The organism is Streptomyces sp. NPDC048255, assembly GCF_040652415.1.
In the GTDB taxonomy this organism is placed as follows: Bacteria; Actinomycetota; Actinomycetes; order Streptomycetales; family Streptomycetaceae; genus Streptomyces.
In genome coordinates this window covers 229,110-284,616 of the sequence record NZ_JBEZMA010000003.1, presented here as the reverse complement: position 1 = coordinate 284,616, position 55,507 = coordinate 229,110, and the positions used below count along the sequence as shown (strand labels likewise).

Sequence of the window (55,507 nt, the reverse complement as noted above, 5' to 3'; positions counted from 1 at the left end):
AGTGCAGCCCGGGCCGAGTCGGCCTCGGCGTCGAACCGAGCCACCGCCCCCGCCCCGACGCTTTCCCCGGCCTCCGCTACCCAGGGTCGGGACGGTTCCCCGGTGCCTGCGCCGAGCCCGGCTCGGGCGTCCGGGCTGACTTCGGCTTCCGCCGAGGCTGCTCCGGCCCCGGCGCCGGGTGCGGCACGGCCCGACTTGGGCAAGGCGTCTTCCCCGGCCCAGGCAGCTCCGGCCTCGGAGCACGCGGTGACGCATGCTGCCCCCGGCATGGCGCCGAGCCTGGGCCGGGCGTCCGCATCGGCCCCGGCGTCGAGCGCCGCTCGGGCTGCCTCGGACCCGGCCTCCGAACGGAGCCCGGCCCGGGCGTCCGCGCCGGGTTGGGCTGCCGCCGATGCTGCGCCGGCCCCTGCGCCGGGTGCGGCACGGGCCGCCTCGGGACCGGAGTCTTCCCCGGCCCGGACCGCCCCGGCCTCGGGCTCCTCCGCGACGCATGCCGGGCCGGCCGCCGTTCGGCTGGCGGAGCCGGAGCCGGAGTCGAGGCCGGACGCGGGGTCGGAGCCCGCGGCCGTTGCCGTCGCCGCGCCCGGCGAAGGGCCGGAACCGTCGCCGCGCGGGTACGAGGTACCGGCCGCCCGTACGCAGGCCGACCCGCACCCCAGCCCAGCAGCAGCAGCCGAGGCCCCGCAGGCCCAGGCCCAGGCCCCGCGCCCGCGCGGCACCGGTGGCGACGCCGCCGTCCCGCACCCGTACCCCGACCCGGCGGCAGCCGAGGCCCCGCACTCGCAGGATCAGGCGGCGGCCCCGCGCCCGCGCGGCACCGGTGGCGACGCCGCCGTCCCGCACCTGTACCCCGACCCGGCGGCGGCCGAGGTCCTGCACCCGCAGGGTCAGGCGGCCCCGCGCCCACGTGGCACCGGTGGCGACGCCGCCGTCCCGCACCTGTACCCCGACCCGGCGGCGGCCGAGGCCCCGCACCCGCAGGGTCAGGCGGCCCCGCGCCCACGTGGCACCGGCGGCGACGCCGTCATTCCGCATCCCTACCCCGACCCGGCGGCCGCCGAGGCCCCGCACCCGCAGGATCAGGCGGCCCCGCGCCCGCGCGGCACCGGCGGCGACGCCGCCACCCCGCACCCGCACCCGCACCCCGACCCGGCAGCCGCCGAGGCCCCGCACCCGCAGGACCAGGCGGCGGCCCCCCGCCCCCGCGCCACCGGCGGTGACGCAGTCATCCCGCACCCGCAGGCCCCCGCGGCGGAGCCGTCCGGGGTGCCCGGACCCGGCGTCGTCGAGATCGTCGCCCAGGCCGTGGCGCGGGGCCTGGAGCCGGACGGGGCCGATACGCAGGACCTGCCCCGCACCGCGCCCCACCGCGGGGCCGCGGTCACCGAGGTCCCGGTCCACCTGCCGTTCCGCGCCGAGCCCCGGCAGCCGGCCACCCCCGCCGCGGGCGAGCCCCGCCCGGCCGCCAACCCCCGCTCCGCCGCGGGCAACACCCCCGCGGCCAACGCCCCCGCCCGCCGCACCCCCCGCGGCGACGACCGGCTGCGCGAGCGCTACGGCCCGGTGCTGCCCGGCTGGATCGGCGTAGCCGTCGGCGGGCTCGCCCTCACCGGCTGCGCGGCCGTGCTCTGGCGGGCCGGCGCCGTCCCCGCCACCCTCGTGGCCGCCTTCGGCGCGACCCCCCGCGCCTACCACGGCCTGCGCGCCACCCACTGGCCGCCGCTGGCCTTCCTCGGCATCGTCGCCCTGCTCGCCCTCGGCGGGCTCGGCCGCTCCCGGACCGGCCACGCCTGGGTGCTCACCCTGTTCGGCCGCTACCGGGGCACGGTCCGCCGTACCGGCCTGACCTGGATCAGCCCCCTGCTCCTGCGCACCCGGGTCGACGTACGGCTGCGGCACTGGCGCAGCGACCCGATGCCCGCCGTGGACTCCGGCGGGCTCGCCCTCCAGGTCGTCGTGCAGGTCGTCTGGCAGGTCAAGGACACCGCCCGGGCCACCCTCGCGGTCGCGGACCACACCGAGTACCTCGCCGAGCAGGTCGAATCGGCCATGGCCCGCGTCCTGTCCCAGCTCCCCGCGGACGCCTTCCACGAGGACGCGCCGACCCTGCGCGACGCCGAGGCCGTCGGCGACGCGCTGACCCGGATGCTGGCGGCGGAGACCGAGGCGGTGGGGGTGGAGGTGTACTCGGCCCAGCCGACCCGGATCGAGTACGCCCCCGAGGTGGCCGCGGCCATGCGCCGCCGCCGGGTCGCGGCGATCGACGCGAAGCACCGGGACAGCGTGCTGACCTCGGTGGTGGACGCCGTCGACGACACCGTCCACCGGCTGACCTCGCGCGGGCTCGTCGAGCTCGACGACTACGAGCGCAAGGCCCTGGTGAAGGACCTCACGGTTGCCTTCTACACGGGGCGCTCCGAATAGGGGTCGACAGCAGCACCGCAGGGGCGACAGCAGCACCGCAGCGTCGACAGCAGCACCGCGGCAGTACGCGGACGAACGGGTGGCCGGAACCTACCGGACCACCCGTTCCCGCATTGGTATGGACATGGCCAACTCTCGTCAATAATCTGGGACTTGGTCTAGACCTGAAGAACTCGACTGAGGCACTTCATCCCCACGCGTGCGCACGCTCTTGCCGAACTCCCCCCACGTTCAAGGAGCATCATGCGTCACTTCCGCATGCCCGGACGGGCCGGCGCCGCCGCGCTCGGCCTCGGCCTCGTCGCCGGAATCACCCTGCTCAGCGCCCCCAGCGCGAGCAGCCACGGCTACACGGACACCCCCATCAGCCGCCAGAAGCTCTGCGCCAACAAGACCGTCTCCGACTGCGGCGCCATCCAGTGGGAGCCGCAGAGCGTCGAGGGCTTCAAGGGGTTCCCGGCCGCCGGCCCCGCCGACGGCAAGATATGTTCCGGCGGACTTCCGCAGTTCGCGGAGCTCGACAATCCGCGCGGCGGCGCCTGGCCCACCACCAAGGTGACCAGCGGCCAGAGCTACGGCTTCCGGTGGCAGTTCACGGCCAACCACTCCACCACCGACTTCAAGTACTACGTCACCAAGAACGGCTGGAACCCCGGCCAGCCCCTCACCCGCGCCGCCCTCGACCCCCAGCCCTTCCTCACCGTCGCCTACAACGGCGCCCGGCCCGCCATGACCACCGTCCACCAGGGCGCGATGCCGAGCGGCAAGACCGGCCGGCACATGATCCTCGCCGTCTGGACGGTGAACGACACCCCGATGGCCTTCTACGCCTGCTCGGACGTTCAATTCTGACGGCACGTCAGCTAACCTCCGGCGGCATGCGGACGACGACTGCACCCGAAACCGTCGCGGAGCTCATCACGCGCCAGTGGGGCGACCACCGGCCCGGCCTGATGTACGAGTACGCAGAAGGCGCAGAACGCCGCGCAAGCGGCGAGCGCACCGTCCTCAGCCGTCACCGGGCCGCCCGGGAAGCCGCCGCGCGCGCCGCGCTCCTCGTCGACCTCATGCCGCCAGGGGCCGAGCCGCACCTCGGGGTGCTGCTCGACAACGTCCCCGAGTTCCCCCACTGGCTCGGCGCGGCGGCCCTCGCCGGGGCCGCCGTCGCCGGGATCAACCCCACCCGGCGCGGCCCCGAGCTGGCCCGCGACATCCTGCACACCGAATGCCGGATCCTGGTCACCGAGCCCGCCCACCTGCCGCTGCTGCGCGGCCTCGACCTGCCCGGCGTGCGGCTCCTGGTGACCGGCACCGAGGAGTACGCCGCCCTGCTCGCCCCCTACGCCGCCGCCAAGCCCGGCGAAGCCGTCCTGCGCCCGCCCGGGCCCGCCGACCGGCTGCTCCTCTACTTCACCTCCGGCTCCACCGGCGCCCCCAAGGCCGCCATCTGCAGCCAGGGCCGCCTCGCCGCGGCCGGCCACGCCCTGGCCCGGCAGTTCTCCGTCACCCCCGAGGACGTCCACTACGTCTGCATGCCGCTCTTCCACGGCAACGCCGTCATCGCCGACTGGCTCCCGGCGCTCGCGGGCGGCGCCGCGGTGGCCCTGCGCCGCCGCTTCTCGGCCTCCGCGTTCCTGGACGACGTACGGGCCTACGGGGCGACGTACTTCACCTACGTCGGAAGGGCGATCCAGTACCTCCTGGCCACCGAGCCCCGCCCCGAGGACCGCGACCACCGGCTGCGGCTCGGTTTCGGTACCGAGGCCGGGGCGGTGGACGCGGCCCGCTTCGCGGAGCGCTTCGGCGTCCGGCTGGTGGAGGGTTACGGGGCCACCGAGGGCGGCGCCGCCGTCCAGCGCACCCCGGACACCCCGCCGGGCGCCCTGGGCCGGGCGGGGGCGGGGGACGACCTGGCGGTGATCGACCCCGGGACGGGCCGGGAGTGCCCGGCCGCGCGGCTGGACGGGGCGGGCCGCCTGCTGAACGGGGACGAGGCCATCGGCGAGCTGGTCAACCGGGGCCGCAGCCTCTTCGAGGGCTACTGGCGCAACCCGGACGCGGAGGCCGCACGCACCCGGGACGGCTGGTACTGGACGGGCGACCTCTTCTTCCGGGACGCCGCGGGCTTCCTCTACTTCGCGGGCCGCACCGACGACCGGCTGCGGGTCGACAGCGAGAACCTCGCAGCGGCGGTGATCGAGAACGTCCTGGCCCGCTGGCAGGACGCGGCGGCCGTCGCCGTGTACGCCGTCCCGGACGAGGTCGCGGGCGACCAGGTCATGGCGGCGGTCGCCCTCCGGGAAGGCGCGGACTTCTCCCCGGCGGCCTTCGAGGCCTTTCTCGCCGCGCAGCCGGACCTGGGCACGAAGATGGCCCCGCGCTACGTCCGCGTCGTTGCGGCCATGCCGGTCACGGCGACGAACAAGGTCCACCGGGTGGCCCTGCGCCGTGCGGGCTTCCGCTGCCCGGACCCGGTGTGGTGGCGTCCCGCCTCCGGCGAGGGTTACCGCCGCCTGGACGAGGCGGCCCTGTCCGTCCTCCTCGCCTCCTACGAGGCCCAGGGGCGCGCGGCGCTGCTGGAGCGCGGGGCCCTGCCGGAGCGCTAGCCGGGTGCGGCGCCGCTGCCGGGGGCTCTGCCCCCGGACCCCCGCGCCTCAAACGCCGGCGGGGCTGAGCCCCGGGTATTGGTTTTGAGCACCCCTGAGGAGCAGGTAGTATTTTCTCTGTCAGCAGGCGCCGCTAGCTCAGTTGGTTAGAGCAGCTGACTCTTAATCAGCGGGTCCGGGGTTCGAGTCCCTGGCGGCGCACCTGTCCTTCGGGCGGTTTCCGGTTCACCGGGAACCGCCCGAAGTGTTTTCCGGGCCGTCCGCCCACGCGGGGCGGCGCCCGCCTCAGAGCGTGAGCGACAGCAGCAGCGGCGCGGCCTTGCGGTTCAGCGCGTCCGCCGCGGCCCGCAGCCGGTGCGCGTGCTCGACCGGCATCGACAGGGCCAGGCAGCCCACCGCCGCGCCCGCCGTGATCGGGACGGCCGCGCAGACCGTGCCCACGGCGTACTCCTGCAGGTCCAGCACGGGCACCGTGGCCGGCTGGGCGTCCAGCTTGGAGAACAGGATCCGCTCGTTCACGATCGTCTTCGACGTGAGCCGGGCGATCTTGTGGCGGGAGAGGTGGTCGCGCCGCCCGTTCAGGTCCAGCTGGGTCAGCAGGCACTTGCCGACCGCGCTGGCGTGCGCCGCCGAGCGGAAGTCGACCCACTCGTGCACCTTCGGGGTGCGGGGACTGTCCGCGAACTGTGTGATCCTGACCTCACCGTCCACGTACCTGCTGATGTAGACGGCCGCGCCGACCGAGTCGCGGAGCCGGTCCAGGGTCTCCTGGAGCTTGTCGGTCAGGGCCTGCTGCCGGTCGATGCCGGAGCCGAGCAGCACGAGGGAATCCCCTATGGCATAGGCGCCGTCGGAGACCTGCAGTACGTACCCCTCCCGGCGCAGCATGAGCAGCATCGGGGCGAGATGGACTGCGGGCAGGCCGGTCTCACGCGCGATCTGCGCATCGGTCACACCACCGGTGTGCCGCGCGATCGTTTCGAGTACGCGTAGTGCGTACTGCACCGAGTGGAACGGCGCGGTCGGCTCGGGCTTCAGCGCCACGGTTTCCCCCTACCAGGTTGTTACCGCTTGCCCTACCACGATAGCCATCAAGAGGCCCATGTGGAGCGCCTGTTGAGGAGATTGATGGCTCAATCATGTCCCTCGGCCTGGATCTACTCCAGTGGCATATGCCAAGGTCACGCTCACCGTCCCGGAGTGCCGGGAATGCCCGGCGCTCGCCCACGGTTCGAGTTCTTCGTACGGATGTCGTACGAACGCGGAAACGAAACGGGAGCGACGATGAGTGACACCGGGGACGCGCAGCCACAGCAGAGCCGGGGTGGCATCCGCGCCACCGCCCGGGGCCGGGCGCCCGTCCCGCTCTCGGTCCTGGACCTCGTCACCGTGGGCGCCGGCAGCACCGCCCACGACTCCCTGCGCACCAGCGTGGCCATCGCCCGGCTCGCCGAGTCCCGCGGCTACCACCGTCACTGGGTGGCCGAGCACCACTCCATGCCCGGGGTCGCCAGCTCCTCCCCGGCCGTGATCCTCGCCCACCTCGCCGCGCACACCTCCCGGATCCGGCTCGGTTCGGGCGGGGTCATGCTGCCCAACCACGCCCCGCTCGCCATCGCGGAGCAGTTCGGCACCCTGGAGGCGCTCGCCCCCGGGCGGATCGACCTCGGGCTCGGCCGGGCCCCGGGGACCGACGGCCGCACCGCCGCCGCGCTGCGCGGGCCCGGGCGGCTGGACGAGGCCGCGGACGAGTTCCCCCGGCAGCTGAAGGAGCTCACCCGCTTCCTCGACGACGACTTCCCCGACGGGCACCCGTACGCCCGGGTCCACGCCGTACCGGGCCCGGTGCAGGGGCCCGCCGCGCGGCCGCCCGTGTGGCTGCTCGGATCCTCCGGCTTCAGCGCCCGCCTCGCCGGCGAGCTCGGCCTGCCCTTCGCCTACGCCCACCACTTCTCCGCCGCCGGAACCCTGCCCGCTCTCGACCTGTACCGGCAGACCTTCCGGCCCTCGGCCGTCCTGGACGCCCCGTACGCCGTCATCGGGGTCTCGGCGCTCGCCGCCGACAGCGAGGCCGAGGCGCGGGCCCAGGTGCTCACGGGCGCCCTGTCCATGCTGCGGCTGCGCACCGGGCGGCCCGGGCTGGTGCCGACGCCCGAGGAGGCGGCGGCGTACCCGTTCTCCCCGGCGGAGCGGGAGTTCGTGGACGGCTGGCTCCACAACATCGTCCACGGCACCCCGGACGCGGTCCGCGCCGGACTGGACGACCTCGCCAAGCGGACGGGCGCCGACGAGCTGATGCTGACCGCCAACGCCCACAGCGGCGAGGCCCGGTTGCGCTCGTACGGGCTCGTCGCAGATGCGTACGGCATGCCGGTGGAGGCCCCCGCGGCGCCTTGACGGCCGGATAACGGGGTTCGGCTGGTTTGTTGCCGAAACCTTGCGGGAGTGTGGCTCAAGGCAGCCTTAAACCGCTCGTCACCCTGGGTGGCGAGCGGTTTCTGATGTGCGCTCAGGTCTCTGACGAGGTGATTTACCCCGCGAGTGGTCTAGTCCTTCTTTGGTCCAAACCATTGACTCGGGGGAGTGGTGATCGCTATCACTTCTCACACCTGAACCTCTTGCTCTCCCCTCCCACCGCCCGGAGGCAGTTCATGCACATCCGTAAACCCCTCATCGCAGCCGCCGCCACGGCCGCGCTGGCAGCCGGAGCGCTTGCCTCCTTCGCGGGGCTCGGCACCGCCCAGGCCGCCGACGCCGGTGTCACCGCCGCGGCCGGCGGCGTCCGGATCGCCTACTACGACCAGTGGAGCGTGTACGGGAACGCCTTCTACCCCAAGCACCTCGACACCCGCGGCATAGCGGGCAAGCTGGACGTCCTCAATTACTCGTTCGGCAACATCCACCCCACCGAGCTCACCTGTTTCGAGGCGAACAAGGCGGCGGGCGACGACAACAACCCCAACGCCGGTGACGGCGCGGGCGACTCGTACGCCGACTACCAGAAGTCCTTCAGTGCGGCGGACAGCGTCGACGGCGTCGCCGACAAGTGGGACCAGCCGATCGTGGGCGTCTTCAACCAGTTCAAGGAACTGAAGGCCAAGTACCCCCACCTGAAGATCAACATCTCCCTGGGCGGCTGGACCTACTCCAAGTACTTCCACGACGCGGCCAAGACCGACGCCTCCCGCAAGAAGTTCGTCGCCTCCTGCATCAAGCAGTACATCAAGGGCGACCTCCCGGTGGAGGGCGGCTTCGGCGGCGCCGGGACCGCGGCGGGCATCTTCGACGGCATCGACATCGACTGGGAGTACCCCGGCTCCTCCGGCGGCCACCTGGGCAACCACTACGGACCCGAGGACAAGCAGAACTTCACCCTGCTGCTCCAGGAGTTCCGCAAGCAGCTCGACGCCGAGGGCGCGGCCAACGGCGGCAAGAAGTACCTGCTGACCGCGGCCCTCCCGGCCGGCCAGGACAAGATCAAGTACATCGAGACGGACAAGATCGGCGCGTACCTCGACTACGCGAACATCATGACGTACGACATGCACGGCGCCTGGGACGGCGACGGGCCCACGTACCACCAGTCCCCGCTCCAGCCCTCGGCGGCCGACCCGACCGACCCGATCGCGCCGGGCACCGAGAAGTACAGCATCGATAACGCCATCGACTCCTGGATCGACGGCAACCCGGCGTACGGCATCACGGGTGGCTTCCCCGCCAACAAGCTGACCCTGGGCTACGAGTTCTACTACCGCGGCTGGAAGGGCGTCCCGGCGGGCACCACCAACGGCCTCGCCCAGACGGCCACCGGCGGCTCCGCGGCCCGTCCGCTCAGCCAGCAGGCGGGCATCGCGCACTACAAGGAGCTCGGCGGGATCGTCGACAACCCGGCGACCACCTTCTGGGACGACCAGTCGAAGTCCTCGTACTTCTACAAGGACGGCGAGTTCTTCACCGGCCTCAACCAGAAGTCCATCCAGGCCCGGGTCGACTACGGCAAGCAGCGCGGCCTGGCCGGCGCGATGATGTACTCGCTCCTCGGCCTGGACAACAACACCACGCTGCTGAACCAGATCTCGGACGCCCTCGGCGGCACCACCGTCCCGCCGACCACCCCGCCCACGACGCCTCCGACCACTCCGCCCACGACCCCGCCGACCACGCCTCCGACGACGCCGCCCACGGGCTGCGGCTCCGTCCAGGCGTACGTCGCCGGCACGGTCTACACCGGCGGCAGCGAGGTCTCGCACAACGGCCGCAAGTACAAGGCCCAGTGGTGGACGCAGAACGAGACGCCGGGCACCACCGGTGAATGGGGTGTCTGGAAGGACCTCGGCGCCTGCTGATCTCCCCCCACCCCGCGCCGAGCGACGCCTCCGCCCTGCCCCCTCTCCGGGGGTGGGGCGGAGGTGTGTCACATGGTTGCCGGATTCCGCACACCGCTGCGTATCGGACTCGTTACGCTCGGCCACAGGCTGCATCCGACCTGCTTCCTGATGGGGGTGACCGTCCCATGGCCCAGGCCCGCGACATCGATCCCAGTGCCTCGCCGCTGGACTACTACGGCTACGAACTCCGCCGCCTCAGAGAGGACGCCGGGCTGAAACAGGCCCAGCTGGGCGCGATCATCTTCTGCACCGGCTCCCTGGTCGGCATGGTCGAGAACGGCCGAAGGGTTCCGACGCGGGACTTCTCGGAACGGGTGGACGCGGCGCTGAATACCGGTGGGGTGTTCTCCCGCCTGGCCGGTCTGGTGCTAAGGAGCCAGTTGCCCCCGTGGTTCCAGGCATTCGCGGCGCTGGAGGCCAGGGCGACGCACATCTCCTCGTTTCAGCCGCAGTTGGTGTACGGCCTCTTGCAAACGCAGGAGTACGCCCGGGCCGTCCTCCATGCCGGATGGGGGGAGAAGCTCGATGACGCCGTGGCCGCGAGGCTGGAGCGGCAGCGCATCCTGACCAGAGAGCGCCCGCCGCTTGTCTGGGTGGTTCTGGATGAGGCGGTACTGCACCGCCCCTTCGGTAGCCGCGAGATAATGCGGGAGCAACTGGACCAACTGCTGAAGTTCCAAGACCGGCGTGAAGTGCGGATCCAGATCCTCCCGTTCAACGCCGGACCACACCCAGCCACGGTCGGGGCGTTCACTGTCCTCAGGTTCGATGGGGACCCGGATATCGTCTACGCCGAGAGCTACGGTTCGGCCCACGTGAAGGCGAATCCGGAGACGGCCAGAGACTGTGCGCATCGCTACGATCATTTGCAGGCCACGGCGCTCTCCGTGGAGGACTCGGCGGCGCTGATCGCCCGCGTACGAGAGGAACGTTATGGGGATCAATCAAAACCTGACGAGCGCGCTGTGGCGTAAGTCCAGCTACAGCGGAGGGACCGGCGGCGAGTGCGTCGAGTGCGCCCCCCTCGGCGGCGCCGCATGGCAGAAGTCCTCGTACAGCGGATCCAACGGCGGCGAGTGCGTCGAAGTGGCCGCCCAGCCCTGCCGCGTCGCCGTCCGCGACTCCAAGCGCCCCGACGGCCCGGCCTTCACCGTGGCGCCGGAGGCGTTCGGGGCCTTCGTCCGGAGCCTCTGACCGCATGCCGCAGCGGCAGCCCCCCGGCGGGGGCTGCCGCTGCGGGCGTCAGCGCTGGTCGCCCATGCCCGGGCGGGAGCCGATCATCTCCGCGATGCGTTCCGGCGGCACCGCGCGGGAGTACAGCCAGCCCTGGCCCGTGTCGCAGCCGACGCGCCGCAGCCGGGCTGCCTGGCCCGCCGTTTCCACGCATTCCGCGGTGACCGTCAGGCCCAGCCGGTGGGCGAGCTGGACCAGCGCCTCCACGATGGTCTCGTCGGCCGGGTTCGGGTGCGTGCCCTCCTCGTAGCGGAAGCCCCGTACGAAGGAGCCGTCCAGCTTCAGCACCGAGACCGGCAGGCGGCTGAGGTAGGCCAGGTTCGAGTAGCCCGTGCCGAAGTCGTCGATGGCGATCCGCACGCCCATGTCGCTGAGGGCCTGGAGGGCCTGCAACGGCCGGCCCGCCGAGCCCATCACCGCAGACTCCGTCAGCTCCAGCTGCAACAGCTGCGGCGCCAGGCCCGTCTCGGCGAGGATCTCCGCGACGTCGCCCACCAGGTCCGAGTCCCACACCTGCCGAACCGCGACGTTGACGGACACGAAGACCGGGGAGTCGCTGGGCTGTTCGATCTGCCAGCGCCGCGCCTGCCGGCACGCGGTCCGCAGGACCCACTGCCCCAACTGGACGATGGAACCGTCCTCTTCGGCGATCCCGATGAACCGATTCGGCGTAAGTGTGCCGAACTGGGGGTGTTTCCAGCGGACCAGGGCCTCCACTCCGCGCACCACCCCGCTCTCCAGGTCCACCAGTGGTTGGTACTCCAGCTCGAACTCCCCCTGCTCCACGGCGGGGCGCAAGGTCGAGGAGAGCGCCTGCCGGGTCATCCGGTGCGCGTTGCGCTCCGGGTCGAAGAGGGTCCAGCGGGCCTTCCCGTCCGCCTTGGCCCAGTACAGGGTGGTGTCGGCGGCCTGCATCAGCCCGGTCGCCGAGGTCCCGGCCGCAGCCCGCTCCACGACGCCGATCGACGCGGAGACCGACAGCCGTTGCCCGGCCAGGTCGAACGGCTCCTGTACGGCGGCCAGTACGCTCCGCGCCAGTTCCGCCAGCTCCTCGGTGCCGGTGGAGTCCTCCACGAGCAGGGCGAACTCGTCGCCGCCGAGCCGGGCCACCAGGTGCCCGCCCGTGCGCCCGTAGCCGGACTGGTCGGCGCACTGGGTCAGCCGGGCGGCGACGGCGGCCAGCAGCCGGTCCCCGACCCGGTGGCCGAGGGTGTCGTTGACCGCCTTGAACCCGTCGAGGTCCAGGTAGCAGAGCCCGATCCGGCCGGTACCGCCGCCGTGCTGTTCGTACGCGGAGGCCTCCAGGGCGGCGGAGAGCCGCTCGAAGAACAGCGCCCGGTTGGGCAGCCGGGTCACCGGGTCGTGCATCTGGAGGTGCCGCAGCCGGGCCTGGAGGTCGCGCCGGTCGCTGATGTCGGCGACGGACAGCAGGACGTCCCCGGTGCCGGGCACGGGCCCGAGGGTGACCTCGGTCCACAACGAGTGCCCGTCGGGGTGCTTGAGGCGGCGCGTGCAGCGCAGCCGGGCCTGCCGGCCGCGCAGCACCTCCTGGTACGCGGCCCAGGTACGGGCCTCCGAGGCCAGGTCCACCAGGTCGGCGGCGCACTGGTGGGCGAGCGCGTGCGGCTCGGTCCCCAGCAGGCCGGCGAGGGCCGTGTTGGCGGCGACGACGTAGCCGTCCCGGTCGATCACGGCCATGGCGAGGTGGGCCGCGTTGAACGCGGCCCGGTAGTCGCCCCGCGCGGCCCCGGCGGGGGACAGCGGCGCCGGGGTGCCCGACGCCGACGGCGCTGCAGGCACTACTGGGTGACGCTGCGTAATGGCCGATCGGATGCTGTCGGCCGCCGAACCGGTTCCCTCTGAGGTTCCGCTCACCGTTGGCTCCCGCAGTGTTCGTGAGTGTCCGTGCAGGAAAGTGTGCCGATCATAGAGGCTGCCGGGAGGCCCTATCCAGCCGCGTCGCCGGTCGGAGCACGGTCCTTTGACGAGTTTGACGTCAGGGTGACGCGGTGCTGACGCAGGGTCCGCATGACGCGGGGCGATCGTTTCTGCGCGCCTCTGAGCATGCGGAGACCTCTGCTGATCTCGCGTGATCGGTCGTGACGTTCTGTAGGCAGACGCGTGAAGTTGGAGGGTCACCGGCTTGCCCTATTGCTCACTCGTGTGGGGCAGCGGAACAGGGCACTGGTAAGACAATCGCCTCAAGGTGGACGAGAGGGTACGAATCCACCACCGGAGGTCGATGTGCCGCGACAGGAGACACCCGGGGGAGTGGACTGCTCCCGCATGCGAAGTACGGCTGCGGCGCTCACTTCCCTTACGGCGCTCGCCGCCATGTCACTGGTCGCGGGTCCCGCCGTGGCCGATTCCGGGGCCGGGCCCTGCGCGCTGACCCGTACGACGGCGCACCACTCCCTGGGCCTGGACACCTGGAACGGCGCCTACCCCCGGCCCGAACGCACCCTCGACGCGGTGATGGTCTTCCTCTCCTTCCCCGACCACCGGACCGCCCTCACCACCGACGAACTGGCCGCCGACTACTTCCCCGCCACCAGCGACTACTTCGAGCGGGCCTCGTACGGGCGCTTCCGCCTGGTCCCGCACCCGCAGAAGCAGTGGATCCGGATGCCCAAGCCCTCGGCCGCCTACGGGATACAGCGTGACTGGGCCCCGGAGGACCGGGCCGCCTACCTGCGCGACGCGGTCGCCACCGCCGACGCCGAGGTGGACTTCAGCAAGTACGACGTCGTGTACTTCGTCGCCGACCCAGACGCGCCCGGCGTGGACTCCGACGCCACGAAGGTGGTGAACTTCGACCGCCCGATCGTCGCGGACGGCGCCGACCTGCGGCGGATCGTCACCGTCTTCGAGCAGCACCCGCCGGACCGCAACGTCCTCGCCCACGAGACCGGGCACGTCTTCGACCTGCCCGACCTCTACCACCGGCCGACGGACGGCAAGGGCGACTGGGACACGTACGTCGGGGACTGGGACGTCATGGGCAGCCAGTTCGGGATGGCCCCGGACCTCTTCGCCTGGCACAAGTGGAAGCTGGGCTGGCTGGACTCCTCCCAGGTGGACTGCGTGCAGTCGGGTTCCTCGCTGCACACCCTCCAGCCGCTCGCGCAGGCCCCGCCGCAGGGCGGCACCGGCGGGACCCGGCTCGCGGTGGTCCGTACCGGGCCCGGCAGTGCGATCGCCATCGAGGCGCGGGGCTCCGCCGGCAACGACGGGGACACCTGCACCGAAGGGGTCCTGATCTACCGGGTGCGCAACGAGGCCGCGTCGGGCGGCGGCCCCATCGAGGTGCTGGACGGGCATCCGGAGACGGAGGCCTGCTGGGACCGCTCGGTGTACCCGCCGCTGGCGGACGCGCCGCTGGAGGTGGGGGAGGCGTACACGGTGCCGGGCGAGCGGATCAGGATCGAGGTCGCGGACCGGACCCAGTCGGGCGCGTACACGGTGAAGATCACGACGTAGCGCGGTCGGCGGGACGGCAGGCCAGCGGGATGGCAGGACAGCGGGATGGCCGGTCGGCCGGGAACACGAAGAAGGCCCCCACTCGCGTGGAGGCCTTCTTCCGTCTGTGCGCCGCCAGGGACTCGAACCCCGGACCCGCTGATTAAGAGTCAGCTGCTCTAACCAACTGAGCTAGCGGCGCCTGCTGACGTCGTAGACATTAGCAGGCCGACCCGCGGAACGAAAAATCGATATCCGCAGGTCCAGTGCTCGCCGTCGTACGGGCCGCCCGGACGAAGGCCCAGAGCAGCGCCTCGGGCCCCGGGAGCCACGGCCTGCGCGTGTCGGGAGCCACGAGCCAGCGCGAGGCGCCGGGCGTGCCGGCCAGCGGCGGCACGGTGACGGCGTCGCCGGCCCCGTGGCACAGCGGCACCGGGGCCGTACGGGCACCTCCCCACTCCTCCCACTTCAGCAGGGCGGGCAGCCGGTGGGCGGTGCCGGGGGCGGTGAACAGCAGCATCCGGCCGCGGTGCACGGCGACCGGTCCGGAGCCGGGGCCCTCGGCCCAGAGCAGGTCCAGGACGCGGCGGCCGAGGACGAGGGGGACGTTGACGACGTCGAAGACGGTCCCGCAGGGCAGCACGGCGGGCGAGGTGGGACGGGTCTCCCAGATCGCGAGCGTGCTCCGCGGCCGGGCCGAGGCGGAGGAGAGCCAGGCGGCGCCCTGCGGGGTGACGTGGGTGGCGGGCGCGGTACGGGTGTCGAGGGCGGGGCAACCGGGGGCCGTCGTCAGCGTCGTCATACGCAAAGATCTACCGGCCGTAACCTTCCGGCTTCCGGGAGTTACCGAAAACCGGGACGGGGTCGGGGGTGGTGGGGTATGTTGCGCCCCGCATATGACAAACGCCGGAGGCGCTGGATCCGGTCCCACCGGGCAAATCCAGCCCGCTCCGGCGTTTGAGGAGCGGGGTCTGGGGCGGAGCCCCCGGTAGCGGGCGCAGCTCAGCCGAGCGCTACGCCGGGCCCGCGCCGCTCTGGAGGGTTTCGCCGAACTCGATCATCTTGCGCGCGTAGTCCTCGGTCCAGTCCGCGCTGGCGGCAATCGCCGCGGGCGAGAGGCGGTCGAAGCGGCGGGGGTCCGCCAGCTGGGCCGCGGCAAGGGCCTGGAACTCCACCGCCCGGTCCTGCGCCGCCCGGAAGGCGAGCGTCAGCTCGGTGGCCCGGGCCAGGAGTTCGCGCGGGTCGTCGATGGACTCCAGGTCGAAGAAGTGCTCCGGGTCCGTGACGGCCTCCGAGGGCTCGAAGAGCAGCGGCGCGGGCCGCAGCCTCCGCTCGGTCCGCTCGGGTTCTGCCATGCCTGTCCTCCTGCTGCGCGTGCGAAATGCTTCCGGGCCACCGTCCATTGTCCAACGCCACGCAAGGGCGCACACGGGTGCACCGCCACGAGCTGGAACGCCTGTACGGGCCGTGGGGCGCAGGAGGCGGCCGGTGCCTCCGCGACGGGGGAGTCGAGCAGGTGTCCGCCCGGCCCGGGCCCCTCAGGGCCGCCAGGCCACCCGGTGCTCGGCGAGGTGGGCCAGGACCGAGTGGTTCGCCTCCCAGCCGTCCGGGAACTTCACCGTCACGCCCAGCTGGACCGGTTCCGTCGCGGGATGGTCGTCCAGGAGTTCCGCTATGCCCGCCCGGGCCACCACCACGCAGGCGTGCCGGTGCCGGGAGGCCAGGACGCACAGGCGGCCCGTCTCCAGGTGGAAGGCCGTCGCGTCCGGGCGGCCCGACAGCGGGTGGAGCACCACCGTCAGGTCGTACTCGCGGCCCTGGAGCCGGTTCGCGGTGTCCACCGTGACCCCCGAGACCCCGAGCGAGACCAGCGCCGCACGGACCGCGGCCGCCTGGTCGCGGTGCGCTGTGCCGACCGCGATCCGGTCGGCCGTCATCGGGGCCGGCCCCGGGGACTGCTCGTCCGAGGTCACCGCCCCGCGGTCCAGGGCGCGGCGGACGACGAGGGCCACCGCCCGCACCGCCTCCGGGTCGGTGCGCGGGGTGTGCCGCGCGGGCAGCTCCAGCAGGCCCCAGCCCGATTCGGCGGCCTCGTCCAGGACCCGGTCGGGGCCCGACCCGTCCGAGGGGACCCCGTACGACAGCCGCCGGTCGCCCGGCCCCGTACCGCTGCGGAACTGCGTGTACGGGTAGAAGGCGCGGGAGACCAGCGGCGCGGCCGTCGCCGGGAGCCGCCAGGACACCGGCAGCCGGTGCTGCGGCAGCTGCGGGTTGTGCGCGAGCAGGGTGGAGACCGCCGAGGCGGAGGGGTCGTAGGACAGGCCCGCCCACTGCTCCGCGCCGACCACGCTGAAGGGGTCCAGCTGGCCCGGGTCGCCCACGAACAGGGCCCGGTCGAACAGCCCCGCGACGGCCAGCAGCGCGTCGGAGCGCATCTGGTACGCCTCGTCGACGATGGCGTGCTCCCAGGGCTCGACGTCCTTGACGAAGGCCCACTTCGCCGCCGTGGAGATCGTGATCGGCAGCTCCGCGAGGTCCCCCGGCTTGGCCGAGAGGGTGACCGAGGGCAGCTCGCGCAGCGCCGGGTCGTACGCCTCCCCGTCGCTGCTGTGCAGCCGGCCCACCCGCAGCTCCGGGTCCTTGGCGGCGAGGCGCAGCACCAGGTCGTCGACCTGGGCGTTGGTCTGCGCGACCACCATCAGCCGGCGCCCGGCCGCGGCCAGCTCGCGGGCGGCCCGGACGACGAGCGTGGACTTGCCGGCTCCGGGCGGGGAGTCGACGACCACGCCGCGCTCGGTCCCGTGCAGCGTGTCGTGGAGGATCGCGGCGGTCGCCCGCGAGGCGGCCAGGGCCGGATCGAAGGAGGCGGTCGCAGTCACAGCACGTCCTCGTCGGTCACGGTGTCGGGGAGGGGGACGGCGCTCAGGTGCCCGGGCGGGCCGCCGTGCGTCCACGGGGTGTTCTCGGGATCGGGGAGCTTCGGGCCGCCGCGCGCGTCGTGCTCGAAGAGCGTCCAGCACACCCGGTCGCCCTTCTCCGGCACCGAACCGGGCTCCGGATCGCGGCCGCGGCCCATCTTGTCCAGCAGCCGCAGCACGATGCCGCCGTCCTCCTCGAAGCGTACGAACCGCGCCGACTGCGGGCGACCGTCCAGCGAGCGGAACACCTTCGCGGCGCCGTCCTCGGCCAGCTGCGGCCGGTCCTCCGTCGCCACCGTCACCAGCGGGCGGGGGCTGGGCCGTTTGGAGTCCGTCCACTCCATGACCACCTCGGTGACCTCACCGGCGAAGGCCTCGCCCGCGAGCCGCCGGCCCGCCATCACCAGGGGGTCGTCCAGAGCCTCCTGGGCGTCGAGCCGCACCTGCTCGGTCTCCCGGGTGGCCAGCTTCTGAGCCGCCGTCACCGCATCGTCGCGGCGCGGCTGCGGGGGCTCGCCCGCCCGTACGCGGTCCCGGTGGCCGGTGTACGACCAGCGGTCGCGGGTCCAGCGCTCCTCGGCGCGCTCGCCCGGCGGCAGGCCGCGCAGCAGGTCGATCGCCTCCCACGTCGTCCACCAGGTGTTCGACATCTGGGGCACGACCAGTTGGCGCACGGCCCGTTCGGCCATCCGCACCTCACGGTCGTCGGCCCCGGGCCGGGCCGCCAGGGCCGCGCGCGCCGCGTCGTAGCGGGCGATCGCCGGGGCCAGCAGCTTGTTGTCGAAGGCCGGGTCGGTCGCCGGACCGGCCGGCGGGCACAGCAGCTGGCCGTCCTTGTCGCGGCCCAGTTCAGCCTGGAGCGCCGCCTCGGCGCCCGACCGGCCCTGCGGCGGGTCGATCCAGCCCAGCAGCGCCCCGAGGTGCTGGTCCTCCAGGTTGCTCTGGCCGGTCGCCCAGTGCCGGGACAGCAGGTCCGTCGCCGACAGCAGCATCGAGGACCCGGGCACCCGCGAGCGCTCGGCGAGGTGGGTGAACCAGCGGCCGAGCATCGGCACGCGCGAGGGCGCCGGATACGGATTGTCCGGATCCTCCTCGGCGGTGCGCCGGAACCGCATCGACCGGCCCAGCAGGCGCACGTACTCGATGCCCGCCCGGCTCGGCACGATCAGCTGCGGCGCGTCCCGGCACAGCTCGGCCTCGACCTTGACCCTCTTGCCCGTCTCCGGGTCGGTCTCGCTGCGCTCGGCCGGCTCCACGTCGTCCGCGTACGCGTCGATGTGGGCCAGGACGTGGACCGCCAGGTCCGCGAGGAACGCCCAGCGCAGGTCCCGGTCGCGCGGCTGGGGTATGACGAAGACCCGCGGCTCGTTCCGGTCGGTCCCGACCAGCGCGCCGAGCGGAGCCCCCGTCTCACCGGCCGTGGTGAGCGGCACGAAGACCATCGGGTTCTCGCTCAGGTGGCGGTGGCGCACGGTCGCGAGCGGCTGGGCGCGGCCCGCGCGGACGGCCTCCAGCCGGGCCAGGGTGCTCAGCAGGGGCATTCGGGGGTCTCCGGGACGTGGTGCGGCGGACGGGCGGCGGCGAGCTCCAGCGCCTCGGCGCGCAGCCGGGCCGCGCGGTGCAGTGCGGCGGCGGTCGGATCCCCGGCGCAGCCGGCCCCGGTGGCCGCCGCGAGGGCCTCCTCGACGGTGGTCAGCGCGCCCAGCTCGCCCCGTACGGACCGGCCCAGCGCGGTCACCTGGCCGGCGGTGCGGGCCCCGTCCCGGCAGTGGAAGGCCAGCTCGCAGGCGGCCAGGCACTCGGGGGCGTAGGCGGCATCGACCGCGGCGACGGCTTCGGTGAGCTCCTCGGCGGACCGGGAGGGGTCGAAGCTGAGCCCCTCGGGCAGCGCCGCGGCGAGCTCCTCGACGCGGGTCAGACGGTCCAGCTGTCGCCGGGTCACGGCGCGCTCGCGGCGGATGTCGACGGGCGCGGCGGTGGGCAGGTTGGAGAAGTCCTTGGGGCAGACCAGCAGCACCGCGTGCCCGACCTCGGCTCCGTCCAGCTTCTCGGCGGTGTTCTCCAGGGCCAGGACGTAGACGGCGGCCTGGCGGGCGGCGGCGCCCACCTTCGCGGGGTCGGCGGCGCCGTCGATCATCGGGAAGGACTTGATCTCCACGACGGTCCAGCGGCCGTCGGGATGCACCACGACGGCGTCCGGCTCCAGGTAGGCGGGGGTGCCCGCCACCTCCAGGGCCAGCATCGGGTGGTCGAGCAGGGACCAGGCCCCCTCGGTCCGTCCGGCGGCGGTGGCCTCGCGCAGGGCGAGCGCGGTGCGGGCGGCCCGGCCCTCGGGTCCGGCGGCGGTGAGGTCGGGGACGCGGGCGCCCGGCCCGGGCGGGGCGGTCGCGGAGCCCAGGTGCTCGTGGACCAGGCGGAGCAGTTCGGCGCCGCCGTCCCCCTTGACCTTGGCCTCGAAGGAGTTCCCGCGGACGATCGCGAACTGCGACTGCCCGAACGGGGCGGGCGAGCCGAGGGCCGAGGCGAGCACGGTCTTGTCCACGCCCGCGCCGTCGAGCAGGGCGCGTCTGCCGCAGCCGGGGTTGGCGGCGAGGGCCGCGAGCGCCCGGGCGTCGAGCGGGCGGGGCGGCACGGCGGGGCCCCGCAGGCCGGCGAGCCGCTGCCGCAGCGTGGCGGGCTGCGGGGTCTGCTGCGCGGTTCGCCGGGGAGGGCCGCTGGGCGGGTAGGAGCTCACCCGCGGAAGTGTCCCATCCGCCACTGACAATCGTGGACTTACCGCGGAAACCAGCTGTTCGCGGCCTGTGCGGTGGCCCCGCGTTCATGTGATGGATGATGGACGGACGACGGAACCGCTCTAAAAGCGTGCATATCCGTGCATACCCATATGGACCGGGAGAAAAATATATGGCCCCCCGCATCCTGCTGGCCCGCCACGGCCAGACGGCGTGGTCCCAGCTCGGCAAGCACACCGGGCGCACGGACGTGCCCCTGCTGGAGGAGGGCAAGCGGGGCGCGCAACTGCTCGGCGAGCGGCTGGCCCGAGACCCGTGGAAGGGCCTGTCCGGCGTGGAGGTCCGCACCAGCCCGCTGGTCCGCGCGAGCGAGAGCTGCGAGCTGGCGGGCTTCGGCGTGCAGGCGGAACCGTGGGACGCCCTGATGGAGTGGGACTACGGCGACTACGAGGGCATGACCCCGGCGGAGATCCAGGCGGTCCGCCCGGGCTGGCTGATCTGGCGCGACGGGGTCCCGGGCGGCGAGTCCGTCGCCGATGTCGCGGCGCGCGCGGACGAGGTGGTCGCCTGGGCCCGCTCGGCGGAGCGCGACGTCCTGGTCTTCGCCCACGGGCACATCCTGCGCACCCTGGCCGCCCGCTGGCTCGGCTTCGAGGCCTCCTTCGGCGCGCGCATCCGCCTCGAGCCCACCTCCCTCTCGGTCCTGGGATGGGCCTACGGTGCCCCCGCGCTGGAGCGCTGGAACGACACGGGGCACCTGGACGCGTAGGTCCGTGTGCCGGGCCCGTTCCGGGCGGCCTTCCCGGCCTGACGGGCCCGACAGGCCCGACCGGCCTTCCCGCCCGGTCGGGCCGGTGCCTGCCCGGACCGGGGCTACGCGCCCAGGAGTTCGAGCAGGGCGCGTACGGCGTCGAGGACGGGCTGGCCGATCGCGCCCGCGGTTGCGGCGATGCCCGCGACGGTCATCAGCGCGCCGTGCCGCTGCTCGGGGGTGGTGTCCTCCTCGGCCGTGATGGCCGGGAGCGAGGCGTCGATGCACTGCGCGGTCGCCGGGGGCACCTGTGCGTGCAGCTCCCGCAGCAGGGCGACCAGGCCGGCGACGGCCTGCTCCACGGCGGCAGACGGCTGGGGGCCGGTGGGCGCCCCTCCGTGGTGGTGGGCGATGCCGGTGTTCCCCATGCCGCCGTGCATGTGGACGACGTCCCCGTAGAAGCTGTCCCCGCTCATGACCTCGCCACCCCCGTGTTCGCCGAGCCGCCGTACATGTTCACCGTGTCCCCGAAGTAGTAGTTGCTGGGGTTGCTGATCGTCAGCCGTTCCACGCGGACGCGGAGCTCCGTGTCCGGGTTCTCTATGGCGTGCGCGATCTGGTAGACGAGGTGGTTGAGGTGGTCGTGGTGGCCCGTGACCAGTGCGGTCGACTGGCCGTTCGACTCGACGGCCATGACGAAGTGCGAGGAGGCCGACAGCACGATGGCCATCTCCACCAGGAAGTAGATCAGCGCGGCCACGCTGACGAGCCAGATGAAGGTGAGGAAGCCTTCGAAGCTCGCTTGTTCCCGGGAGAGGAAGCCGGCGATGGCGCTGAACAGCGTGAACCCCATCGCCACCAGAATGGTGAGCGCCGTCCGCCGCAGGAAGAGCAGCACGGCCTCCTTGCGCCGCGGGTGGAGGACGAACGTGTACACCCGGGCGACGTTCTGGAGCGGGTAGACCGCCCCTCCCACCCACAACAGCCTCCTGGTGACGGTCAGGTCGAGCGCCCCGCCTGAGGAGGCGGCCAGGGCCCGGCCCGGCGGGCCCTGCGGAGCCGGTGGACCCACGGGCGGCGGGGCCGGCGGCTGCGGTGGTGGCTGTGGTCCGGTCGTGTCCATGCTTCCCCCTGAGATGGAACCGCGTCGGAGCGAAGCCTCATTAAGGACGGGCGGCCTCGCGACCGCAAGATGAATTCAGGCCCGTTCGCGCCGCAGCCCCCGGCGCCCCCGCTACCCCCGGCGCCGAGGCCGCCGCCCCGCCGCTCCTCGCGGCCCTTCCCCGTCCTCAGACCGCCGCGTGCCGGGTCAGGAAGACTGCCACGCGCGGGGAGCGCTGGTGCGGGACCAGGACGCGGGCGGTGTCCGACAGCATGGACCGGATCCGGGTGGACTGGACCTCGGCGAGCCGGTCGAGCACGCGGCCGCCGGCCCAGGCGGCCTCGTCGGGAGCGCCCGCGCGGGCCAGGTCACCGGCCAGCTCCGCGGTGTACAGGGCCACGTTCCGGGCGAAGTGCGGATCCTGGAGGTCCGCGGCCCGGCGGGCGTGCCGGGCGGCGCGGGAGTGCTCCCCGAGGGCGGCCCAGCACCGCGCCTCCAGGGACTCCAGTTCGGCCTCCCCGAAGAAGGACATCCACTCGGGGTCCGCGCCCGTCCCGCCCTTGGCGAAGTCGGTGTGGGCCCGGGTCAGCGCCTCCTCGCATGCCTTGCGGTCGGCCAGCCCGGCCCAGCCGCCCGCCTCGCGGAGCGCGAGCAGCGACAGCAGCCGGGGGGAGCCGAGGGCGCGGGCGGCGCGGCGGCCCGCCTGGGCGGCCCGTACCGCCTCCCGGGAGCGACCGCAGTCCCGGGCCAGGAAGGCCATGTTGCTGAAGGCGTGCGCCTCCAGTCCGGCGTCGCCCGACACCCGGGCCGTGGCCAGGGCCTCGGCGTAGTGGGAGCGGGCGTCGTCGAAGCGCCCGGAGTCGTGCGCCAGCCAGCCGACGGAGACGGCGAGTTCGCCGGCGCCCGCGTGCAGCCGGTCCTCGGTGGACTGCCGCCTGGCCCCCGCGTCGAGCAGCGCGTAGGCCGTGCGCAGCGGCTCGGCGGCCTTGCGGTACAGGGCGTCGGCGCCGTGCCGGTCGTCCAGCAGCCGGATCTGGCGTACGGCGTCCTCGACGGCGGCCGCCTCTGACTCGCCGGCCCGGGAGGGGATCCGGCGGCTGTCGCCGAGCAGGGTGAGGCTGAGCGTCGCGGCCGCCACGGTCGCGGAGCCCCCCGCCATGAACGCGCGACGCAGCACGTCGCTCTCCTTGGGGCTGGTGCCAGTACCGCAAGCGGTACCCGAACGGTGGGTGAGGGCGGAGAAGGGGGCACGCTGCGCCGAGCGCCCGCGGACGGCCTCGCGCGGGGAGAATCCCAGGTCGGCGAGGGTGCGGCCGGGGAACATGTGCAGGAAGACCCGCTCGTACGCGTAGTTGGGGCAGCGGATCTCGCCGGACTCGACCCGGCCGATGTACCGGGCGTCGCAGGAAACCGTTTCTCCGATCTCCTTGGCCGCCCTGCGCACCAGGGCCGCGAACTCGGCCGGGGAGTGCTGACCGCGCATCCGCCGGAACGTGGAGTTGGGTGAGTGGGGGGACGCCGCCATGGACGTGGCCTCTCTGGCAAGGAACACACCGCCGGTGCTGTGGCCCGTCCCGCTGGGCCCCCGGCGCGCATGAACGTACCGCCAGTGACGGGGTGTTCATGCGGTGTTTGGCTACAAAAGGGATATCTCACCCGCCATCCGCCATGAACTGCCATCCTTTGCAGCGTCTTGCCGCCGCACCTGTTGACGTTTCCGTGCGTTGAACGCATGCGGAGTGGGAGGCGACTGCCCGCTCCCGGCTCGTACGCGGATCGAGGAGGGGTTCCCTTGGTGGAGGCCGGCATGGAGAGCACTGGAACGAACACCGCGCCCCGGCCCGGTGCGGCCCCCGTCGACGCGCCGGACCTGGTGACCGTGCCCACCCGGCAGGGCCTCGAGGCCGTGGACATCATCCGCCGGGCCGCCCGTCAGGCCGGCGGGGTCGGCCCCGTCCTGCACGACGGCTCCGGCGACACCCTCGGCTTCCTCGTCCCGCCCGGCACCGCCGACGCCTGGGACCTGCCGGGCAGCGCGTGTACGCAGACCAACGGGCGCGGGATGCGCTTCGGAGAGGCCGCCGTTCCCACCCCGGCCGGCACCGGCTGGCTGCTCCCCCCGGAGGCCGTGGAGCCGGTCACTGACCCGCAAGTCCTGCGTGCGGCCCTCGGCGAGGCGGCCCGGCTGATCGAGGCCGCGGACAACTGCCGCTGACCGGCGACAATGGGTGCGTGGCGAGCAAGGACAGAGGCAAGGGCAAGCAGCGCGGACGCGGCGGCGCCGAGGCGGTCACCGGGCAGGTGGACGGCGGCCGCGCCGAGCTCGCGCCCGACCGCGAGCGCCCGGGCGCCTGGACCCTGCTGATCGACGGGGCCCCGCAGTCGCATGTGGACCTCGGCGATCCCGGGTACCTGGACTTCTCCTACCAGCGCCGGATCGGCCACCTGATCGACCTCGTCGCGCCCGCCCGGCAGCCCTTGAACGTGCTGCACCTGGGCGGCGGGGCCTTCACCCTCGCCCGGTACACGGCCGCCTCCCGCCCCCGCTCCACCCAGCAGGTCGTGGAGATCGACGCCGCGCTGGTGGCCTTCGTACGGGAACACCTGCCGCTGGATCCGCAGGCGCGGGTCCGGGTCCGGGCGGTGGACGCGCGGGCGGGCCTGGCCAAGGTGGCGGACGGCTGGGCGGACCTGGTCATCGCGGACGTGTTCAGCGGGGCGCGCACCCCCGCGCATCTGACGAGCACCGAGTTCCTGGACGAGGTGCGCCGGGCCCTGGCGCCCACCGGGTGGTACGTGGCCAACCTGGCGGACGGCCCGCCACTCACCCACCTGCGGAGCCAGATCGCGACGGCCGCGTCCCGGTTCCCGGAGCTGGCGCTGGCCGCCGATCCGGTGGTGTGGCGGGGCAAGCGCTTCGGCAATGCCGTCCTGGTGGCCTCCGACCGGGAGCTGCCCGTCGCGGAGTTCACCCGCCGGGTGGCGAGCGACCCGCATCCGGGCCGGGTCGAGCACGGGCGGGCGCTGGCGGACTTCGCGGGCGGTGCGGCCCCGGTCGCGGACGTCTCGGCGGTGGCTTCGCCGCAGCCGCCGCCCTCGGTGTTCGAGTAGGGGCCGGTCGGCTGTCAGGGGCGCAGGGGCTCAGAGGGGCAGGGGCTCAGGGGTCGACGATCTCCACGACCGGCGGATGGTCGTGCCAGGTGCAGAAGACCGAGACCTCGCGCCCGTCCCGGGTGAAGGTGACCCGGATCCAGTAGTCCTGCTTCCACACCTGCATCCGCCAGCCGGCCGAGGGGGTCGCGGAGACCAGCTCGGCCGAGGACGCCCCCAGGTCGAAGACGACCCGGCCGCCCGAGACCGGATAGGCCTTCACCTGCCCCGCGCCGCCCTCGTCCGGCTGCTGGTACGGCTGCTGCCCGGGCGGGGAGCCCTTCTCCGGGGGCTTGGCGGGGGAGGAGCCGGCGGACGGCGACGCCGCCGGGCTCGGGGACCCGGACGCGGAAGGGGACGGGGACTCCGAGGGGGACGCGGAGGCCGGCGGAGCGGAAGGCTGCGCGTGCTGCGTGGAGGAGGACAGCGGCTGGGTGGCCAGCGGCACCGCGAGCGGCGGATCGTAGGCGGTACCCGACATGACCGTGTGCACGCCCCACCAGGACAGCGTCACCGCCGCCCCCGTCGCCAGCAGCCATGCCATGGCATGGACGAGTCCTCTTCGCATCAGGGCACATACTGCACCACCCGCCACAAGAGTGTCCCGACACCCCGGCCGGTCCCCCGAATGGGCTACGGTGCGGGCCATGGCAAGTGTGCTCGTGGTCGAGGACGACCAGTTCGTACGTTCCGCCCTCATCCGGCACCTGACCGAGGCCTCGCACACCGTGCGGAGCGTCGGCACCGCCCTGGAAGCCCTGCGCGAGGTCGCCCACCACCGCTTCGACGTGGTCATCCTCGACCTCGGGCTGCCCGATCTCGACGGGTCGGAGGCGCTCAAGATGCTGCGCGGCATCACCGACGTACCCGTGATCATCGCGACCGCGCGCGACGACGAGGCGGAGATCGTCCGGCTGCTCAACGACGGCGCCGACGACTACCTGACCAAACCTTTTTCCGTCGAGCACCTCTCCGCCCGGATGGCCGCCGTACTGCGCCGCTCCCAGGCGGCGGCGGCCGAGCCGCCCTCGCGCGTCCTGCGCGTCGGCGGGCTCGCCATCGACCCGCTGCGCCGCCAGGCCCAGCTCGACGGCGCGGCCCTGGACCTCACGCGGCGCGAGTTCGACCTGCTGGCCTTCCTCGCCGGGCGGCCCGGGGTGGTCGTGGCCCGGCGCGAACTGCTCGCCGAGGTCTGGCAGCAGTCGTACGGGGACGACCAGACCATCGACGTGCACCTGTCCTGGCTGCGCCGCAAGCTCGGCGAGACCGCCGCCCGGCCGCGGTACCTGCACACGCTGCGGGGGGTCGGGGTCAAGCTGGAGCCGCCGCTGTGATGCCGCGATGAGGTGGGCGCTGGTCAAGGTGTGCCTCGCGGTCACCACCATGGTGGTCGTGGCCTTCGCCGTGCCGCTCGGGCTCGTCGTCCAGGAGATGGCCAGCGACCGGGCCTTCTCCAACGCCGAGCGGCAGGCGGCCACCATCGGGCCGACCCTGTCCATCACCACCGACCCGGTCCAGCTGCGCAAGGCGGTGGAGTCCACGCAGATGGGCGCCGCCCGGCGGATGGCCGTCCACCTCCCCGCCATCGGCGACAGCCCGCCGGTGGGCATCGGCGAGGGCCGGGCGGGGGAGCGGGCCGTGGCCGAGACCCGGCGGATGGGGCGGGCCACGACCGCCTCGGTGCCGGGCGGGGGTTCGGCGCTGCTCCAGCCGACCGCGCTCGGGTCCGGGGACATCGCGGTGGTGGAGGTGTTCGTACCGGAGAGCGAGGTCAGCAACGGGGTCACGACCGCCTGGCTGGTGCTCGCGGGCGTCGGACTGGCCCTGATCGTGGGCTCGGTCGGGGTCGCCGACCGGCTCGGCGCCCGGCTCGTACGGCCCGCCGAACGGCTCGCGGACGCCGCGCACCAGCTGGGCGAGGGCCGGCTCGGGGCGCGGGTGGCGGAGGCCGGTCCCAAGGAACTCCGCTCGGCGGCCGTCGCGTTCAACGCGATGGCGGACCAGGTGGTGGAACTCCTCGCCAACGAGCGGGAGCTGGCCGCCGACCTCTCGCACCGGCTGCGGACGCCGCTGACGGTGCTGCGGCTCAACACGGCCTCGCTCGGGGACGGCCCGGCGGCCGAACAGACCCGGGCGGCGGTGGAACAGCTGGAGCGCGAGGTCGACACGATCATCCGTACGGCCCGCGAACAGCGCCCGGCGACCGGCCTGGCCGGCACGGGTGCGGGCGCCGGTGCGGGCTGCGACGCCTCGGAGGTGATCCGCGACCGGATGGCCTTCTGGTCGGCGCTGGCGGAGGACGAGGGCCGGGAGGTGCGGCTCGCGGGGGTCGACCGTACGGTACGCATCCCCGTGGCCCGGCCCGAACTCGCGGCCGCCCTCGACGCCATGCTGGGCAACGTGTTCCGGCACACCCCCGAGGGCACCCCCTTCGCGGTGGACGTCCACGACGCCTCGGACGCGGTCATCGTGCTCGTCTCGGACGCGGGTCCGGGCATCGCCGACCCGGACGCCGCGCTGCGCCGGGGCAACGACGGCGGCCGCGACGGGTCGACGGGTCTGGGCCTGGACATCGTGCGCCGGGTCGCGGAATCGACCGGCGGGGACGTGCGGCTGGGCCGCTCGGTGCTCGGCGGGACCGAGGTCCGGGTCTGGATCGGCCTCGACGGGCGCACCCGGGGCGGCGCGGGCGGTGCGCGGGTCGGGCGCGGGGTCCGGCGCGGCAACCGACGTACCCGGGGGCGCGCCTAGCAGGCGGTTCGTCCCCCTGTCGGTACGGTCCGCGCCATGGACACCCTCATCTTCGGCGGGCTCCTCGCCACGCTGATCGCCATGTACCGGGACTCGTCCCGGACGGTCGTGCTCGGGGCGTGGTGGGTCATGCTGATCGCCGTCATCCTGCTGATGGCGCACCACATCACCAGCGGCCTCGCCCTGAACCTGAGCTACTGACCGGTGGCCGCGCTGAACAGCCTCCTCCCGGAGGCTCCGCCGGAGGGCGGGCTGCTGGGGCGGGTCCAATACTGGTTCGCCTGCTTCTTCGCCATCGGCTGGACGGCCGTCGTCTGCGGGGGCCTCTTCTACCAGTTCGGGATGTGGGAGTACCCGTGCCCGCTGTGCATCGTGCAGCGGATGTTCATGCTGCTGGCGGCGATGGGCGCGGGCTACATCGTCCGTACGGCGCTGGCGCACGGCGCGGTGCCGGCCCGCGACTACATGACGGGCTGGGGGCTGGCCCTCGTCGCGGTGATGGGGGGCTCCTTCGCCTCCTGGCGGCAGACGATGCTGCACATCCTGCCGGGGGACAAGGGGTACGGGAGCGAGGCGTTCGGCCTGCACCTGTACGTGTGGGCCTGGATCCTCTTCCAGGTCTCGGTGGTCGCCATCGGCATCGTCCTGGCCTTCGCCCGGGCGACGGCGGACCGCAGCGTTCCGGCGACACGGCCGGGGGCGTACCTGACGGTGGGGACGTTCGCCCTCTGGTTCCTGGGCCTGGTCCTCGCGATCAACGTCGTCGCGGTCTTCCTCGAAGAGGGCTTCCACTGGTTCCTGCCGGACGACCCGAGCCGGTACCAGTTCTTCTACGACGTCGGAATCCTGGGCTGAGCGGGCAGGGAAGCCGGGCAGGTAGCCGCGCAGGCAAGGAAGCCGAGCAGGCAAGGAAGCCGCGCAGGCAAGAAGCCGAGCAGGCAAGGAAAGGGAAACAGGCATGCGCTACGCAGTCCTCGGCACCGGGATCGTCGGCCGCACCCTGGCCGCGGCGCTGGCCTCCCTGGGCCACGAGGTGGTCATCGGCACCCGGGATCCCGAAGCCACCCTCGCCCGAGCCGACTACGCCGAGTGGCGGGCGGCGCGGCCGCAGGTCCGGCTCGTGGCCCTCCGGGAGGCGGCCGACGCGGGCGAGACCCTGGTCAACGCCACCGGCGGGCGGGTCAGCGTCGCCGCGCTGGCGGAGGCGGGCGCGGCGCAGCTGACCGGGAAGGTGCTGATCGACGTAGCGAACCCGCTGGACTTCTCGCAGGGCTTCCCGCCGAGCCTGGACCCGGTGAACGGGGACAGCCTCGGCGAGCTGATCCAGCGGACCTTCCCGGGGCTGCGGGTGGTCAAGACGCTGAACACGATGAACTGCCGGATCATGGTCGATCCGGGCCGGGTCCCCGGGCACCACCACGTCTTCCTCTCGGGCGAGGACGCGGACGCGAAGAACTCCGTACGCGTACTGCTGCACTCCTTCGGCTGGCCGCAGGAGAGCATCCTCGACCTCGGCGGGATCGAAACGGCCCGGGGAGCCGAGATGCTGCTGCCGATGTGGCTCCGTCTGATGGGCGCGCTGGGCCACACGGACTTCAACTTCCACATCCAGGGCGTCTGACGGCAGTCCCGGCGGCTGCGTCCCGCCTCCGGCGCTGCCCGGACGGGGGCGCAGATGTTGCCGTGCCCCCGGGCCGCGCCGAGGGTGAGGGGGACGGAAGGAGTCACGCATGAGAGTCATGCTCAGGGCCCACATGGACACGGTTGCCACCAACGAGGGCATCAAGACCGGGGCCCTGCCCCAGGCGATCAAGACCCTGATGGGCAAGTTGAAGCCGGAGGCCGCCTACTTCGGCCTGCACGAGGGCGTGCGCTCAGTCTGGATCGTCTTCGACCTCCAGGACAGCTCGCAGCTGCCGCCGCTGTTGGAGGACCTGTTCCTGCAGTTCAACGCCGAGATCGAGGTCGGTCCCGTGATGAATGCCGAGGACCTGGCGAAGGGGCTGGCGGCGATGGCGTCCTCGCCGTCGTAGGGGTTGCGTCGTCGGGGCCCCGTCAGAGGGGCCCCGTCAGGGTGGGCTCCGCCCGGCCGGCCCGCCCGGGTCAGGCGGAGCCGGTGTCGCCCGCGTTCAGCCGCTTGGCCTGGGCCCGGCCGACCTCGGCGGCGCGGTGCAGGTAGTCGGCGATGACGGCCAGTTCGCTGTCGGAGTAGCCCTCCAGCACGGCGCCGAAGGCCCGGCCGGGGGTGTCCCAGGCCGCGCCGATCCGCTCGCGGGCCTCGGGCGCGAGGGAGACGAGGGAGCGGCGCCGGTCGTGCGGGTCGGCGTGGCGCTCGACGATGCCCGCCTTGACCAGCCGGTCGACGAGGCGGGTGGCGGAGCCGGAGGTCAGGCCGGTGAGACGGGCGATGTCCCCCGTGCTGACGGGGCCGGGCTCCATGTCGAGGAGCGCGATGCACTGCATGTCGGTGGGGTGCAGGCCGACGTGGTCGGCCATGGCCTGATTGAAGAGCGAGTAGTCGGCGTAGTGCCGCTGGCTCTCGGTGACGATGCGGGCGAGCAGCTCGGCGCGGCTCCACTCGGCACGCTGATCACCCGTACGAGGGGAATCGGTTGACATCGGCTTCTCCGTGCTCCAAATTTATCTGTGTGGCGCAGTGAATGTGTCTCGCACAATCTGCGCCACGGTTGGATTCTATCCGGAGTCCGGCCATGCGCAGAAGAAGAAAGGGGCATTGTCGTCATGTCGATCCTCATCACCGGCGGCCGCGGCGCCGTCGCCCGCGGTCTCTCCGAGCTGCTCACCGCCCGGGGGCTCCCGTACCGCCTCGGCTCCCGCGCGCCGGACACGCCAGGCGCCGTCCGCTGCGACCTCACCGACCCGGCGAGTTTTCCCGGCGCCCTCGAAGGGGTCCGTTCCGTGTTCCTCTACGCCGAGGCCTCCGCTATCGAGGCCTTCGTCAAGGAGGCCATCGCCGCCGGGGTGGAGCATGTCGTGCTCCTTTCCTCCTCCTCGGTGCTCGGCCCCGGCGCCGCGGACAGCCCACTGTCCGCGTCCCACCTCGCCGTGGAACAGGCCTTGACGGCCTCCTCGCTGCGCACCACCCTGCTGCGGCCGGGGTCCTTCGCGAGCAACGCCCTCGGCTGGGCCTGGTCGTTGAAGTCCGGCCGCCCGGTCCACCTGCCCTACCCGGGCGCCTACTGCGATCCCGTCCACGAGGCCGACATCGCCGAGGCCGCGTTCACCGTCCTCACCGACCCCGCCCGCGCGGGCGGCGCCCACACCCTGACCGGACCGCAGTCGCTTACCTTCGCGACCCAGCTCGCGATACTCGGGTCGGTCCTCGGCCGGCCCCTGCCCTACGAGTCCGTCTCGGCCGAGCGGTGGAAGTCCGAGGTCGAGGGCTACATACCCGGTCCGTACACCGACGCGCTCCTGGACTTCTGGGCATCCACCGACGGCCTCCCGACCGAGATCACCGACACTGTCGAACGGCTCACCGGCCACTCGGCGCGGACCTTCGAGACCTGGGCCCGCGACCACGCCGGCGCCTTCGCCGCTACTGCACGCTGAAGGCGTGCGGGTGGGCCGGGTCCTGGGGGCAGGCGAAGACATTGAGCTTGCCGTGGTTGCCGACGACCACCCCGGTCGGGGAGGCCACATCGTCCTCCGGCAGGCGGTCCTCCGGCAGGCGGTCCTCCAAGGGGCTGTCCTCCAGCGGGATCCAGCTGGTGCTGTCGGAGTGGAACTCGCGGGTGGCGATCGTCAGCAGGAGTTCCATCGCTGATCCGCAGGTGCGGCAGTCCATGGTCCCCGGACCGGTGACGTTCCAGGCGGCGTGCCCGCCGGCCTTCCAGCCCGGGGCGAGGGACAGGTCGCTCTGGTAGCTCGGCAGGGCGCCGGTCTCCTCACTGGCCCCCTCACCGGCCCGCTCACTGTCCTCCTCCTCGGCTTCCTCCTGGGCCTCGTACGACGCCTCCTCCTGGGCGTCCTCCCATGCCTCGACGCGTTCCCCGAGTTCGCCCGGGAGCACCTCGATGTACGGGTACTCGGCGACCTGCTCCGGGTGCAGCACACAGGGCCGCGGGACATACCCCTCGAAGCCCACCGGCCCGGGGTCCGGGTGCCGCGCCAGGACCTCGCGCACCCCGGCGGCCCGGCGCCACCGGAGGTGGACGTACATGCCGTACCCCGTCGGCCCGTGGGCGTCGAAGGGGCACCAGAACACCTGGAGCAGGTCGTGGCCTTCGGGGCCCGCGGGGAGGTCCGGGACGTCCCGCCCGTACAGCTGGGCCACGGCCAGCAAGGGCTGCGGCGGCCGCAGGGCGGGCGCGTCCGGGGCCGGCCCGTGCGGCCCCTCGCACACCGGCCACGGCTCGTCGGCCGGCCACAGCAGCGGCCCGCCGACATGGCTGTCGGCCACCCCCGGGGATCCGGCGCGGGGATGCAGCCGGGTCGTCGTACGGCGGTGGACCGACAGGCCGGGGAAGAGGGCTTCCACGTCCAGGGGGCGCGGCGGCGTGGTGCGGGTCATGCCGGCGAATCTACAAGGCTCCTGTCCGGGCCAGCCTGGCGTACCAGTGGGCGCTGGAGCGCGGGGTGCGGGCCAGGGTCTCGTAGTCGACGTGGACGATGCCGAAGCGCTTGCTGTAGCCGTAGGACCACTCGAAGTTGTCCAGCAGGGACCAGAGGAAGTAGCCCTCCACGGGGGCGCCGTGCCCGATCGCCCGGTGGATGGTGGCCAGGTGCTTCTCCAGGTAGCCGATGCGCTGGGGGTCGTGCAGCTCAGGGGCGTACGCGGCGCCGTTCTCGGTGACCAGCAGGGGCAGCCCGGGAGCCTCCCGGGTGAAGCGCATCAGCAGGTCGTAGAGGCCGGTCGGGTCGATGGACCAGTTCATGTCCGTCAGCTCGCCGGGGGGCTGGTGGAAGGCCACCGTGTCCGCCGCGGGCCAGGGGGAGTGGGCCGTGGCCCCGTGGCCGTCGGCCCGGGGGCCGCCCCCGGCCGGGGCTGCCGACACCACCGTCGGGGTGTAGTAGTTCACGCCGAGGAAGCCGAGCGGCTGGTGGATCTGGGCCTCGTCGCCGGGGCGGACGAAGGACCAGTCCGTCACCGCGGCGGTGTCCTCCATCAGGTCCTCCGGATAGGCCCCGTGGAGCAGGGGCCCGGTGAAGATCCGGTTGGCGAGGGCGTCGATGCGGCGGCGCGCGTCCAGGTCGGCGGCCGAGCCCGTCAGCGGCCGCACCGCACTGGGGTTGAGGGCGATCCCGACCCTGGCCGAGGCGGGCAGGACCGCCGAGGCCAGACCGTGGGCCAGGTTGAGGTGGTGGGCGGCGCGCAGGGAGTCGGCCGGGGAGGTGCGGCCGGGGGCGTGGACCCCGGAGCCGTAGCCGAGGAAGGCGCTGCACCAGGGTTCGTTGAGCGTGGTCCACAGCTTCACCCGGTCGCCCAGCGCCTCGGCGACGGTCGCCGCGTACGCCGCGAAGGCGTAGGCCGTCTCCCGCTCGGGCCAGCCGCCGCCCCCCGAGGCGCCGCCGGTGGAGGATCCCGTCTCCAACTCCTGCGGCAGGTCCCAGTGGTACAGGGTCACGCAGGGCTGGATCCCGTAGGAGAGCAGCTCGTCCACGAGCGCGTCGTAGAAGCCGATGCCACCGGCCAGCACCCGCGGCCAGGACACCGAGAACCGGTAGGCCCCCAGCCCCAGCGCGGCCATCAGCCGGACGTCCTCGCGCCACAGCCGGTGGTGGTCCACCGCCACGTCGCCCGTGTCGCCGCCGTGCACCTTGCCGGGCGTCCGGCAGAAGGTGTCCCAGATGGACGGCCCGCGCAGGGCGGCCGCGCCCTCGATCTGGAAGGCCGCCGTGGCCGCACCCCACAAGAACCGCTCCGGGAAGCGGAGTTTGCCCGTCCCCCGCGGCGTGCCCGTGTTCGTGTTCGTTGGCGTGTTCGTCAACCCTTCACCGCTCCCTGCATGATGCCGCCGACGATCTGGCGGCCGAAGACGAGAAACACCAGCAACAGCGGGAGCGTGCCCAGCAGCGCGCCCGCCATGATCACGGACTGGTCGGGGATGTAGCCCCGGCCCAGTCCCGTCAGGGCCACCTGCACCGTCGGGCTGCCGTTCTGGGTCAGCGCGACGATCGGCCAGAAGAAGTCGTTCCAGGCCATGACGAAGGTCAGCATGGCCAGTACCGCCATCGCGGGCCGGGCCGCGGGGAAGACCACGTGCCACACGACCCGCAGCGAGCTCGCGCCGTCCGAGCGCGCCGCCTCCACCAGCTCCGTCGGCAGCGCCTGCGTCAGGTACTGGCGCATGAAGAACACCCCGAAGGCGGACACCAGCGTCGGCAGGATCACCGCCTGGAGCCGGTCCGTCCACGACAGTTCGGCGATCAGCATGTACAGCGGGACCACGCTCAGCTGCGGCGGGATCAGCATCGTGGCGACCACCAGGGACATCAGCAGCCGACGGCCCCGGAAGCGGAGCTTGGCGAAGGCGAAACCGGCCAGGGTGGAGAACAGCACCGTGCCCGCGGCGACCGTGCCCGCCACGATCACCGTGTTCAGCAGGGCCACGCCCATGTTGGCGTCGGTCCACGCCACCTGGAGGTTGCGGCCCAGGTTCCCGCCGAACCAGAACGGCGGAGGGGTCTGCGCCAGCCGCGTATTGCTGCGGGAGGCCGCGATCGCGGTCCACACCAGCGGGAAGAGCGAGCCGGCGGTGAACAGGGCCAGCACCACGTAGGTGAGCCTGCCCGCGCGCAAGGAGTTCACCGGGAAGCCTCCCGTCCGCGCAGCAGCCGCGCCGCGCCCGCGATGACCAGCAGGATCAGGAACATCGCCCAGGCGATGGCCGAGGCCCGCCCGAGGTGCAGGTTCACCCAGCCCTGCTCGTACAGGTACAGCCCCAGCGTCTGGAACTGGTGGTCCGAGCCGCCCGTGGCGCCCGCACCGCCGTTGAAGAGCAGCGGCTCCCCGAACAGCTGGGTCGCCCCGATCGTCGACACCACACAGGTGAAGAAGATCGTCGGCCGCAGCGAGGGCACCGTGACGTGCACGAACTGCTGCCAGCGCGAGGCCCCGTCCAGCGCGGCCGACTCGTACAGCTCCCCGGGCACGGCCTGCATCGCCGCCAGGTAGATCAGCGCGTTGTAGCCGGTCCAGCGCCAGACCACGATCGTGGAGACCGCCAGCTGGGAGGCGAAGGTGCCGTTCTGCCAGTCCACCGCCTCGAAACCGACCGCCGACAGGGCCCAGTTGACCATCCCGTAGTCCCGGCCGAAGAGCAGCACGAAGACGAGCGTGGCGGCGGCGACCGAGGTGGCGTACGGGGTGAGCACCGCGACCCGGAAGAAGGCGGAGCCCCGCAGCTTGTAGTTGAGCAGGTGGGCCAGGCCGAGCGCGATCGCCAGCTGCGGCACCGTGGACAGCAGCCCGATGGTGACCGTGTTGCGCAGCGCGTTCCAGAAGAACTCGTCCTCCCACAGCCGCGTGAAGTTCCGCAGCCCCACCCACGTCATGCTGTCCGGATCGGTCAGCTCCACCTGGTGCAGCGCCGCCCAGCCCGTGTACAGCAGCGGGAACAGCCCGAAGGCGGCGAAGAAGAGGAAGAAGGGCGCCACGAAGGCGTACGGGCTCCAGCGCAGGTCCCACCGGTAGCGGCGCGAGCGCCACACCTGGCCCCGGCCGGCGCCCTTGCCCCGAGCCCCCTCCCCGTCCCGCGCGGGGCGGGACGGGGAGGAGGAAGGGGACAGGACAGCCGTCTCGTCCGTCACCGGAGCCTCACTGGTCCAAGGCGTTGTCGATCGCCTTCACCGCGGCCTCCCAGCCCTCCTGCGCCGAACGGCCCTTCTGGTCGACCTGGAGCATCCCGATGTCCGCAAGGTTCTGCGCGATCACGAGGTCCTTCGGGCCGAGCACCGTCACCGGCACGCTCTGAGCCGCCTTCGCGAAGATCTCGCCGATCGGGGCGCCGCCGAAGTACGCGTGCTGCGCTCCCGACACCGACGGCAGCGCGTACGCGGCGCTCGCGCTCGGGAAGCTGCCCCGCTTCTCGAAGAGCTTCGCCTGCTGCGCCGGAGCCGTCAGCCAGGCCGCCAGCTTCGCCGCCTCCCCGGTCTGCTTGCCGGCCTTCGGCACGATCAGGAAGGAGCCGCCCCAGTTGCTCGGCTTCGGCGCCTGCGCCACGTCCCACTTGTCCTTGCCCGCCGGGCCCGCCTTGTCCTGGATGTAGCCGAGCATCCAGGCCGGGCAGGAGACCGTGGCGAAGGCGCCGTTGGCGAAGCCCTGGTCCCAGCTCGGGGTGAACTGCTGGAGCTTGGCGCTCAGCCCCTCGGTGGCGAAGGAGGCCGCCAGGTCGAAGGCGCCGCGCACCGCCGGGTTGGTCTTGTAGACGACCTTCCCCTGGTCGTCGTAGTACCGCTGCGCGCTGCTCCCGGTCACGGCGGCCATCACGCCCGACGCCGAGTCCACGAAGGCCTTCCCTTCGCCGGCCTTCGCCTTGTACGCCTTGCCCGTCTCCAGGTACTTGTTCCAGTCGCCCGCCCACAGCGCCCCGACCGCCGCCCGGTCCGTGGGCAGCCCGGCCGCCTCGAAGAGGTCCTTGCGGTAGCAGATGCCCTGCGGGCCGATGTCGGTGCCGAGGCCGACCGTGGCCCCGCCCTTCGCCGCGCTCGCCGTGCCCTGCGCCCACTTCCAGGGCAGGTACGCGGCCTTGTCCACGCCCGGCGCCTTGCCGAGGTCCACCAGCTTGTCGGCCTGGGTGGCGGTGATCTCCGCGATGTTGTTGACCTCGACGGCCTGGATGTCGGCGAGCCCGCTGCCGGTGCCGAGGTGGGTGAGGAGCTGCGGGTAGTAGTTCTCGTTCCGCTCGATGGAGGTCTGCTCGATGCGGATGCCGGGATTCTGCGCCATGTACTCGTCGTAGAGGCCGGCCTCCTGGAGGCCGAAGGCCCCGAACACACCGACGGTGATCGTCGTCTTCGCCTTGCCGTCGGCAGTGCCGCCCGGCTCCGGCTGCTCGGTCGGATCCTGGGCGCAGCCCGCGAGCAGCAGGGCTGCCGTGGCCACCGCGGTACCCGCCGTGACGAGGGTTCTTCGGGCTCGGGATGGGGCTCGCATGTGCATCCTCCCTGAAGGACGAGACGTGCCAGGTGTTGTGGGACACACTGTGGGAGCGCTCCCACGGACGTCAAGAGGTAGATTCACAACCGGGAGGAAGCCATGAACGGGCATGGGCGCAGTGGGGGACGGCCGACCCTGGAGGAAGTCGCGGCGCGCGCCGGGGTCGGGCGCGGCACGGTCTCCCGGGTGATCAACGGATCCTCCAAGGTCAGCGAGCACACCAGGACCGCAGTCGAGGCCGCCGTCGCCGAGCTGGGGTACGTACCCAACCGCGCGGCCCGCGCCCTCGCCGCCAACCGCACCGACGCCATCGCCCTGGTGATCCCCGAACCGGAGGCGCGCTTCTTCGCGGAGCCGTACTTCTCCGACGTGGTCCGCGGGGTCGGCGCCACGCTCGCCGAGACCGACGTCCAGCTCGTCCTCACCCTGGCGGGCAGCGACCGCGAGCGCCGCCGCCTGTCCCAGTACCTGTCGGGGCACCGCGTCGACGGGGTCCTGCTGGTCTCCGTCCACGCCGACGACCCGCTGCCCGAGATGCTGGCCGAGCTCGGCATCCCGGCGGTGATCAGCGGCCGCCGCTCGGCCGCCGAGACGCTGCCGTACGTGGACTCCGACAACCTGGGGGGCGCCGCCGAAGCCGTGCGCCACCTCCTGGGCCGGGGCCGCCGCGCGATCGCCACGATCACCGGGCCGCTGGACGTGTACGGGGCCCAGTGCCGCCTCGACGGCTACCGGCAGGCCCTCGCCGCCGCCGGGCACCCCGTCGACGAGGAGCTGGTCTCGGTCGGCGACTTCACCGAGGACGGCGGCCGCCGGGCCATGCGGGAGCTGCTGGAGCGCCGCCCCGCGCTCGACGCGGTCTTCGCCGCCTCCGACGTCATGGCGGCGGGCGCCCGGCGGGAGCTGCGCGCGGCCGGCCGCCGGATACCGCGGGACGTGGCCCTCGTCGGCTTCGACGACTCGGTGGTGGCCCGGCACATGGACCCGCCGCTGACCAGCGTCCGCCAGCCCATCGAGGAGATGGGCCGGACCATGGCGCGGGTGCTGCTGGAGCACATCGCGGCGCACCGGAAGGACTCGGGGAACGGGGCGGCCGCGCCGGCCGAGCCGGCGGTCGTCCTGCCGACCGAGCTGGTGGTCCGGGAGTCCTCCTGAGACGGGGAACACACTCAGGAAGAACAGCCGGGGCAAACGCAGAGGGCCCGGTCCGCTTTCGCGGACCGGGCCCTCTCGCAGGGTGAGTGACGGGACTTGAACCCGCGGCCACCTGGACCACAACCAGGTGCTCTACCAGCTGAGCTACACCCACCATGTCCGGTCGGAAAACCGACCGGCCGAAGAAAAGGGTACAGGGTCCGGGAGGGTGCTCGCTCCCCCCTTTCCCGCGCCCGCCTCCGGAAGGCGCCGTACGTCCCTACTCGCCCGGCACGACGTGCTTGGCGGCGATGGCCCGCGCGGTGTCCGAGTCGGGCCCGGGCTGCGGCACGAAGACCGCCTCGCGGTAGTAGCGCAGCTCGGCGATGGACTCCTTGATGTCCGCGAGCGCCCGGTGGTTGCCGTTCTTCGGCGGGCTGTTGAAGTACGCCCGCGGGTACCAGCGGCGCGCCAGCTCCTTGACCGAGGACACGTCCACGATCCGGTAGTGCATGTAGCTCTCCAGCGCGGCCATGTCGCGCAGCAGGAACCCGCGGTCGGTGCCGACCGAGTTCCCGCAGAGCGGCGCCTTGCGGGGCTCCTTCACGTGTTCCCGTACGTACGCCAGGACCTGGGCCTCGGCGTCCGCGAGGGTGGTCCCGCCGGCCAGCTCGTCGAGCAGGCCGGAGGCGGTGTGCATCTCGCGCACCACGTCGGGCATGGTCTCCAGGGCCGCGTCCGGCGGCCGGATCACGATGTCCACGCCTTCGCCGAGCACGTTGAGCTCCGAGTCGGTGACCAGTGCGGCCACCTCGATAAGTGCGTCGTCCGTCAACGAGAGCCCGGTCATCTCGCAGTCGATCCACACCATGCGGTCGTTCATGCGTCCCACCTTATGCGGTCCCCGCGGGATCGGGCCGGGCGATGGGGGGCGGTCTTGCCGATCAGGGATCCGGAACCCGGCCCGCGGGCGCCGCGGCCGGCGGCGGGGGAGCGGAACGCGCGCGGGTCCCCCCTCGGCGGTGGCCGAGGGGGGACCCGTGTCGCGGTGTCCGGTGGGGCTACGCGTGCTCGCGCAGGACCCGGCCCGGGGCGTAGAGCTCCGTCACCGTCGGGCCGGCCGCGGCCAGGGCCGCCGCCGCCCGGTGGGGCTGCGGAGTGCGCTGGTGCGGAACGGGGCTGTCCGAGAGCTGGGAGACCTGCGTCACGTCGGTCTGCGGCCGGCGTGCCCGGTAGGCGGAGCGGTAGGCGGCCGGGGAGGAACCCAGCTGCCGCCGGAAGTGCCCGCGCAGGGCCACCGGCGAGCGGAAGCCGCAACGCCCGGCGACCTCGTCCACCGAGTAGTCGGAGGTCTCCAGCAGCCGCTGTGCCTGGAGCACCCGCTGGGTGATCAGCCACTGGAGCGGCGCGCTGCCGGTCAGCGAGCGGAACCGCCGGTCGAAGGTGCGCCTGCTCATGTAGGCGCGCGCCGCCAGCGTCTCCACGTCGAACTGCTCGTGGAGGTGTTCCAGTGCCCAGGCGACGACCTCGGCCAGCGGGTCGGCGCCGATCTCCTCCGGCAGCGACCGGTCGAGGTAGCGCTCCTGGCCGCCCGTGCGGCGCGGCGGGACGACGAGCCGGCGGGCCAGCGCTCCGGCCGCCTCGCTGCCGTGGTCCGTGCGCACGATGTGCAGGCACAGGTCGATTCCGGCCGCCGTGCCGGCGGAGGTCAGCACGTCGCCGTCGTCGACGAAGAGTTCGCGCGGATCGACATGGACGGACGGGTACCGCTTGGCCAGCGTCGGCGCGTACATCCAGTGCGTCGTCGCGGGCCGGCCGTCCAGCAGACCGGCGGCGGCGAGCACGAAGGCTCCCGTGCACAGTCCGACGATCCGGGCCCCCTCCTCGTGCGCCAGGCGCAGCGCGTCGAGCGCTTCCGGCGGCGGAGGCGAGGTGATGGAACGCCATGCGGGAACGACGACCGTGCCTGCCCGGGCGATCGCCTCCAACCCGTACGGCGCGGTCAGTTCGAGTCCGCCGGTGGTCCTGAGTGGACCGTCCTCCCCGGCGCACACGAGCAGTCGGTAGCGTGGAACTCCCGCGTCCTGCCGGTCAATGCCGAACACGGAAAGTGGAATGGAGCTCTCGAAGATCGGTCCGCCGCTGAAGAGCAGCACCGCGACGATCTCCCTGCGGCGACGCCCCGCGAGCTTCCGGCCGGCGTCCGCGACGACGGCGGTGGAATCCTGGCTCATGGCGCTAAGCCCCCCTTGGGTGTCGCGACTCCTTGGTCTGGTCGCACCTGCACGTTTCCCCTCGGCCTTGCACGTGGATCCCCCGCTGTAAATACATGATCGAATCTACTGCGTCCCGTGGTGTCGGCGTGACAAGTTCAGCACGCAGCGCTATGTCGACTTGGCAACTTGGCGAAAAGCATTCGATCAGGAAGCGTTCCACTCCGCTACCTGGGTGGGAAGTGTGCGACACGGCTGTGGCCAGTACCCATAGGGTCCCGGCGCCCCCCGGGCCATGTCGTCGCTGGTGGTAGGGGGGTTGGGGGGACATTCCGGCAAGGAGGGCACCTTGCCGGGAAGTTGGCTGAAAACATGCGGGTGTGGGTGTGCGAACCAGTCAGTCCTGAGAGGACGTGCGGTCGACGGCGACGCCATGACACCCCCGGTGGGGCGCGGCCCCGCCGCGCGAGTGCCGCCCGCGCGGACCGGACGGCTGCTGCTCCTGCGCCCGGACATGCGCCGCGGCCCGCTCCGTCTTCTCCGAGTAGCGCAGGAGCACCCGGCAGGCCGCCGTGACGGCGAACAGCCCGAGGGTGGCGACCGCCGCCCCGCCGTAGGAGGTTCCGTAGACGACGAGGACCACGGGGACGAGCAGGCAGCTGAAGGCGGCCCAGCGCACCACGTCACCCGCAGGGTCGTCACGGGGGCCTCCGGCGGGGTGCACGGACGAGTGAAGAGGGGGCGGGGCGAAATGTGCGGCCGGGTGTGCGGACCGGACGGACCGGAGGCCTTGAGTCGGCTGGGCGGGCTGGACGGGGTGTACCGGATGGCCGGGCACGGCGTGCTCCCTGCGGGCTCTTCCTGGACGGTCGGACTCCTGTCCAACGCCCCGCGGCAGGCCTCGGTCACTGCGCGCACGGGTGGCTCGGCCGCCACTCGTCACTGGCTGTAGGGGGCAGCGGACATTGCCAAGGCGCGCTCCCTCCGGCATGCTCCCTGGGACGCTCTCCAAGGGCGGCAAGCCCTGTGCAGGACAGGAGTGTCGCCGTACCCTGGTGGGTATGGGCTTGGGAAGATGCTTCCCGGACAGAGCTCCGTTACCCAGCGTCGCCGAATTTCGCCCCTGTTGCTTCCTCCAAGGACCTCTTCGCCGAGACACCCATGGCCGGTCACGAATCCCCCGAACCCGCGGACCGCAAGCGCAAACGGCTCGCCGACCCCGCGTCGGCCGCCGATCTGCGTGCGGTGGAACAGACACGTCTTCCCTGCGACCCGGCCTTCCGGCACGGGGTCGTTGTGGGATTCGACGGCTCCACGTCCAGTGAGCGCGCCCTCGCGTACGCGATCGGGATGGCCCGCCGCTCCGGATCCGGTCTGATCATCGTGCACGTGGCCAACCGGCTGCCCACCACGGTGTGGGCCGGCTGCGAGCCGCCCGTCTTCGTGGACGTGCCGGACCACCGCACCGAGGTGCTGGGGCTGGAGCTCGCCTGCGCCGACTACCTGGCAGAAGTGCCGTGGATCCTGGTCGAGCGGGGCGGGGACATCTGCCACGAGCTGGAGGAGGTCGGCCGCGAGTACTCGGCCGACGCCATCGTGGTCGGCTCCACGCACGGGATCGTGGGCCGGATCTTCGGTTCGGTGGCGGGCCGGCTGGCCAAGCGGGCACAGCGACCCGTTGTTGTCATTCCGTGACCCTCTGTTAAGCCGGTTGTGCGGTTGTGCACCCGTGTAAAGGGTAGATAAATGCTGCTGGGACGCAGCAAACAACTGCAGATCGAAGGGAGCCCGCCGTGGACAATGGTGTCTCTGCGGGAAGCACGGCCTCGATTTCCACCCTCGGCCACATCGCCCTGGGTCTCACCCTTCTCGCGTTCGGTATCGGCCACACCGGCATCATCGACGGTGTGAGCGCGGCCAACTCCGTGTCGCTCGCGACCTACGTCGGCGGTCTCGCCCTGTTCGTCCTCGGAGTCCTCGAATTCCGCGGCGGCAACGGCTTCAACGGCACGGCGTTCGCGGGCCTCGGCGCCTTCTGGTTCACCTGGGCCGCAGGGGCCGACGGAAAGGTTTCGGCAGACGCCGCCGGAATGTTCCTCGTCCTGTTCGCCCTGCTCGGCCTCACCCTCACGCTGGGTGCGTCGAGCGGACTGTTCGGACAGGGCGTGTACGGCCTGTTCACCCTCTCCCTGCTCCTGCTGGCGATAGGCGCCTTCGCCGACACCGGTTCGCTGGGCAAGGTGGCCGGCTGGGTGGCCGCGGTCTCCGGGCTGCTGGCCTGGTACGGGGCCACCGCCGCCCTGGCGCACTGGCCCATGGCGGTGGGCAAGGCCTCGGGCCGCGGGGCGGTCGCCGCGAGCTGAGCGGCGTACGGCGAGAGCCCGGGAGGCAGCGGAAGCGGTAACGGAAGCGGTAGCCGAAGCAGGAACGGCCCCCCGGGAATCCCGGGGGGCCGTTCCTTTTCCGCCTGGTCGACCGTGACGGCTTCCGCCTATTCGACCGTGACCGACTTGGCCAGGTTGCGCGGCTTGTCGATGTCCCGGCCCAGGGCCAGGGCCGTGTGGTACGCCAGCAGCTGGAGCGGGATGCCCATCAGGATCGGGTCCAGCTCGTCCTCGTTCTTGGGCACGAGGATGGTGTGGTCCGCCTTCTCCTGCTCGCGGTGGGCGACCGCGAGGATCCGGCCGCTGCGGGCCTTGATCTCCTCCAGCGCCGCGCGGTTCTTCTCCAGCAGCGAGTCGTCCGGGACGATCGCGACGGTCGGCATCGCGGGCTCGATGAGCGCGAGCGGACCGTGCTTGAGCTCGGAGGCCGGGTAGGCCTCGGCGTGGATGTAGGAGATCTCCTTGAGCTTGAGGGAGGCCTCCAGGGCCACCGGGTAACCGCGGACCCGGCCGATGAACATCATCGACTTGGCCTCGGCGTACTCGGCCGCCAGCTTCTTGATCTCTTCCTCGCCCTCGAGGATCTCCTGGATCTGCTCGGGCAGCTTGCGCAGGCCCTCGATGATCCGCTTGCCGTCGGTGACCGAGAGGTCCCGGATCCGGCCGAGGTGCACGGCCAGCAGCGCGAAGGCCACCACCGTGTTGGTGAAGCACTTGGTGGAGACCACGCAGACCTCCGGGCCGGCGTGCACGTACACGCCGCCGTCGGCCTCGCGGGCGATGGCGGAGCCGACCACGTTGACCACGCCGAGGACGCGGGCGCCCTTGCGCTTGAGCTCCTGCACGGCCGCGAGCACGTCGTAGGTCTCACCGGACTGGGAGACCGCGATGTAGAGGGTGTCGGGGTCCACGACCGGGTTGCGGTAGCGGAACTCGGAGGCCGGCTCGGCGTCCGCGGGGATGCGGGCCAGGCCCTCGATCAGGCCCGCGCCGATGAGGCCCGCGTGGTACGAGGTGCCGCAGCCCAGGATCTTGACCCGGCGGATGCCGCGCGCCTCGCGCGGGTCCAGGTTCAGGCCGCCCAGGTGCACCGTGTTGAAGCGGTCGTCGATCCGGCCGCGCAGCACGCGGTCGACCGCGTCGGGCTGCTCGGAGATCTCCTTGTGCATGTACGTGTCGTGGCCGCCCATGTCGTACGAGGCGGCCTCCCACTCCACGGTCTCCGGCGTGGCCGTCGTCGTCGTACCGCTCGTGGTGTAGGTGCGGAAGTCGTCGGCCTTGAGGGTGGCCATCTCGCCGTCGCCGAGGGTGACGACCTGGCGGGTGTGGGCGACGAGGGCGGCGACGTCCGAGGCGACGAACATCTCCTTCTCGCCGATGCCCAGGACCACCGGGGAGCCGTTGCGGGCCACCACGATGCGGTCGGCGAAGTCGGAGTGCATGACGGCGATGCCGTAGGTGCCCTCGATCAGCTTGAGCGCCTCGCGGACCTTCTCCTCCAGGGAGGCGGCGGCGGAGCGGGCGATCAGGTGGGTGATGACCTCGGTGTCGGTCTCCGAGGCGAAGACCACGCCCTCGCCCTCCAGCTTGGCGCGCAGCTCGGAGGCGTTGTCCACGATGCCGTTGTGGACGACGGCGACCTTGTTCTCGGGGTCGAGGTGCGGGTGCGAGTTGATGTCGCTCGGGGCGCCGTGCGTGGCCCAGCGGGTGTGGGCGATGCCGGTGGTGCCGGCGAAGCGCTTGGGGACGCGGCTCTCCAGCTCGCGGACCCGGCCCTTGGCCTTGACGACCTTCAGGGCGCTGGCCTTCGGGCTGTTGACCACGATGCCCGCGGAGTCGTAGCCGCGGTACTCGAGTCGCTGCAGGCCTTCCAGCAGCAGCGGTGCCACGTCACGCTTGCCGATGTAACCGACGATTCCACACATACGGTTCTGCCCCTCCTGAAGTTCGGTTCGTGTACCCGCTCGCGGCCGCCGGGCGGCCACGGGCTCAGCCGTAGACGATGCGGCGCAGCTGCCGGAGCGAGAGCTCCGGAGGCGCCACGGCGCGGTGCGGCAGCTCGGCCGCGATCCGCTCGAAGATCTCCGCGTTGACCGCTCCGCCGGACTGCAGCTCGCGGTGGCGGCGGCGGACGAACTCCTCGGTCGTCTCGTCGAAGTACGCCAGCACGTCGAGCACCACCCGGGCGGCTTCCCCGCGCTGCAGCGCGGTGCTGCGCACCAGGTGGTCGACGAGGTCGTCATGCGACGGGCGGCGATCGAGCACCCGTAGATACTGGCGGCTCACACCGTCGAATGCAAAGATCCTGCCCGATTCCGGGCAGGATCTCTCTGGTCTGGACCAGCGGAATGGATGCATCCGGTCAGAAACGCCGCAAAACGGCCTGCTTCGCCGCCGTGAACTCATCCGCGGTGAGGATGCCCGACTGGTGCAGCTCACCGAGCTCGCGCAGCCGCCGCAACAGCGCGTCGTGGTCGGCGGGCTCCTCCGGGGACCGGCCCGCCTCCGCCGCCATGGCCAGGGCCGCGACCGGCGCGGGCGCCGCCTCGGCGGGAGCGGCCGCCGGATGGGGCAGCCGTACCGCCACCGCCGACGCGACCAGCGCCATCAGCGGGTCCTTCTTGAAGCCGAACAGCTCCACCGCGTGCGGGTCGTACTTGGGGGGGGGAGCCGAGGCCGTCGCACCGGCCAGGGTGAAGCGGAGCCAGCCGTTCTCCAGCCCCACCGCCGGGATCCACTCCACCGCCTTCACGTCCGCGACCCGGAACGAACGGGCCCCGCCGGAGCTCTTGGCGTCCTCCGTCTTCCAGTTCCACTCCAGCAGCAGCCGGTCCCCGTCGAAGGCCACCGTCCCGTCGCCCGCGCTCACCGCGATCGGCACGGCGGGACCCGGCAGCAGGTACCCGTCCGTCGGCCCGCTCTCCACCTGCTCCAGCAGCAGCGCGTTGCGCACCTCGTCCACGAAGTACTCGGCCACCCCGGTCCGGTCCGCCTCCACCGTGAGCCGGTACGGGTCGGAGGACTCCGCCAGCCGTCCGCCGGTCACCTGGAGCAGCGGGTCCGCGCCGTCCCTCAGCCGCAGCCTCAGCCGGCCCGCCTTGCGGCCCGGTTCGTAGCTGATGCCCGCCACCGCCCGCAGGGGGACCGCCACTTCACCGAGGTTCTGGCGCAGCAGGCCCACCCCCTTGTCGCGGCCCGGCACGATGCGCACCGTGTCCCCGTCGAAGGTCCACGTGCCGTCCTTCTGGATGATTTCCGCCATCCGACGATTCTCGCACCGCCCTGAACGGCTCATGTGGCCTATACCTGGGCGCATGAGAGTCCTGCGACGCACGCTCGGCACCCTCCTCGGCCCCCTCGTCCTCGGTCTGGCCCCGCTCCTGGCCACCGCCTGCACCGCCGCCCACGGCGACGACGCCAGACCCGGCGACCGGCGCCCGGCCGAGCTCGCCCCCTACGAACGGCTCCTGCCGGCGCCCGCCTCCGCGCAGCCCGGGGGCCCCGGGTACGCCTTCGGGGCCGGCACGGTCATCCGTACGGGCCCCGGATCGCGGGAGGAGGTCCGCCAGGTCGGCGAGCTCCTCGCCGAGCAGCTGCGCGGGCCGAGCGGGCTGCCGCTGCCGGTGGTCGACGGGGCGGAGGGGGACGGGATCCGGCTCCGGCTCGACGAGGAGGCGGAGGGGGTGGGGGACGAGGGCTACCGGCTGGAGTCCGGACCTGCCGGGGTCACCCTCACCGCACGCACCCCGGCAGGGCTCTTCCATGCAGGCCAGACGCTGCGGCAGCTGGTCCCGGTGGCGGGGCCCGGGACGGTCCCCGGCGGCACGGTCACCGACAAGCCGCGGTTCGCGTACCGGGGGGCGATGCTGGACATCGCCCGGCACCACTTCACGGTCGAGCAGGTGAAGAGGTACGTGGACCAGCTGGCCCAGTACAAGGTCAACACCCTGCACGTGCACCTGACGGACGACCAGGGCTGGCGCCTCGCCGTCGACTCCTGGCCCCGGCTGGCCGAGTACGGCGGCGGCAGCGAGGTCGGCGGCGGACCGGGCGGGTACTGGACCAAGGACGAGTACCGCGAACTGGTGGCCTACGCGGGCCGGCGGTACGTGGACGTGGTCCCCGAGATCGACATGCCGGGCCACGTGAACGCGGCGCTGGCCTCGTACGCCGAGCTGAACTGCGACGGCAAGGCCCCCGCCCGCTACACCGGGACCAAGGTGGGCTTCAGCTCGCTGTGCGTCGGCAAGGAGCGGACCTACGAGTTCATCGACGAGGTGCTCGGTGAGCTCGCGGAGCTGACGCCGGGCCGCTACCTCCACATCGGCGGCGACGAGGCCCACTCGACCCCGGCGGCGGACTACGCGGCCTTCATGGACCGGGCGCAGGCGGTGGTGGGCCGGCACGGCAAGAAGGTGATGGCCTGGCACCAGCTGGCGGCGGCCCGCCCGGCCGAGGACGCCGTGCTCCAGTACTGGGGGCACGACAAGACCCCGGCGGCGGAGAAGGCCGCGGTCGTGGCGGCGGCGAAGGCCGGCCACCCGGTGGTCCTGTCGCCCGCGGACCGGCTGTACCTGGACATGAAGTACGACGCGCAGACCAAGCCGGGCCTGGCGTGGGCGGGTTACGTGCCGGTGCAGCGGGCCTACTCCTGGGACCCGGGTTCCTACCTGGCCGGGGTCCCGGAGTCCGCGGTGCTGGGCGTCGAGGCCCCGCTGTGGACGGAGACCGTCGCGACCCGGGGGGACCTGGAGCTCATGGCCTTCCCGAGGGTCCTCGGCCTGGCCGAACTGGGCTGGTCCCCGGCCGGGTCGCTGAGCTGGGAGGCGTACCGCGAGCGCCTGGCGGCCCAGGCGCCCCGCCTGGACGCCCAGGACATCACCTACTACCGGGCCCCGGACGTGCCCTGGTCGTAGGCCCTGCACCGCAGGGCCGTCACAGCTCGGAGGCCGGCTCCTCGCTGGGTGCCTGTCCCGCGTACGCCTCGGCGAGGAGCTGGTCCTCGCTGGCCCCGAGCCGCCAGTAGCCGGTGAAGCGCACGGCCCGCCGGTCGACGCCGCGTATCTGCACGAGGTGGCGGCGCACCGCCCGCACGGTCCCGGCCTCGCCCGCGAGCCAGACGTACGGGGTCTCCGCGGCGGGCCCGCCGGTGTCCGTGTCGGCCGTGCGCAGCGCGTCCAGCACCCGCTCGGTCCGCTCCGGGCCCGCGTCCTCGCGCACGATCCACGTGATGTCCGCGTCGGCGGGGGCGGACAGGACGAGCCGGTCGTCCGGGTGCGGCACCTCGAACCAGGCCCGCACGCGGGTGCCGGCGGCCAGCCGGCCGAGGATCGCGGCCGCGGCGGGCAGGGCGGTCTCGTCCGCGTACATCCAGATCTCGTCGGCGTCGGCCGGAGGCTGGAACCGGACGGACTTGTTCTGCGCCACGGCCGGTCCGATCGCCATGATCCGGCGGCCGGTGACCGCCCGCCCGGCCCAGTGCGAGGCGGGGCCGGCGGACCCGTGCAGGACGAAGTCGATGTCGACCTCGTCCACCCCCTCGGGCGTACGGCGCTGCTCGCGCACGGTGTAGGAGCGCATCACCGGCCGCTCCTCCTCAGGCATGCCGCGCCAGGCGGCGAACCAGGTGTCCTCGCCGGTGGAGGGGAGCACGGTGTGCTCCCGGTGCGCGGGCGGCAGGAAGAGCGAGAGGCTCTGGTCGTAGCCGCCCGAGCGGAAGTCCGCGAGGGACTCGCCGCCGAAGGTGACCCGCAGGAACGAGTGGCCGAGGCGGCGCGTGCGGAGCACTTCGAGCCCGAAGAACCGGAAGTGCTGTGCGGCCGGGACGCCGGATGCGGTGGCGGTCATGCGGAGGGTCCCCCCTGGGATGCGGTGCTGGGCGGTGCGGGCCGGGCGCCGGGGGTCAGCTGACCTTCTTGGCGTTCTGGAGGGCCTTCGCGAGGTCCTCCAGGATCTGGGCGCACTTGTCGTACGAGTAGATCGGCTCGGTCACGCGCGGGGCGACCTGGCCGGCCTTCACCGCGGGGAGCTCGGTCCAGGTGGGCTTGGCCTTCAGCTCCTCCTGCTGGAGGGTGCCGGTGCGGTTGTCGAGCAGGACCAGGTCGGCCTGGTACTTGCCCGCGTTCTCCCAGCTGAGGCTCTCGTAGAAGTTGCCCGCGTCCAGCTTGTCGTCCTCCGGGATGACGAACTCGACGCCCAGGGTCTGGAAGTACTTCAGGTCGGCCGAGGTCTTCGGGGTGGAGACGTAGAAGAGGTCGGCGGAGCCGGAGCCGACGAGCACCTTGATGCCCGGGTTGGCCTTGACGGCCTCGCGGACCTTGGCGGAGGCGGCCTCGAAGCGGGCCTTGGCGTCGGCGGTCTTCTGGGTGTTCAGGTCGGCGCCCAGGGCCTTGGCGAGGTCCGCGGTGCGCTCCAGCGCCCGGTCGAGGGAGACGTCGCCGCCCACGCCGATCGCGGCGACCGGGGCCAGCTTCTTGATCTTGTCCTTGGAGGCCTCCGGGACGTACCAGTAGCTCCCGTCCCAGGTGTTGGTGACCAGCAGTTCGGGCTGGAGGGCCGCGTACTTCTCGACGTTGAACTCGTCGTAGACGTTGCCGAGGATCTCGACCTTGGAGATGTCCAGGGAGCCGGCGTTCGGGTCGGCCTTGCCGTCGGCGGTCTTCGTCGGGCCGAACACGCCCTTGACCTGCACGCCGTAGTCGTGGAGCGCGGCGGCCGTGCCGGTGTAGGCGACGACGTTCTTCGGCCTGGAGGCGAGGTTGATCGCGGTACCGAGGTCGTCCGTGTAGGACCAGGCCCCGGACGCGGCGCCCGTGTCCGTGCCGCCGTCGCTCTTCGCCGCCTTGGTGGTGCCGCAGGCGGTGAGCGCCGCGACGAGACCGAGGGCGCCGCCCGCCGCTATGAGGCCGCGGCGGGAGAGGGAGGACGTGCGGGACTTGGGCATGAGGGTGTCCGTTTTCGTGCGTTCCGGAGCCACTGGGGCAATCGGAAGGAAGGTTAGCCTAACCTTGGCTGAAAACGGTAAGGGGGCCCTTGCCCAGGGCCCCCTCCTCGATCCGTGTGCGTGCGGCCCCGCCTCAGGCGGTGAACCCCAGCTCGCGGGCGATGAGCATGCGCTGGACCTCGCTGGTGCCCTCGCCGATCTCCAGGATCTTGGAGTCCCGCCACATGCGGGCCACCGGGTACTCGTTCATGAAGCCGTAGCCGCCGTGGATCTGCGTGGCCTCGCGGGCGTTGTCCACGGCCACCGTGGAGGAGTACAGCTTCGCGATCGCCGCCTCCTTCTTGAAGGGCTCGCCGGCCACCAGCCGGGACGCCGCGTCGCGCCAGCCGATGCGGGCCATGTGGGCGCGCATCTCCATGTCCGCCAGCTTGAACTGGATGGCCTGGTTGTCGCCGATCGCCTTGCCGAAGGCGTGCCGCTCCTTGGCGTACTTCACCGACTCGTCCACGCAGCCCTGCGCGAGGCCCGTCGCGAGCGCGGAGATGGCGATGCGGCCCTCGTCGAGGATCCGGAGGAACTGCGCGTAGCCGCGGCCCTCTTCGCCGACCAGGTTGGCGAGCGGGACCCGTACGCCGTCGAAGGACAGCTCACGGGTGTCCGAGGCGTTCCAGCCGACCTTGGAGTAGGGCGCGGCCACCGTGAAGCCCGGGGTGCCGGACGGGACGATGATCGAGGAGATCTCCGGACGGCCGTCAGCCTTGCGGCCCGTCACGGCGGTGACCGTGACCAGGCCGGTGATGTCCGTACCGGAGTTGGTGATGAAGCACTTCGAGCCGTTGATCACCCACTCGTCGCCCTCGCGGACGGCCGTGGTCCGGGTGCCGCCCGCGTCGCTGCCCGCGCCCGGCTCGGTCAGGCCGAAGGCGCCCAGGATCTCGCCGGAGCACATCTTCGGCAGCCACTCCCGCTTCTGCTCCTCGGAGCCGAACAGGTAGATCGGCATGGCGCCCAGGGAGACCCCGGCCTCCAGGGTGATGGCGACCGAGGAGTCGACGCGGGCCAGCTCCTCCAGGGCGATGCCGAGGGCGAGGTAGTCGCCGCCCATGCCGCCGTACTCCTCCGGGAAGGGCAGGCCGAACAGGCCCATGCGGCCCATCTCGGCGACGATCTCGTACGGGAACTCGTGGCGCTCGTACAGGTCGCCGATCTTCGGCGCGATCACGTCGTGCGCGAACGCCTCGACGGTGCGGCGGAGTTCCTCGTGCTCGGGGGTGAGCCGGTGGTCGAGGGACATGAGTCTCTTACTCCTTGTGGGAGAGGGCGCGGACGGTACGGGAGGGGCTGGGTCGCCCCAGCTGTTCGGCCATCCACACGCTCGTGGCGGTGAGGGCGGCCAGGTCGACCCCGGTCTCGATGCCGAGGCCGTCGAGCATCCACACCAGGTCCTCGGTGGCGAGGTTGCCGGTGGCGCTCTTGGCGTACGGGCAGCCGCCGAGGCCGCCGGCGGAGGCGTCGACCGTGGTCACGCCGTGCTGGAGCGCGGCGAGGGTGTTGGCCAGGGCCTGGCCGTAGGTGTCGTGGAAGTGGACGCCGATCCGGTCGGTGCCCACGCCCGCCTCGTTCAGCTCGGAGAGCAAGGCCTGGACATGGCCCGGGGTGGCGACGCCGATGGTGTCGCCGAGGCTCAGCTCGTCACAGCCGAGGTCGAGCAGGGCCTTCGCGACGCGGACCACCTGGTGGACCGGGACCGCGCCCTCCCAGGGGTCGCCGAAGCACATCGAGAGGTAGCCGCGGACGTGCGCCGGTCGGTCGGCGGACTGCTTGGCGCGGGCCACGACGGGCTCGAACATGGCCAGGGACTCGGCCACGGTGCGGTTGAGGTTGCGGGAGGCGAAGGTCTCGGTGGCCGAGCCGAAGACGGCGATCCGGGTGGCCCCGAGGGCCAGCGCCCGGTCGAGCCCGCGCTCGTTGGGCACCAGGACGGGCAGCGCCGCCTCCACGTCGCCGAGCAGCGGGAAGAGCTGCTCCGCGTCCGCGAGCTGGGGCACCCACTTGGGGTGGACGAAGCTGGTCGCCTCGATCGTGCCCAGGCCGGCGGCGGCGAGGCGGTGGATGAACTCCGCCTTGACGGCCGTCGGGACGGTGGCCTTCTCGTTCTGCAGCCCGTCGCGGGCACCGACCTCGTGGATCCGTACCCGGGCCGGGAGGCCGGGGGCCGGGACGGTCATGGGCAGGCCGTTCACGCGCCCTCCTCCTCGTCCGGGGTGACGACGGCAAGGACCTGGTCCATGGCGACGGTGCTGCCGGGGGAGACGTCGAGTTCGGTGACGGTGCCGGCGTGCGGGGCGGAGATGACGTGCTCCATCTTCATGGCCTCGACCACGAGCAGGCTCTGGCCGGCCACCACCTTGTCGCCGACGGCCACCTTGACGACGGTGACGGTGCCGGGCATCGGGGCGGCGAGGGTGTCGGCCCCTGCGCTCGCCGCGCCCTGGGCGGCTACGGGGTCGTGGCGCTGGACGTGCCAGCTGTCGCCGTCGCGGCCGAGCCAGGTCCCCTCCGGGGAGGTGGCGTGGCTGAACGTATGCGTCACGCCGTCGAGTTCGATCGTGACGCGGTCGGGGGTGCGGCTGATGATGCGGCCGCGGGTCGGCGTGCTGGGGGCGCCGCCCCCGGACCCCCGCGCCTCAAACGCCGGCGAGGCTGAATTCGGCCCGACCAGTCGTGTGTCGATCTGTACAGGATCAAGGCCGGGGAGGCGGAAGTGGTGCACCGTCCAGGCAGGGGTGCCGCCCAGGCGCCAGCCGTCGGGAACCCCGAAGGGGTCCACCCAGGCCGCACCATCCAGCCCCGCCGGCGTTTGAGGCGCGGGTCCGGGCAGAGCCCGGTTTCGGGAAGGGGCGGGGTGGGGGACAGACAGCATTGCCGCTGCCGCGTACACCTCCGGAGGGACCCCCTCGGGCAGGAGCGTGGGCAGGTCGCGTTCGACCAGACCCGTGTCCAGGTCGCCGGAGACGACATCCGGGTGGGCCAGCAGCCTCCGGAGGAAACCGGCGTTCGTCTGGACACCCAGGATCACGGTGTCGGCGAGCGCCCCCCGCAGCAAGCGCAGCGCACTCGCCCGGTCCGGCCCGTACGCGATCACCTTCGACAGCATCGGGTCGTACGTCGAGCCCACCGGCACGCCCGCCGTCAGCCCGGAGTCGGTGCGCACCGCCCCGCCCGAAGGCTCCGACAGCGCCAGCACCGTACCGCCGGAGGGCAGGAACCCCCGCGCCGGGTCCTCGGCGCACACCCGGGCCTCGATCGCGTGGCCCGTCAGCCGGACCTCGTCCTGGGTGAAGGGCAGGACCCCGCCGGAGGCCACGCGCAGCTGTTGTTCCACCAGGTCCAGGCCGGTGATCAGCTCGGTCACCGGGTGCTCGACCTGGAGGCGGGTGTTCATCTCCATGAAGTAGTAGGAGGCGGGGTCGTCGCCGGGGACGATGAACTCCACGGTGCCCGCGCCGACGTACCCGCACGAGCGGGCCGCCTCGACCGCCGCCGCGCCCATCGCCGCCCGGGTCTTCTCGTCGAGCAGGACCGACGGCGCCTCCTCGACGACCTTCTGGTGGCGGCGCTGGAGGGAGCACTCGCGCTCGCCCAGGTGGACCACGTTCCCGTGGGCGTCGGCGAGCACCTGGATCTCGATGTGCCGGGGCCGGTCGACCCACCGCTCCACGAGGAGGGTGTCGTCGCCGAAGGAGGAGCGGGCCTCGCGGCGGGCCGCCGCGATCTCCTCGGCCAGTACGGAGGCCTCGCGCACCAGCCGCATGCCCTTGCCGCCGCCGCCCGCCGAGGGCTTGAGCAGCACCGGCATGCCGATCTCCGCGGCCGCGGCCACGAGTTCGGCGTCCGACAGGCCGCTGCCGGAGGAGCCGGGGACCACGGGCACGCCCGCCGCCTTCACCGTCTCCTTGGCCCGGATCTTGTCGCCCATCAGGGAGATGGCGGAGGCGGGCGGCCCGATGAAGGCCAGTCCGGCCTCGGCGCAGGCCCGGGCGAAGGCCGCGTTCTCCGCGAGGAATCCGTAGCCGGGGTGGACCGCCTCGGCGCCCGTGCGCCGCGCGGCGTCCAGGAGCCGCTCCACGGACAGGTAGCTCTCGGCGGCCGCCGCCGGGCCGATCCGGACGGCCGTGTCGGCCTCCCGTACGTGCCGGGCGTCCGCGTCCGCGTCGCTGAAGACGGCCACGGAGCGGACGCCGAGCTCCCGCAGGGTGCGGATGACGCGTACCGCGATCTCGCCCCGGTTGGCGACCAGAACAGTGCTGAACATCGAAGAGGTCCTCACGTCACATACGGAAGATGCCGAAGCCGCGATCGCCCAGTGGGGCGTTCGCGCACGCGGTCAGGGCCAGTCCCAGCACCTGCCGGGTCTCCATCGGGTCGATGACCCCGTCGTCCCACAGCCGCGCGGTGGCGTAGTAGGCGTTCCCCTGCTCCTCGTACTGCGCCCGGACCGGGGCCTTGAAGGCCTCCTCGTCCTCGGCCGGCCACTCCTGGCCCGCGCCCTCGATCTGGTCGCGCTTGACCGTGGCCAGCACCGAGGCGGCCTGCTCCCCGCCCATGACGGAGATCTTGGCGTTGGGCCACATCCACAGGAACCGCGGCGAGTACGCCCGCCCGCACATCGAGTAGTTGCCCGCGCCGTACGAGCCGCCGACCACCACCGTCAGCTTCGGCACCCGGGTGCAGGCGACCGCCGTCACCATCTTGGCGCCGTGCTTGGCGATGCCGCCCGCCTCGTAGTCCCGGCCGACCATGAAGCCGGAGATGTTCTGGAGGAAGAGCAGTGGGATCCCGCGCTGGTCGCACAGCTCGATGAAGTGGGCGCCCTTCTGGGCGGATTCGGAGAACAGGATGCCGTTGTTGGCGATGATGCCGACCGGGTGGCCGTGGATCCGGGCGAACCCGGTGACCAGGGTCTGGCCGAACTCCGCCTTGAACTCCTGGAAGCGGGAGCCGTCCACGATCCTCGCGATGATCTCGCGGGCGTCGTAGGGGGTGCGGGAGTCGACGGGGACCGCGCCGTACAGGCCGTACGGGTCCACCTTGGGCTCCTCGGGAGCCTCCACCGACCAGGGCAGGGCCCCGCGCTCCGGCAGGGTCGCCACGATGTTGCGTACGATCCGCAGCGCGTGCGCGTCGTCCTCCGCGAGGTGGTCGGTCACGCCCGAGATCCGCGAGTGGACCTCGCCGCCGCCGAGCTCCTCGGCCGTGACCACCTCGCCGGTGGCCGCCTTCACCAGCGGCGGGCCGCCCAGGAAGATCGTGCCCTGGCCGCGCACGATGACGGCCTCGTCGCTCATCGCCGGGACGTACGCGCCGCCCGCCGTGCAGGAGCCGAGGACCGCGGCGATCTGCGGGATCCCGGCGCCCGACATGCGCGCCTGGTTGTAGAAGATGCGGCCGAAGTGCTCGCGGTCCGGGAAGACCTCGTCCTGCATGGGCAGGAAGGCGCCGCCGGAGTCGACCAGGTAGAGGCAGGGGAGACGGTTCTCCAGCGCCACCTCCTGGGCGCGCAGGTGCTTCTTGACGGTCATCGGGTAGTACGTGCCGCCCTTGACGGTGGCGTCGTTCGCGACGATCACGCACTCGCGGCCGCTGACCCGGCCGATGCCCGCGATCACCCCGGCCGCGGGCGCGGCGCCCCCGTACATGCCCTCGGCGGCCAGCGGGGCCAGCTCCAGGAAGGGGGAGCCGGGGTCCAGGAGGGTGTCCACGCGGTCGCGCGGGAGGAGCTTCCCGCGGGCGGTGTGGCGGGCGCGGGCCTTCTCGCCGCCGCCGAGCCGGGCCGCGTCGAGCCGGGCGCGCAGGCCCTCGGTGAGCTCGCGGTGGGCGGCCTCATTGGTCCGCCAGGCCTCGGACGCCGGGTCCGCGGCGCTCGTCAGCACTGGTGCCTGCTGCATCGGTCGAGCTCCCTTGCTCGTTCCACCTGCTCGGTGCACGCTGTTAATGGTCGTTAACGTGTGTGGGACTTAGGTTAACGACCGCTAACGGCCCTGTCTAGAATGGTTTCCCATGAGCACCAGAGCGGCCGCCCCCACCCGTCGCGAGCAGATCCTCAGTGAGGCCGCCCGCCTCTTCGCCGCGCGCGGGTTCCACGGGGTCGGCGTCGACGAGATAGGGGCCGCGGTGGGCATCAGCGGCCCCGGCCTG

The 55,507-nt window shown here is 72.7% G+C and carries 51 protein-coding genes, 3 tRNA genes and 1 pseudogene (1 of these 55 running past the window's edge); 24 read left to right on the top strand and 31 right to left on the bottom strand.

The features are described from left to right. The first annotated feature begins 246 nt into the window (after positions 1-246). From AB0D94_RS05175 to AB0D94_RS05160, 4 genes are all read left to right on the top strand, one after another. Entirely contained in the window at positions 247-2,424 is a 2,178-nt protein-coding gene (locus AB0D94_RS05175) for an SPFH domain-containing protein (RefSeq protein WP_362045667.1), read from the top strand. Positions 2,425-2,667: 243 nt separating this feature from the next. Beyond that, positions 2,668-3,276: a lytic polysaccharide monooxygenase gene (locus AB0D94_RS05170; RefSeq protein ID WP_362045663.1), complete on the top strand. Its 609-nt coding sequence runs from the start codon at positions 2,668-2,670 to the stop codon at positions 3,274-3,276. A gap of 26 nt (positions 3,277-3,302) precedes the next feature. Next, positions 3,303-5,030 (top strand): AMP-binding protein, encoded by a 1,728-nt coding sequence (locus tag AB0D94_RS05165; protein ID WP_362045660.1) that lies wholly within the window; start codon positions 3,303-3,305, stop codon positions 5,028-5,030. Between the two features lie 127 nt (positions 5,031-5,157). Then, positions 5,158-5,231 (top strand) — tRNA-Lys (locus AB0D94_RS05160). Between the two features lie 84 nt (positions 5,232-5,315). Here the strand turns inward: AB0D94_RS05160 and AB0D94_RS05155 are convergent. Beyond that, complete coding sequence (locus AB0D94_RS05155; RefSeq protein WP_362045657.1) at positions 5,316-6,074, bottom strand: IclR family transcriptional regulator C-terminal domain-containing protein; 759 nt, start codon at positions 6,072-6,074, stop codon at positions 5,316-5,318. Between the two features lie 240 nt (positions 6,075-6,314). Between AB0D94_RS05155 and AB0D94_RS05150 the strand changes: the two genes are divergently transcribed. The 4 genes from AB0D94_RS05150 (at position 6,315) to AB0D94_RS05135 (ending at position 10,612) form a co-directional block, all read left to right on the top strand. Then, positions 6,315-7,427 (top strand): LLM class flavin-dependent oxidoreductase, encoded by a 1,113-nt coding sequence (locus AB0D94_RS05150; RefSeq protein WP_362045654.1) that lies wholly within the window; start codon positions 6,315-6,317, stop codon positions 7,425-7,427. Between the two features lie 254 nt (positions 7,428-7,681). Next, positions 7,682-9,376, top strand: coding sequence for a glycosyl hydrolase family 18 protein (locus AB0D94_RS05145; protein WP_362045651.1), 1,695 nt, complete (start codon positions 7,682-7,684; stop codon positions 9,374-9,376). A 167-nt stretch (positions 9,377-9,543) separates the two neighbouring features. Next, complete coding sequence (locus AB0D94_RS05140) at positions 9,544-10,392, top strand: helix-turn-helix transcriptional regulator (RefSeq protein WP_362045648.1); 849 nt, start codon at positions 9,544-9,546, stop codon at positions 10,390-10,392. Further along, positions 10,352-10,612 carry a DUF397 domain-containing protein gene (locus AB0D94_RS05135; protein WP_362045645.1) on the top strand — a complete coding sequence of 87 codons (261 nt, stop codon included), beginning with the start codon at positions 10,352-10,354 and terminating at the stop codon, positions 10,610-10,612. Before AB0D94_RS05140 ends, AB0D94_RS05135 begins: the two co-directional genes overlap by 41 nt. Before the next feature lie 48 nt (positions 10,613-10,660). Here the strand turns inward: AB0D94_RS05135 and AB0D94_RS05130 are convergent, their stop codons facing one another. Further along, positions 10,661-12,562, bottom strand: a complete 1,902-nt coding sequence (locus AB0D94_RS05130) for an EAL domain-containing protein (protein ID WP_362045813.1) — start codon at positions 12,560-12,562, stop codon at positions 10,661-10,663. A 333-nt stretch (positions 12,563-12,895) separates the two neighbouring features. Here AB0D94_RS05130 and AB0D94_RS05125 point away from each other — a divergent pair, with 333 nt between their 5' ends. Then, the gene (locus AB0D94_RS05125; protein ID WP_362045642.1) at positions 12,896-14,131 is read left to right on the top strand and encodes a M6 family metalloprotease domain-containing protein; all 1,236 of its coding nucleotides are present in this window, start codon (positions 12,896-12,898) and stop codon (positions 14,129-14,131) included. Between the two features lie 107 nt (positions 14,132-14,238). On the opposite strand, the gene AB0D94_RS05120 is transcribed toward AB0D94_RS05125, so the two are convergent. The 6 genes and pseudogenes from AB0D94_RS05120 to AB0D94_RS05095 form a co-directional block, all read right to left on the bottom strand. Continuing rightward, positions 14,239-14,312 (bottom strand) — tRNA-Lys (locus AB0D94_RS05120). Then, positions 14,303-14,912, bottom strand: a pseudogene (locus AB0D94_RS05115) (bifunctional DNA primase/polymerase). The gene AB0D94_RS05120 and the pseudogene AB0D94_RS05115 overlap by 10 nt, the downstream one beginning before the upstream one ends. Before the next feature lie 211 nt (positions 14,913-15,123). Further along, the gene (locus AB0D94_RS05110; RefSeq protein ID WP_362045639.1) at positions 15,124-15,465 is read right to left on the bottom strand and encodes a hypothetical protein; all 342 of its coding nucleotides are present in this window, start codon (positions 15,463-15,465) and stop codon (positions 15,124-15,126) included. Positions 15,466-15,648: 183 nt separating this feature from the next. Continuing rightward, entirely contained in the window at positions 15,649-16,989 is a 1,341-nt protein-coding gene (locus tag AB0D94_RS05105) for an AAA domain-containing protein (protein ID WP_362045636.1), read from the bottom strand. Then, positions 16,986-18,569 (bottom strand): hypothetical protein, encoded by a 1,584-nt coding sequence (locus AB0D94_RS05100; RefSeq protein WP_362045632.1) that lies wholly within the window; start codon positions 18,567-18,569, stop codon positions 16,986-16,988. Before AB0D94_RS05100 ends, AB0D94_RS05105 begins: the two co-directional genes overlap by 4 nt. Further along, positions 18,557-19,696, bottom strand: coding sequence for a hypothetical protein (locus AB0D94_RS05095; protein WP_362045810.1), 1,140 nt, complete (start codon positions 19,694-19,696; stop codon positions 18,557-18,559). The genes AB0D94_RS05100 and AB0D94_RS05095 overlap by 13 nt, the downstream gene beginning before the upstream one ends. Before the next feature lie 236 nt (positions 19,697-19,932). On the opposite strand from AB0D94_RS05095, the gene AB0D94_RS05090 reads away from it, so the two are divergent. After that, the gene (locus tag AB0D94_RS05090) at positions 19,933-20,529 is read left to right on the top strand and encodes a histidine phosphatase family protein (RefSeq protein WP_362045629.1); all 597 of its coding nucleotides are present in this window, start codon (positions 19,933-19,935) and stop codon (positions 20,527-20,529) included. Positions 20,530-20,633: 104 nt separating this feature from the next. Here AB0D94_RS05090 and AB0D94_RS05085 read toward each other — a convergent pair whose 3' ends face one another. From AB0D94_RS05085 to AB0D94_RS05075, 3 genes are all read right to left on the bottom strand, one after another. Beyond that, complete coding sequence (locus AB0D94_RS05085; protein WP_362045626.1) at positions 20,634-20,987, bottom strand: hypothetical protein; 354 nt, start codon at positions 20,985-20,987, stop codon at positions 20,634-20,636. After that, on the bottom strand, positions 20,984-21,634 hold the full coding sequence (locus tag AB0D94_RS05080) for a DUF6232 family protein (protein WP_362045623.1): 651 nt from the start codon (positions 21,632-21,634) through the stop codon (positions 20,984-20,986). Before AB0D94_RS05080 ends, AB0D94_RS05085 begins: the two co-directional genes overlap by 4 nt. A 166-nt stretch (positions 21,635-21,800) precedes the next feature. Beyond that, positions 21,801-23,138, bottom strand: coding sequence for a tetratricopeptide repeat protein (locus AB0D94_RS05075; protein WP_362045619.1), 1,338 nt, complete (start codon positions 23,136-23,138; stop codon positions 21,801-21,803). Positions 23,139-23,420: 282 nt separating this feature from the next. Between AB0D94_RS05075 and AB0D94_RS05070 the strand changes: the two genes are divergently transcribed. After that, positions 23,421-23,828, top strand: a complete 408-nt coding sequence (locus AB0D94_RS05070) for a hypothetical protein (protein ID WP_362045616.1) — start codon at positions 23,421-23,423, stop codon at positions 23,826-23,828. A 17-nt stretch (positions 23,829-23,845) separates the two neighbouring features. After that, a complete protein-coding gene (locus tag AB0D94_RS05065) occupies positions 23,846-24,724 on the top strand; it encodes a fused MFS/spermidine synthase (RefSeq protein WP_362045613.1) in 879 nt (292 codons plus the stop codon). Positions 24,725-24,770: 46 nt separating this feature from the next. Here the strand turns inward: AB0D94_RS05065 and AB0D94_RS05060 are convergent, their stop codons facing one another. Further along, a complete protein-coding gene (locus AB0D94_RS05060) occupies positions 24,771-25,331 on the bottom strand; it encodes a hypothetical protein (protein ID WP_362045610.1) in 561 nt (186 codons plus the stop codon). 79 nt (positions 25,332-25,410) lie between these two features. On the opposite strand from AB0D94_RS05060, the gene AB0D94_RS05055 reads away from it, so the two are divergent. The 6 genes from AB0D94_RS05055 to AB0D94_RS05030 all read left to right on the top strand — a co-directional run bounded on the left by AB0D94_RS05055 (position 25,411) and on the right by AB0D94_RS05030 (position 29,547). Next, a complete protein-coding gene (locus AB0D94_RS05055; protein WP_266936556.1) occupies positions 25,411-26,097 on the top strand; it encodes a response regulator transcription factor in 687 nt (228 codons plus the stop codon). 7 nt (positions 26,098-26,104) lie between these two features. After that, positions 26,105-27,514 carry a HAMP domain-containing sensor histidine kinase gene (locus AB0D94_RS05050; RefSeq protein WP_362045605.1) on the top strand — a complete coding sequence of 470 codons (1,410 nt, stop codon included), beginning with the start codon at positions 26,105-26,107 and terminating at the stop codon, positions 27,512-27,514. Between the two features lie 36 nt (positions 27,515-27,550). Then, positions 27,551-27,715, top strand: coding sequence for a DUF5993 family protein (locus AB0D94_RS05045; protein WP_362045602.1), 165 nt, complete (start codon positions 27,551-27,553; stop codon positions 27,713-27,715). 3 nt (positions 27,716-27,718) lie between these two features. Continuing rightward, positions 27,719-28,369, top strand: coding sequence for a disulfide bond formation protein B (locus AB0D94_RS05040; RefSeq protein ID WP_362045599.1), 651 nt, complete (start codon positions 27,719-27,721; stop codon positions 28,367-28,369). 103 nt (positions 28,370-28,472) lie between these two features. After that, positions 28,473-29,135 (top strand): NAD(P)-binding domain-containing protein, encoded by a 663-nt coding sequence (locus AB0D94_RS05035; RefSeq protein ID WP_362045596.1) that lies wholly within the window; start codon positions 28,473-28,475, stop codon positions 29,133-29,135. A 109-nt stretch (positions 29,136-29,244) separates the two neighbouring features. Beyond that, positions 29,245-29,547, top strand: coding sequence for a hypothetical protein (locus AB0D94_RS05030; protein WP_362045593.1), 303 nt, complete (start codon positions 29,245-29,247; stop codon positions 29,545-29,547). Positions 29,548-29,617: 70 nt separating this feature from the next. On the opposite strand, the gene AB0D94_RS05025 is transcribed toward AB0D94_RS05030, so the two are convergent. Next, positions 29,618-30,133 carry a MarR family transcriptional regulator gene (locus AB0D94_RS05025; RefSeq protein WP_362045590.1) on the bottom strand — a complete coding sequence of 172 codons (516 nt, stop codon included), beginning with the start codon at positions 30,131-30,133 and terminating at the stop codon, positions 29,618-29,620. A gap of 123 nt (positions 30,134-30,256) precedes the next feature. On the opposite strand from AB0D94_RS05025, the gene AB0D94_RS05020 reads away from it, so the two are divergent. After that, positions 30,257-31,087: an NAD(P)H-binding protein gene (locus tag AB0D94_RS05020; RefSeq protein WP_362045587.1), complete on the top strand. Its 831-nt coding sequence runs from the start codon at positions 30,257-30,259 to the stop codon at positions 31,085-31,087. Here AB0D94_RS05020 and AB0D94_RS05015 read toward each other — a convergent pair. The 5 genes from AB0D94_RS05015 to AB0D94_RS04995 all read right to left on the bottom strand — a co-directional run bounded on the left by AB0D94_RS05015 (position 31,074) and on the right by AB0D94_RS04995 (position 36,632). Beyond that, entirely contained in the window at positions 31,074-32,048 is a 975-nt protein-coding gene (locus tag AB0D94_RS05015) for a hypothetical protein (RefSeq protein WP_362045584.1), read from the bottom strand. The genes AB0D94_RS05020 and AB0D94_RS05015 overlap by 14 nt on opposite strands. Positions 32,049-32,058: 10 nt before the next feature. After that, positions 32,059-33,465: a GH1 family beta-glucosidase gene (locus AB0D94_RS05010; protein WP_362045581.1), complete on the bottom strand. Its 1,407-nt coding sequence runs from the start codon at positions 33,463-33,465 to the stop codon at positions 32,059-32,061. Then, positions 33,462-34,286: a carbohydrate ABC transporter permease gene (locus AB0D94_RS05005; protein WP_362045578.1), complete on the bottom strand. Its 825-nt coding sequence runs from the start codon at positions 34,284-34,286 to the stop codon at positions 33,462-33,464. Before AB0D94_RS05005 ends, AB0D94_RS05010 begins: the two co-directional genes overlap by 4 nt. Next, the gene (locus AB0D94_RS05000; RefSeq protein WP_362045807.1) at positions 34,283-35,188 is read right to left on the bottom strand and encodes a sugar ABC transporter permease; all 906 of its coding nucleotides are present in this window, start codon (positions 35,186-35,188) and stop codon (positions 34,283-34,285) included. Before AB0D94_RS05000 ends, AB0D94_RS05005 begins: the two co-directional genes overlap by 4 nt. Before the next feature lie 106 nt (positions 35,189-35,294). After that, complete coding sequence (locus AB0D94_RS04995; protein WP_362045575.1) at positions 35,295-36,632, bottom strand: ABC transporter substrate-binding protein; 1,338 nt, start codon at positions 36,630-36,632, stop codon at positions 35,295-35,297. Positions 36,633-36,734: 102 nt separating this feature from the next. On the opposite strand from AB0D94_RS04995, the gene AB0D94_RS04990 reads away from it, so the two are divergent. After that, the gene (locus AB0D94_RS04990) at positions 36,735-37,790 is read left to right on the top strand and encodes a LacI family DNA-binding transcriptional regulator (protein WP_362045572.1); all 1,056 of its coding nucleotides are present in this window, start codon (positions 36,735-36,737) and stop codon (positions 37,788-37,790) included. 81 nt (positions 37,791-37,871) lie between these two features. Here the strand turns inward: AB0D94_RS04990 and AB0D94_RS04985 are convergent. The 4 genes from AB0D94_RS04985 to AB0D94_RS04970 form a co-directional block, all read right to left on the bottom strand. Then, positions 37,872-37,944: transfer RNA gene (locus AB0D94_RS04985), tRNA-His, on the bottom strand. 105 nt (positions 37,945-38,049) lie between these two features. Continuing rightward, positions 38,050-38,652, bottom strand: a complete 603-nt coding sequence (gene orn / locus AB0D94_RS04980; RefSeq protein WP_362045569.1) for an oligoribonuclease — start codon at positions 38,650-38,652, stop codon at positions 38,050-38,052. A gap of 178 nt (positions 38,653-38,830) precedes the next feature. Further along, on the bottom strand, positions 38,831-40,003 hold the full coding sequence (locus tag AB0D94_RS04975) for a helix-turn-helix domain-containing protein (protein WP_362045566.1): 1,173 nt from the start codon (positions 40,001-40,003) through the stop codon (positions 38,831-38,833). Positions 40,004-40,379: 376 nt separating this feature from the next. Then, on the bottom strand, positions 40,380-40,706 hold the full coding sequence (locus tag AB0D94_RS04970) for a hypothetical protein (protein WP_362045564.1): 327 nt from the start codon (positions 40,704-40,706) through the stop codon (positions 40,380-40,382). Positions 40,707-41,143: 437 nt separating this feature from the next. Here AB0D94_RS04970 and AB0D94_RS04965 point away from each other — a divergent pair, with 437 nt between their 5' ends. Both AB0D94_RS04965 and AB0D94_RS04960 read left to right on the top strand, forming a co-directional pair. Continuing rightward, complete coding sequence (locus AB0D94_RS04965; RefSeq protein WP_266936570.1) at positions 41,144-41,677, top strand: universal stress protein; 534 nt, start codon at positions 41,144-41,146, stop codon at positions 41,675-41,677. Between the two features lie 98 nt (positions 41,678-41,775). Continuing rightward, the gene (locus tag AB0D94_RS04960; protein WP_362045560.1) at positions 41,776-42,345 is read left to right on the top strand and encodes an acetate uptake transporter; all 570 of its coding nucleotides are present in this window, start codon (positions 41,776-41,778) and stop codon (positions 42,343-42,345) included. A 128-nt stretch (positions 42,346-42,473) separates the two neighbouring features. On the opposite strand, the gene glmS is transcribed toward AB0D94_RS04960, so the two are convergent. The 3 genes from glmS to AB0D94_RS04945 all read right to left on the bottom strand — a co-directional run bounded on the left by glmS (position 42,474) and on the right by AB0D94_RS04945 (position 45,628). Next, complete coding sequence (gene glmS / locus AB0D94_RS04955) at positions 42,474-44,291, bottom strand: glutamine--fructose-6-phosphate transaminase (isomerizing) (RefSeq protein ID WP_362045557.1); 1,818 nt, start codon at positions 44,289-44,291, stop codon at positions 42,474-42,476. Between the two features lie 64 nt (positions 44,292-44,355). Further along, entirely contained in the window at positions 44,356-44,631 is a 276-nt protein-coding gene (locus tag AB0D94_RS04950; RefSeq protein ID WP_030008735.1) for a hypothetical protein, read from the bottom strand. Between the two features lie 97 nt (positions 44,632-44,728). Beyond that, complete coding sequence (locus tag AB0D94_RS04945) at positions 44,729-45,628, bottom strand: DUF4429 domain-containing protein (RefSeq protein WP_362045553.1); 900 nt, start codon at positions 45,626-45,628, stop codon at positions 44,729-44,731. A 52-nt stretch (positions 45,629-45,680) separates the two neighbouring features. On the opposite strand from AB0D94_RS04945, the gene AB0D94_RS04940 reads away from it, so the two are divergent. Continuing rightward, on the top strand, positions 45,681-47,282 hold the full coding sequence (locus AB0D94_RS04940; protein WP_362045550.1) for a beta-N-acetylhexosaminidase: 1,602 nt from the start codon (positions 45,681-45,683) through the stop codon (positions 47,280-47,282). Between the two features lie 19 nt (positions 47,283-47,301). On the opposite strand, the gene AB0D94_RS04935 is transcribed toward AB0D94_RS04940, so the two are convergent. The 6 genes from AB0D94_RS04935 to AB0D94_RS04910 form a co-directional block, all read right to left on the bottom strand. Further along, the gene (locus AB0D94_RS04935) at positions 47,302-48,213 is read right to left on the bottom strand and encodes a siderophore-interacting protein (RefSeq protein WP_362045547.1); all 912 of its coding nucleotides are present in this window, start codon (positions 48,211-48,213) and stop codon (positions 47,302-47,304) included. Positions 48,214-48,268: 55 nt separating this feature from the next. After that, on the bottom strand, positions 48,269-49,309 hold the full coding sequence (locus tag AB0D94_RS04930; RefSeq protein ID WP_362045544.1) for an ABC transporter substrate-binding protein: 1,041 nt from the start codon (positions 49,307-49,309) through the stop codon (positions 48,269-48,271). Between the two features lie 133 nt (positions 49,310-49,442). Next, positions 49,443-50,603: an acyl-CoA dehydrogenase family protein gene (locus tag AB0D94_RS04925; RefSeq protein WP_362045541.1), complete on the bottom strand. Its 1,161-nt coding sequence runs from the start codon at positions 50,601-50,603 to the stop codon at positions 49,443-49,445. 7 nt (positions 50,604-50,610) lie between these two features. Beyond that, entirely contained in the window at positions 50,611-51,537 is a 927-nt protein-coding gene (locus AB0D94_RS04920) for a hydroxymethylglutaryl-CoA lyase (protein WP_362045804.1), read from the bottom strand. An 11-nt stretch (positions 51,538-51,548) separates the two neighbouring features. Next, positions 51,549-53,624 (bottom strand): biotin carboxylase N-terminal domain-containing protein, encoded by a 2,076-nt coding sequence (locus AB0D94_RS04915; protein WP_362045539.1) that lies wholly within the window; start codon positions 53,622-53,624, stop codon positions 51,549-51,551. Positions 53,625-53,640: 16 nt separating this feature from the next. Further along, entirely contained in the window at positions 53,641-55,257 is a 1,617-nt protein-coding gene (locus AB0D94_RS04910; protein ID WP_362045537.1) for a carboxyl transferase domain-containing protein, read from the bottom strand. A 112-nt stretch (positions 55,258-55,369) separates the two neighbouring features. Here AB0D94_RS04910 and AB0D94_RS04905 point away from each other — a divergent pair, with 112 nt between their 5' ends. Further along, on the top strand, positions 55,370-55,507 hold the start of the coding sequence (locus tag AB0D94_RS04905) for a TetR/AcrR family transcriptional regulator (protein WP_362045534.1). 441 nt of this gene lie beyond the right edge of the window; 138 of the gene's 579 nt are visible here — the first part of the coding sequence; its start codon is at positions 55,370-55,372; its stop codon lies off the right edge, out of view.

Excerpts from the sequence above, each read along its gene's own strand:
- AB0D94_RS05170 (WP_362045663.1), top strand. The coding sequence starts at position 2,668 with ATGCGTCACTTCCGCATGCCCGGACGGGCCGGCGCCGCCGCGCTCGGC.
- AB0D94_RS05165 (WP_362045660.1), top strand. The coding sequence starts at position 3,303 with ATGCGGACGACGACTGCACCCGAAACCGTCGCGGAGCTCATCACGCGC.
- AB0D94_RS05150 (WP_362045654.1), top strand. The coding sequence starts at position 6,315 with ATGAGTGACACCGGGGACGCGCAGCCACAGCAGAGCCGGGGTGGCATC.
- AB0D94_RS05145 (WP_362045651.1), top strand. The coding sequence starts at position 7,682 with ATGCACATCCGTAAACCCCTCATCGCAGCCGCCGCCACGGCCGCGCTG.
- AB0D94_RS05140 (WP_362045648.1), top strand. The coding sequence starts at position 9,544 with ATGGCCCAGGCCCGCGACATCGATCCCAGTGCCTCGCCGCTGGACTAC.
- AB0D94_RS05135 (WP_362045645.1), top strand. The coding sequence starts at position 10,352 with ATGGGGATCAATCAAAACCTGACGAGCGCGCTGTGGCGTAAGTCCAGC.
- AB0D94_RS05110 (WP_362045639.1), bottom strand. The coding sequence starts at position 15,465 with ATGGCAGAACCCGAGCGGACCGAGCGGAGGCTGCGGCCCGCGCCGCTG.
- AB0D94_RS05100 (WP_362045632.1), bottom strand. The coding sequence starts at position 18,569 with ATGCCCCTGCTGAGCACCCTGGCCCGGCTGGAGGCCGTCCGCGCGGGC.
- AB0D94_RS05090 (WP_362045629.1), top strand. The coding sequence starts at position 19,933 with ATGGCCCCCCGCATCCTGCTGGCCCGCCACGGCCAGACGGCGTGGTCC.
- AB0D94_RS05085 (WP_362045626.1), bottom strand. The coding sequence starts at position 20,987 with ATGAGCGGGGACAGCTTCTACGGGGACGTCGTCCACATGCACGGCGGC.
- AB0D94_RS05080 (WP_362045623.1), bottom strand. The coding sequence starts at position 21,634 with ATGGACACGACCGGACCACAGCCACCACCGCAGCCGCCGGCCCCGCCG.
- AB0D94_RS05075 (WP_362045619.1), bottom strand. The coding sequence starts at position 23,138 with ATGGCGGCGTCCCCCCACTCACCCAACTCCACGTTCCGGCGGATGCGC.
- AB0D94_RS05070 (WP_362045616.1), top strand. The coding sequence starts at position 23,421 with ATGGAGAGCACTGGAACGAACACCGCGCCCCGGCCCGGTGCGGCCCCC.
- AB0D94_RS05060 (WP_362045610.1), bottom strand. The coding sequence starts at position 25,331 with ATGCGAAGAGGACTCGTCCATGCCATGGCATGGCTGCTGGCGACGGGG.
- AB0D94_RS05055 (WP_266936556.1), top strand. The coding sequence starts at position 25,411 with ATGGCAAGTGTGCTCGTGGTCGAGGACGACCAGTTCGTACGTTCCGCC.
- AB0D94_RS05050 (WP_362045605.1), top strand. The coding sequence starts at position 26,105 with ATGAGGTGGGCGCTGGTCAAGGTGTGCCTCGCGGTCACCACCATGGTG.
- AB0D94_RS05045 (WP_362045602.1), top strand. The coding sequence starts at position 27,551 with ATGGACACCCTCATCTTCGGCGGGCTCCTCGCCACGCTGATCGCCATG.
- AB0D94_RS05035 (WP_362045596.1), top strand. The coding sequence starts at position 28,473 with ATGCGCTACGCAGTCCTCGGCACCGGGATCGTCGGCCGCACCCTGGCC.
- AB0D94_RS05030 (WP_362045593.1), top strand. The coding sequence starts at position 29,245 with ATGAGAGTCATGCTCAGGGCCCACATGGACACGGTTGCCACCAACGAG.
- AB0D94_RS05025 (WP_362045590.1), bottom strand. The coding sequence starts at position 30,133 with ATGTCAACCGATTCCCCTCGTACGGGTGATCAGCGTGCCGAGTGGAGC.
- AB0D94_RS05020 (WP_362045587.1), top strand. The coding sequence starts at position 30,257 with ATGTCGATCCTCATCACCGGCGGCCGCGGCGCCGTCGCCCGCGGTCTC.
- AB0D94_RS05015 (WP_362045584.1), bottom strand. The coding sequence starts at position 32,048 with ATGACCCGCACCACGCCGCCGCGCCCCCTGGACGTGGAAGCCCTCTTC.
- AB0D94_RS04995 (WP_362045575.1), bottom strand. The coding sequence starts at position 36,632 with ATGCGAGCCCCATCCCGAGCCCGAAGAACCCTCGTCACGGCGGGTACC.
- AB0D94_RS04990 (WP_362045572.1), top strand. The coding sequence starts at position 36,735 with ATGAACGGGCATGGGCGCAGTGGGGGACGGCCGACCCTGGAGGAAGTC.
- orn (WP_362045569.1), bottom strand. The coding sequence starts at position 38,652 with ATGAACGACCGCATGGTGTGGATCGACTGCGAGATGACCGGGCTCTCG.
- AB0D94_RS04975 (WP_362045566.1), bottom strand. The coding sequence starts at position 40,003 with ATGAGCCAGGATTCCACCGCCGTCGTCGCGGACGCCGGCCGGAAGCTC.
- AB0D94_RS04965 (WP_266936570.1), top strand. The coding sequence starts at position 41,144 with ATGGCCGGTCACGAATCCCCCGAACCCGCGGACCGCAAGCGCAAACGG.
- glmS (WP_362045557.1), bottom strand. The coding sequence starts at position 44,291 with ATGTGTGGAATCGTCGGTTACATCGGCAAGCGTGACGTGGCACCGCTG.
- AB0D94_RS04945 (WP_362045553.1), bottom strand. The coding sequence starts at position 45,628 with ATGGCGGAAATCATCCAGAAGGACGGCACGTGGACCTTCGACGGGGAC.
- AB0D94_RS04940 (WP_362045550.1), top strand. The coding sequence starts at position 45,681 with ATGAGAGTCCTGCGACGCACGCTCGGCACCCTCCTCGGCCCCCTCGTC.
- AB0D94_RS04935 (WP_362045547.1), bottom strand. The coding sequence starts at position 48,213 with ATGACCGCCACCGCATCCGGCGTCCCGGCCGCACAGCACTTCCGGTTC.
- AB0D94_RS04930 (WP_362045544.1), bottom strand. The coding sequence starts at position 49,309 with ATGCCCAAGTCCCGCACGTCCTCCCTCTCCCGCCGCGGCCTCATAGCG.
- AB0D94_RS04925 (WP_362045541.1), bottom strand. The coding sequence starts at position 50,603 with ATGTCCCTCGACCACCGGCTCACCCCCGAGCACGAGGAACTCCGCCGC.
- AB0D94_RS04920 (WP_362045804.1), bottom strand. The coding sequence starts at position 51,537 with ATGACCGTCCCGGCCCCCGGCCTCCCGGCCCGGGTACGGATCCACGAG.
- AB0D94_RS04915 (WP_362045539.1), bottom strand. The coding sequence starts at position 53,624 with ATGTTCAGCACTGTTCTGGTCGCCAACCGGGGCGAGATCGCGGTACGC.
- AB0D94_RS04910 (WP_362045537.1), bottom strand. The coding sequence starts at position 55,257 with ATGCAGCAGGCACCAGTGCTGACGAGCGCCGCGGACCCGGCGTCCGAG.